Origin of the sequence: Brevundimonas bullata (genome assembly GCF_003350205.1) — a bacterium.
Taxonomy (GTDB): Bacteria; Pseudomonadota; Alphaproteobacteria; order Caulobacterales; family Caulobacteraceae; genus Brevundimonas; species Brevundimonas bullata.
Genome location: NZ_QLLC01000023.1, coordinates 1 through 47,666 on the forward strand (window position 1 = coordinate 1; position 47,666 = coordinate 47,666).

General features: G+C 67.6%; 37 protein-coding genes, 2 tRNA genes and 2 pseudogenes. 17 read left to right on the forward strand and 24 right to left on the reverse strand.

What is annotated here, in order from left to right; genetic code table 11:
* Positions 1 to 55: 55 nt before the first annotated feature.
* From recF to mutM, 7 genes are all read right to left on the reverse strand, one after another.
* The gene (recF, locus tag DXK21_RS11545) at positions 56 to 1,192 is read right to left on the reverse strand and encodes a DNA replication/repair protein RecF (RefSeq protein ID WP_114817928.1); all 1,137 of its coding nucleotides are present in this window, start codon (positions 1,190 to 1,192) and stop codon (positions 56 to 58) included.
* Positions 1,193 to 1,361: 169 nt separating this feature from the next.
* The gene (locus tag DXK21_RS11550; protein ID WP_114817929.1) at positions 1,362 to 1,646 is read right to left on the reverse strand and encodes a GIY-YIG nuclease family protein; all 285 of its coding nucleotides are present in this window, start codon (positions 1,644 to 1,646) and stop codon (positions 1,362 to 1,364) included.
* 38 nt (positions 1,647 to 1,684) lie between these two features.
* Positions 1,685 to 2,803, reverse strand: a complete 1,119-nt coding sequence (gene dnaN / locus DXK21_RS11555; RefSeq protein ID WP_114817930.1) for a DNA polymerase III subunit beta — start codon at positions 2,801 to 2,803, stop codon at positions 1,685 to 1,687.
* A gap of 146 nt (positions 2,804 to 2,949) precedes the next feature.
* Positions 2,950 to 4,398: a chromosomal replication initiator protein DnaA gene (dnaA, locus tag DXK21_RS11560; RefSeq protein WP_114817931.1), complete on the reverse strand. Its 1,449-nt coding sequence runs from the start codon at positions 4,396 to 4,398 to the stop codon at positions 2,950 to 2,952.
* Positions 4,399 to 4,907: 509 nt separating this feature from the next.
* Complete coding sequence (rpsT, locus tag DXK21_RS11565) at positions 4,908 to 5,177, reverse strand: 30S ribosomal protein S20 (RefSeq protein WP_114817932.1); 270 nt, start codon at positions 5,175 to 5,177, stop codon at positions 4,908 to 4,910.
* 132 nt (positions 5,178 to 5,309) lie between these two features.
* Positions 5,310 to 6,095 carry an enoyl-CoA hydratase gene (locus DXK21_RS11570; RefSeq protein WP_114817933.1) on the reverse strand — a complete coding sequence of 262 codons (786 nt, stop codon included), beginning with the start codon at positions 6,093 to 6,095 and terminating at the stop codon, positions 5,310 to 5,312.
* Positions 6,096 to 6,162: 67 nt separating this feature from the next.
* On the reverse strand, positions 6,163 to 7,026 hold the full coding sequence (gene mutM / locus DXK21_RS11575; protein ID WP_114817961.1) for a bifunctional DNA-formamidopyrimidine glycosylase/DNA-(apurinic or apyrimidinic site) lyase: 864 nt from the start codon (positions 7,024 to 7,026) through the stop codon (positions 6,163 to 6,165).
* 129 nt (positions 7,027 to 7,155) lie between these two features.
* Between mutM and DXK21_RS11580 the strand changes: the two genes are divergently transcribed.
* Positions 7,156 to 9,204: an OPT family oligopeptide transporter gene (locus DXK21_RS11580; RefSeq protein ID WP_114817934.1), complete on the forward strand. Its 2,049-nt coding sequence runs from the start codon at positions 7,156 to 7,158 to the stop codon at positions 9,202 to 9,204.
* 5 nt (positions 9,205 to 9,209) lie between these two features.
* On the opposite strand, the gene DXK21_RS11585 is transcribed toward DXK21_RS11580, so the two are convergent.
* Positions 9,210 to 10,079, reverse strand: a complete 870-nt coding sequence (locus DXK21_RS11585) for a LysR substrate-binding domain-containing protein (RefSeq protein WP_114817962.1) — start codon at positions 10,077 to 10,079, stop codon at positions 9,210 to 9,212.
* 83 nt (positions 10,080 to 10,162) lie between these two features.
* Here DXK21_RS11585 and DXK21_RS11590 point away from each other — a divergent pair, with 83 nt between their 5' ends.
* Positions 10,163 to 11,221 carry a YeiH family protein gene (locus DXK21_RS11590; RefSeq protein ID WP_114817935.1) on the forward strand — a complete coding sequence of 353 codons (1,059 nt, stop codon included), beginning with the start codon at positions 10,163 to 10,165 and terminating at the stop codon, positions 11,219 to 11,221.
* Between the two features lie 128 nt (positions 11,222 to 11,349).
* The gene (gene typA / locus DXK21_RS11595; protein WP_114817936.1) at positions 11,350 to 13,182 is read left to right on the forward strand and encodes a translational GTPase TypA; all 1,833 of its coding nucleotides are present in this window, start codon (positions 11,350 to 11,352) and stop codon (positions 13,180 to 13,182) included.
* 142 nt (positions 13,183 to 13,324) lie between these two features.
* Here the strand turns inward: typA and DXK21_RS11600 are convergent, their stop codons facing one another.
* Complete coding sequence (locus tag DXK21_RS11600) at positions 13,325 to 14,989, reverse strand: phosphatidylglycerol lysyltransferase domain-containing protein (protein WP_114817937.1); 1,665 nt, start codon at positions 14,987 to 14,989, stop codon at positions 13,325 to 13,327.
* 147 nt (positions 14,990 to 15,136) lie between these two features.
* Between DXK21_RS11600 and DXK21_RS11605 the strand changes: the two genes are divergently transcribed.
* Positions 15,137 to 15,592, forward strand: a complete 456-nt coding sequence (locus DXK21_RS11605; protein WP_114817938.1) for a superoxide dismutase — start codon at positions 15,137 to 15,139, stop codon at positions 15,590 to 15,592.
* 75 nt (positions 15,593 to 15,667) lie between these two features.
* On the opposite strand, the gene DXK21_RS11610 is transcribed toward DXK21_RS11605, so the two are convergent.
* On the reverse strand, positions 15,668 to 15,925 hold the full coding sequence (locus DXK21_RS11610; protein WP_114817939.1) for a GlsB/YeaQ/YmgE family stress response membrane protein: 258 nt from the start codon (positions 15,923 to 15,925) through the stop codon (positions 15,668 to 15,670).
* Positions 15,926 to 16,109: 184 nt separating this feature from the next.
* Here DXK21_RS11610 and DXK21_RS11615 point away from each other — a divergent pair.
* Together DXK21_RS11615 and hisN are read left to right on the forward strand one after the other, a co-directional pair.
* Positions 16,110 to 16,382: pseudogene (locus DXK21_RS11615) on the forward strand (helix-turn-helix domain-containing protein); the annotation flags it as partial.
* A 65-nt stretch (positions 16,383 to 16,447) separates the two neighbouring features.
* The gene (gene hisN / locus DXK21_RS11620; RefSeq protein WP_114817963.1) at positions 16,448 to 17,224 is read left to right on the forward strand and encodes a histidinol-phosphatase; all 777 of its coding nucleotides are present in this window, start codon (positions 16,448 to 16,450) and stop codon (positions 17,222 to 17,224) included.
* Positions 17,225 to 17,277: 53 nt separating this feature from the next.
* Here hisN and DXK21_RS11625 read toward each other — a convergent pair whose 3' ends face one another.
* From DXK21_RS11625 to DXK21_RS11635, 3 genes are all read right to left on the reverse strand, one after another.
* Positions 17,278 to 18,303: an alpha/beta fold hydrolase gene (locus tag DXK21_RS11625; RefSeq protein ID WP_114817941.1), complete on the reverse strand. Its 1,026-nt coding sequence runs from the start codon at positions 18,301 to 18,303 to the stop codon at positions 17,278 to 17,280.
* Positions 18,300 to 19,199: a class I SAM-dependent methyltransferase gene (locus tag DXK21_RS11630; protein ID WP_114817942.1), complete on the reverse strand. Its 900-nt coding sequence runs from the start codon at positions 19,197 to 19,199 to the stop codon at positions 18,300 to 18,302. The genes DXK21_RS11625 and DXK21_RS11630 overlap by 4 nt, the downstream gene beginning before the upstream one ends.
* A gap of 78 nt (positions 19,200 to 19,277) precedes the next feature.
* Entirely contained in the window at positions 19,278 to 20,093 is an 816-nt protein-coding gene (locus tag DXK21_RS11635) for a class I SAM-dependent methyltransferase (protein WP_114817943.1), read from the reverse strand.
* 297 nt (positions 20,094 to 20,390) lie between these two features.
* Here DXK21_RS11635 and DXK21_RS11640 point away from each other — a divergent pair, with 297 nt between their 5' ends.
* Entirely contained in the window at positions 20,391 to 20,867 is a 477-nt protein-coding gene (locus DXK21_RS11640; protein ID WP_114817944.1) for an Hsp20 family protein, read from the forward strand.
* A gap of 125 nt (positions 20,868 to 20,992) precedes the next feature.
* Here the strand turns inward: DXK21_RS11640 and DXK21_RS11645 are convergent, their stop codons facing one another.
* From DXK21_RS11645 to gpmA, 3 genes are all read right to left on the reverse strand, one after another.
* On the reverse strand, positions 20,993 to 22,273 hold the full coding sequence (locus DXK21_RS11645; protein ID WP_114817945.1) for a pentapeptide repeat-containing protein: 1,281 nt from the start codon (positions 22,271 to 22,273) through the stop codon (positions 20,993 to 20,995).
* A gap of 63 nt (positions 22,274 to 22,336) precedes the next feature.
* Positions 22,337 to 22,969 carry a bifunctional diaminohydroxyphosphoribosylaminopyrimidine deaminase/5-amino-6-(5-phosphoribosylamino)uracil reductase RibD gene (locus DXK21_RS11650; protein ID WP_114817946.1) on the reverse strand — a complete coding sequence of 211 codons (633 nt, stop codon included), beginning with the start codon at positions 22,967 to 22,969 and terminating at the stop codon, positions 22,337 to 22,339.
* On the reverse strand, positions 22,966 to 23,691 hold the full coding sequence (gene gpmA / locus DXK21_RS11655) for a 2,3-diphosphoglycerate-dependent phosphoglycerate mutase (protein ID WP_114817964.1): 726 nt from the start codon (positions 23,689 to 23,691) through the stop codon (positions 22,966 to 22,968). The genes DXK21_RS11650 and gpmA overlap by 4 nt, the downstream gene beginning before the upstream one ends.
* 188 nt (positions 23,692 to 23,879) lie before the next feature.
* Between gpmA and DXK21_RS11660 the strand changes: the two genes are divergently transcribed.
* The 3 genes from DXK21_RS11660 to DXK21_RS11670 all read left to right on the forward strand — a co-directional run bounded on the left by DXK21_RS11660 (position 23,880) and on the right by DXK21_RS11670 (position 28,182).
* Entirely contained in the window at positions 23,880 to 25,379 is a 1,500-nt protein-coding gene (locus DXK21_RS11660; RefSeq protein WP_114817947.1) for a phosphomannomutase/phosphoglucomutase, read from the forward strand.
* A gap of 39 nt (positions 25,380 to 25,418) precedes the next feature.
* Entirely contained in the window at positions 25,419 to 26,768 is a 1,350-nt protein-coding gene (locus DXK21_RS11665) for an FAD/NAD(P)-binding protein (protein WP_245945199.1), read from the forward strand.
* 127 nt (positions 26,769 to 26,895) lie between these two features.
* On the forward strand, positions 26,896 to 28,182 hold the full coding sequence (locus DXK21_RS11670; protein ID WP_114817948.1) for a cystathionine gamma-synthase family protein: 1,287 nt from the start codon (positions 26,896 to 26,898) through the stop codon (positions 28,180 to 28,182).
* Positions 28,183 to 28,220: 38 nt separating this feature from the next.
* Here DXK21_RS11670 and glmM read toward each other — a convergent pair whose 3' ends face one another.
* Positions 28,221 to 29,573 (reverse strand): phosphoglucosamine mutase, encoded by a 1,353-nt coding sequence (gene glmM, locus DXK21_RS11675; RefSeq protein ID WP_114817949.1) that lies wholly within the window; start codon positions 29,571 to 29,573, stop codon positions 28,221 to 28,223.
* Positions 29,574 to 29,766: 193 nt separating this feature from the next.
* On the opposite strand from glmM, the gene glmS reads away from it, so the two are divergent.
* Positions 29,767 to 31,581, forward strand: a complete 1,815-nt coding sequence (gene glmS / locus DXK21_RS11680) for a glutamine--fructose-6-phosphate transaminase (isomerizing) (RefSeq protein ID WP_114817950.1) — start codon at positions 29,767 to 29,769, stop codon at positions 31,579 to 31,581.
* A gap of 229 nt (positions 31,582 to 31,810) precedes the next feature.
* Positions 31,811 to 32,689 carry a UTP--glucose-1-phosphate uridylyltransferase GalU gene (galU, locus tag DXK21_RS11685; RefSeq protein WP_114817951.1) on the forward strand — a complete coding sequence of 293 codons (879 nt, stop codon included), beginning with the start codon at positions 31,811 to 31,813 and terminating at the stop codon, positions 32,687 to 32,689.
* Positions 32,690 to 32,708: 19 nt separating this feature from the next.
* On the opposite strand, the gene DXK21_RS11690 is transcribed toward galU, so the two are convergent.
* Entirely contained in the window at positions 32,709 to 33,407 is a 699-nt protein-coding gene (locus tag DXK21_RS11690; RefSeq protein WP_162790653.1) for a hypothetical protein, read from the reverse strand.
* Positions 33,408 to 33,655: 248 nt separating this feature from the next.
* Positions 33,656 to 33,734, reverse strand: a tRNA-Arg gene (locus tag DXK21_RS16540).
* Positions 33,735 to 33,882: 148 nt separating this feature from the next.
* On the opposite strand from DXK21_RS16540, the gene DXK21_RS11695 reads away from it, so the two are divergent.
* Positions 33,883 to 35,112 carry a site-specific integrase gene (locus DXK21_RS11695; protein WP_114817953.1) on the forward strand — a complete coding sequence of 410 codons (1,230 nt, stop codon included), beginning with the start codon at positions 33,883 to 33,885 and terminating at the stop codon, positions 35,110 to 35,112.
* Between the two features lie 272 nt (positions 35,113 to 35,384).
* On the opposite strand, the pseudogene DXK21_RS11700 reads toward DXK21_RS11695, so the two are convergent.
* From DXK21_RS11700 to DXK21_RS11710, 3 genes and pseudogenes are all read right to left on the reverse strand, one after another.
* Positions 35,385 to 38,204 (reverse strand): annotated as a pseudogene (locus DXK21_RS11700) (type I restriction endonuclease subunit R); the annotation flags it as partial.
* Between the two features lie 96 nt (positions 38,205 to 38,300).
* The gene (locus DXK21_RS11705; RefSeq protein WP_114817955.1) at positions 38,301 to 40,256 is read right to left on the reverse strand and encodes a restriction endonuclease subunit S; all 1,956 of its coding nucleotides are present in this window, start codon (positions 40,254 to 40,256) and stop codon (positions 38,301 to 38,303) included.
* A complete protein-coding gene (locus tag DXK21_RS11710; RefSeq protein ID WP_114817956.1) occupies positions 40,253 to 42,088 on the reverse strand; it encodes a type I restriction-modification system subunit M in 1,836 nt (611 codons plus the stop codon). Before DXK21_RS11710 ends, DXK21_RS11705 begins: the two co-directional genes overlap by 4 nt.
* Positions 42,089 to 42,390: 302 nt before the next feature.
* Between DXK21_RS11710 and DXK21_RS11715 the strand changes: the two genes are divergently transcribed.
* The 3 genes from DXK21_RS11715 (at position 42,391) to DXK21_RS11725 (ending at position 44,406) form a co-directional block, all read left to right on the forward strand.
* Positions 42,391 to 43,452 carry an AAA family ATPase gene (locus DXK21_RS11715; RefSeq protein WP_114817957.1) on the forward strand — a complete coding sequence of 354 codons (1,062 nt, stop codon included), beginning with the start codon at positions 42,391 to 42,393 and terminating at the stop codon, positions 43,450 to 43,452.
* Positions 43,453 to 43,720: 268 nt separating this feature from the next.
* Positions 43,721 to 44,092 carry a hypothetical protein gene (locus DXK21_RS11720; protein ID WP_162790654.1) on the forward strand — a complete coding sequence of 124 codons (372 nt, stop codon included), beginning with the start codon at positions 43,721 to 43,723 and terminating at the stop codon, positions 44,090 to 44,092.
* Positions 44,089 to 44,406: a helix-turn-helix transcriptional regulator gene (locus DXK21_RS11725; RefSeq protein ID WP_211306025.1), complete on the forward strand. Its 318-nt coding sequence runs from the start codon at positions 44,089 to 44,091 to the stop codon at positions 44,404 to 44,406. The genes DXK21_RS11720 and DXK21_RS11725 overlap by 4 nt, the downstream gene beginning before the upstream one ends.
* Positions 44,407 to 44,690: 284 nt before the next feature.
* Here the strand turns inward: DXK21_RS11725 and DXK21_RS11730 are convergent.
* A tRNA-Arg gene (locus tag DXK21_RS11730) sits at positions 44,691 to 44,767 on the reverse strand.
* 152 nt (positions 44,768 to 44,919) lie between these two features.
* Here DXK21_RS11730 and DXK21_RS11735 point away from each other — a divergent pair.
* The gene (locus DXK21_RS11735) at positions 44,920 to 46,683 is read left to right on the forward strand and encodes a gamma-glutamyltransferase family protein (RefSeq protein ID WP_162790655.1); all 1,764 of its coding nucleotides are present in this window, start codon (positions 44,920 to 44,922) and stop codon (positions 46,681 to 46,683) included.
* 6 nt (positions 46,684 to 46,689) lie between these two features.
* Here the strand turns inward: DXK21_RS11735 and DXK21_RS11740 are convergent, their stop codons facing one another.
* Positions 46,690 to 47,547, reverse strand: a complete 858-nt coding sequence (locus DXK21_RS11740; protein ID WP_245945200.1) for a lipid A-modifier LpxR family protein — start codon at positions 47,545 to 47,547, stop codon at positions 46,690 to 46,692.
* Positions 47,548 to 47,666: the final 119 nt, after the last annotated feature.

The following is a 47,666-nucleotide window of genomic DNA, read 5'->3' on the forward strand; positions in this document are numbered from 1 at the left end:
AGAGACAGGGAATCACGATCCGCGAATAATGCAACGGTTCCGCAAGGGGAGAAGGCTAGAAAAGCGCCCCGCCCTCCACGCTCACGAACTGCGCCCGTCCCTCCAGCGCCGCGAACAGACTGCGCTCGGTGCCGGTCATGAAGGCCTGCAACTGCAAGGCCTCGATCTCGTCGAATAGGGCCGCCCGGCGCACCTCGTCGAGGTGGGCCGGGGCCTCGTCCAGCAGCAGGACGGGCTGCGCCTTCTGGCCGAATTCAGGATCGGCCAGCCGCCCGACCTGGGCCAGGATCAGGTTCAGCACCAGGGCTTTCTGCTCGCCCGAAGACCCCTCGGCGGCGGGCCGGTTCTTCTCGCGGTGCAGGGCCGTCAGGTCCGAGCGATGCGGCCCGAACAGCGAGCGTCCGGCGGCGGCGTCGCGCCCCCGCGCCCGCACAAAGCCCTCGCCCAGCATCCCGACGATGTCGGCCTCGTCCGCCCCCGCCGCCGCCATCGCCTCGGCCTCGCCGGTCAGGCCCAGGTCGGCCTGGGGAAAGGGCCGGTCTCCGCGCGCGTCGATGCCGGCTTGCAGCGCCGTCAGGGCCCGCGTCCGCGCCGTCGCCGCCCGCGCCCCGGCCTCGGACAGCCGCGCCTCCAGCGCATCCAGCCACAGGGGATCGGCGGGCTTCCCTTCCGCCCCGTCGGTCAGCAGCCGCAACCGCTCCCTCAACGCTTTTTCATAGGCCGAAACCGTCGCCGCATGATCAGGGTCAGCCGCGAACACCAGCCGGTCGAAGAACCGCAGCCGCGCCGCCCGCGCATCGGAAAACAGCCGATCCTGCTCGGGCGTGGCCCAGACCGGGCGCAGATGGTCCAGCAGCCGCCCCGGCGGGGCCGTCTCGCCGTCGATGCGGACGATGCGCCTTGCCGCCCCCGGCGTCTGCACCCCGGTGCCCAGACGCACCTCTTCGCCCTCTTCATCCAGCGTCACCATGACGGCCCAGGCCCGCCCCACGGCCTCGCCCGGCTCGCGCCGCCCCATCTCCTGCGCCGTCGCCCCGCGCAAACCCTTGCCGGGCGTCAGCAGACTGATGGCCTCCAGCAGATTGGTCTTGCCCGCCCCGTTCGGCCCGTGCAGCACCACGGCCCCGCCGGAAACCGGCAGGCTGGCGCTCGCATAGGAACGGAAGTCGGTGAGGGCGAGGGAGGTGATCATGCGTGGGTCGGCAGATACACCGATTTGGAAGCTAAACGCCCCCTAAGAAACCCGCTCACCCCGGCGGACGCCGGGGTCCAGTGAGAGCCAGACACGCCGCGCTTGCAGCCAAAGGACTGGATCCCGGCGTCCGCCGGGATGAGCGGCGGATTTGGTTCAGCCAACACCTTCAAAGCAATGTCGGAAGCAGATCGTCCCAACCCGGATTCATCCGCTCGATCAGGTCGAGCTTCCATGCCCGCCGCCATTCCTTGATCTGGCGCTCACGGCGAAAAGCCTCGTCGCGCGTGCCGTGGAGCTCATACCAGACTAGGCGCGAAACCCCATACTTGGCGGTGAAGCCGCCACGCAGCTTCTCGCGATGCTCGACGACCCGCTTCAGCAGGTCGTCGGTCGATCCGGTATAGAGGACGCCGTTGCGACGACCGGCCAGGATGTAGGTGTAGAAATACATCCAACCTCCCGGCCCGGCGCTCACTTTTTCTGCGGGGCTTAGACCCGCAGCGGCATCAACACGTACTGCACGCCCGGATCAGCCGGATCGAGCACCAGGGTCGGCGACGCGGGATCGGCGAATTTGAAGTGGGCGGTCTCGCCGGTGATCTGGCCGGCGACGTCCAGCAGGTAGCGGGCGTTGAAGCCGATCTCGAACGGCTCTTCGGAATAGCCGATCTCGACCTCTTCCTCGGCCTGGCCGGCTTCCATGTTGCGCACGGTCAGCTTCACCCGGTCGTTGTCAAAGGCCAGCTTCACCGAGCGGCTTTTTTCCGCCGAGATGGTGGCGACGCGGTCCACGGCCTTGGCGAACAGGGCGTTGTCGATGTCGGCCTGCTTGTCGTTGCCCTTGGGAATGACGCGCAGATAGTCAGGGAAGGCGCCGTCGATGACCTTGGAGGTCAGGCTGGCCTGGCCGAACTCGAAGCGGATCTTCTGGGCCGAGACCTGGACCTCGACCGGGCCGTTTCCGTCGTCCAGCAGGCGGCGGACCTGATCAATGGTCTTGCGCGGCACGATGACGCCGGGACCGCCCGCCGCGCCTTCCGGCGCCGGGGTCTCGGCCAGGGCCAGACGGTGGCCGTCGGTGGCCACGGCGCGCAGCAGCGGCACCCCGCCCTCGGCCACCGTGTGCAGATAGAGGCCGTTCAGATAATAGCGGGTCTCTTCGGTCGAGACGGCGAAGCGGGTCTTGTCGATCAGACGCGCCAGGTCTTCCTTGGGCAGGGAATAGCGGGCGCCCGTGGATTCCGTCGACATGATCGGGAAGTCGCCGGCCGGCAGGACCGGCAGGTTGAACTTGGACCGGCCCGCCGAGATCACCAGACGCGGATCGTCGCCCGAATAGGTCAGCGAGACCTCGGCGCCGTCCGGCAGCTTCTTGACGATTTCGTACAGGGTGTGGGCCGAGGCCGTGATCTGGCCCTCGACGTTCACCTGGGCCTCGGCCTCGTCCACCATCTCCATGTCGAGATCGGTGGCGGCGAAGGCCAGCCGGTCGCGTCCGGCGCTCAACAGCACGTTCGACAGGATCGGAATGGTGTTGCGGCGCTCGACCACGCTCTGAACGTGCCCGAGGGCTTTCAGGAGCGCGGAACGTTCGATGGTCAGCTGCATGTGGTCTCGCCCGGGCCGCGACGCCTTCATCAGCGTCGCCGTAAGGATGGTCGGGAACACTAGCGCATTGAGCGGCGGGGGCAACGGGGGGCCGACATCCGACGACGTCTGCCCCCGCTATCCACAGGCTAACCGTGGACGAAACCTTATCCGCGCAGCTTGCGGGTAAGGGCTTCCACATCCCGCGCGATCTGCTCTTCCTTCGGCATCAGTTCTTCGATCTTGCGCACGCCGTGCAGGACGGTCGTGTGATCGCGCCCGCCGAAGCGACGGCCGATGTCGGGATAGGACCGGGTCGTATGCTGCTTGCACAGGTACATGGCGATCTGGCGCGGGCGGGCGATGGCGCGGGTGCGGCGCTCGCTCAGCAGATCGGCCTGCTTCAGGTTGAAGTGATCGGCGACCGTCTTCTGGATCTCATCCACGGTGATGCGGCGCTCGGGTCCGCCGCGCAGGGCGACGCCCAGCAGGCTCTGCGCCTCTTCCACGCCCAGGGTCGACAGGCGGGCGCCGGCGACGGCGGCCAGGGTGTTCACGGCGCCTTCCAGCTCACGCATCGAGCCCGGCGTGCGGTCCACCAGATGTTCCAGCACGTCGGTGCGGGCCTGGCCCGAGACCACGCCCAGCTTGGCCAGGGCGTTCAGACGCGACTGGGCTACGGCGATCTTCAGATTGCGGTCGGCGGCTTCGACCGGGCAGGTCAGGCCGGCGGCCAGGTGGCTGCGCAGACGCGGCTCGACGTCGGTCAGGGCGGTCGGCGCGCGGTCGGCCGACAGGACGATGCGTTTGCCGTCCTCGATCAGCGAGGTCAGGGTGTTGAGCAGTTCTTCCTGGGTGCTCGTCTTGCCGCCGACGAACTGGACGTCGTCCAGCAGCAGCATGTCGGCCGAGCGCAGGCTCTCCTTGAAGGCCGCGGTCGAGCGGTCCTGCATGGCGCGCACGAAGGTCGAGAGGAAGCGCTCGGCGGTCAGATAGACCACCTTGGCGTCCGGGCGCAGACGCTGCGCCTCCCAGGCGATGGCGTTCAACAGGTGGGTCTTGCCGTAGCCGTAGGGGCCGCAGAAGAAGACCGGGTTGAAGTGGCCGTCAGCCCAACTGGCCACCTGCTTGGCGATGGCGAAGGCGAAGGCGTTGCCCTGGCCTTCGACGAAGCTGTCGAACGTCAGGCGCTCTTGCAGGCCGGCGGCGCGCACGGCGCGGGCGCCGTCGGTCGAGGGGGCGAAGGCGGAGGCGCTGATGGCCGAGGCCGGAACCGAAGGCGCGACCACGCCGCCGACCGAGGCCAGGCGCGGGGCCTCGCCGGCGGGGAAGGCGGTGGCCGGGGCGGGCGAGCCAACCTCGGCGCGGCAACGGACATCCAGACGGCGCGACAGGCCGTCCAGGCCCAGCCACAGCTCGTTCATGCGACGCAGGGCGTTCTTGCGCACCCAGTCCCGCGCATAGGCGGTCGGCGTCACCAGGATCAGATTGCCCGAAGCATCCAGCCGCACGGCCGACGGCGCGATGTAGCTGCTGAACGGCCCGTCGCCGATCTCGGTCTTCAGGCGGCCCGCCGCCTCAGTCCAGATACGGTCCGGATCCGTCATGCCCGTCATCGCGCCCCCCAAATTCGTCAAAACACACCCGCCAAGAGTTAGAACCACCGAACCAACACACAACGAAGGCGACCGCCGGGACGACTTCTCCGGTCCCGAAAAGCCGAGGCTTCGCAGGTGGGGTCATACTCACGGACAGACGTCTCCCGCCGGCGGAAACCATTGATTTCCCCCGTCTTCATCCAGATTGGGATGGAAGTGCGTTACAGGCCAAAACTTACCCGCCGCACGCCGGAGATCAACGCTGATTCGAGTCGAGATTCGCACTTAAATTGTTTGACTCCGGCAAACCTCGGCAGTGCTTGGGAAAACGGCTATTTCGCCCCAATTCCGAACGCCGGATTCTGTCGGAGACTTAACGCCAGACAGCAAGACGGCGAGGGAGCTTGCGCTTCCTCGCCGTTGAAATCGCTAGATTTTCTTGCGACAACCCTGTTACGGGTCATCCGAACGCCTCAGATGACGTCGTTTGACAAGGGCGTGAAAGCCCGTCCGCGACGCCGTCTAAATCAGGCGGCCGACAGCTTCTTCAGCTGGGCGGCCAGGCGCGAAACCTTGCGCGAGCCGGTGTTCTTGTGAACCACGCCCTTGGACACGGCGCGCATCAGTTCCGACTGAGCCGTGATGAAGGCGGCCTTGGCGGCGGCGGCGTCGCCGCCCGTCAGGGCTTCCTGGAACTTACGCAGGTAAGTACGGACGCGGGTGCGGCGGGCCTTGTTTACTTCGGTCCGCGCTTCGATCTTGCGGATCGCCTTGCGGGCGCCTGCATTGTTGGCCATCGGGTAAAACCTTCGAACGAAAACGCCGCGAACCCACGTCCACGGCGAGGAAATCTCAAGAGCGGGCGGCTATAGCGGAAAGGCTCCGGCCGGTCAACGCGACCCGGCCGGAATTGAATCACAGCCTGGGTTTCAGCGCCCCGTGAAGACGGGTTTGCGCTTCTCGACGAAGGCGGCCATCCCCTCCTTCTGATCCTCGAAGGCGAACAGGGAGTGGAACAGGCGGCGCTCGAACACCACACCTTGCGTCAGGGTGGTCTCGAAGGCGGCGCTGACCAGCTCCTTGTTGGCCATGACCGCCAGGATCGACTGGCCGGCGATCTTGGCCGCCGCCGCGCGGGCCTCGTCCAGCAGGGCGTCAGACGCCACCACGCGCGAGACCAGGCCGGCCCGCTCGGCCTCGGCGGCGTCCATCATCCGCCCGGTCAGGCACATGTCCATCGCCTTGGCCTTACCCACGGCGCGGGTCAGGCGCTGCGAACCGCCGATGCCGGGGGCCACGCCCAGGTTGATCTCGGGCTGACCGAACTTGGCCGTCTCCGAGGCGATGATGAAGTCGCACAGCATGGCCAGTTCGCAGCCGCCGCCCAGGGCATAGCCCGACACCGCCGCGATGATCGGCTTGCGGAAGCCAGCCACCCGGTCATGGGCGCGGGCGAAGAAGTTGCCGCGGTACATGTCGGCATAGGCCTGGTCCGCCATCTCCTTGATGTCGGCGCCGGCGGCGAAGGCCTTGACCGAGCCGGTCAGGACGATGCAGCGCACGCTGTCATCGTCGGCCACGCTCTCCAGGAAGTCGCCCAGCTCGCTCGTCAGGGTGGTGTTCAGCGCGTTCAGCGCCTCCGGCCGGTTCAGGGTGACGACCGCATAGCCGTCCGCGTGGCGTTCGATCAGCAGGGTGGAATAGGCGTCGGCCATCAGGCGCTCCTCTATATCGTTCGCGGCAGGTCTAGCGCCTCAGCCCGCCCACTGGAACACCCGCGCCCTAACCCTTCTGACAGACGGGACAGAAGAAGGTCGAACGCCCGCCCTGGACCACCCGCGCCACCACGCCGGAACAGCCCTCGGTCCGGCAGGGCTCGCCCTCGCGGCCATAGACGTCGAAGCGATGCTGGAAATAGCCCTGCCCGCCCTCGACATTGGCGAAGTCCTTCAGCGTCGAGCCGCCCGCCGTGATGGCGTCGGCCAGGACATTCCTCACCTCGGTCGCCAGCCGCTCCAGCCGGGGGCGGCTGACCTTGCCCGCCGGCGTCAGCGGCGAGATGCGGGCCCGGTACAGGGCCTCGCAGACATAGATATTGCCCAGCCCCGCCACATTCCTCTGGTCCAGCAGGCTGACCTTGATGTTCTGCGCCTTGCCGGCGAAGACCTCGGCCAGATGGGCGGCGGAAAAGCCGTTGCCCAGGGGCTCCGGCCCCAGCCCCGCAAACCAGGCGTGCCCCTCGACTGCTTCCGTCGGGATCAGCCCCATGAAGCCGAAACGCCGCGCGTCTGCATAGCCCAGCCGCGTCAGCACCCCGCCCCGCTCGGCGGTCAGGCTCATGTGCTCGTGCTTGCCCGCGACCGGCGCGTCCGTCTCGAACACCCCCGGCGCCACGCCCTCCAGGGTGAACCGCCCGGTCATGCCCAGATGCGTCACCCAGGTCTCGCCGGTCGACAGCGGAAACAGCAGATACTTGGCGCGCCGATCCAGCCGCAGCACCGTCGCCCCGTCCAGCCGCTCGACGAAGCGCTCAGGAAAGGGAAAGCGCAGGTCCGGCCGGTTCTGACGCGCCGCCGTCAACCGCGCCCCCTCCAGCACCGGCTCCAGACCCCGCCGCACGGTTTCAACTTCAGGCAATTCAGGCATGACGAACATCTAGCCCCTCTCCCCTTGCGGGAGAAGGAAGATGACGGCGCGCCTTCAATCCTCCGCCCCCCGTTGTCACAGCGCCGCTTTCCGGCTTACCTCCGGCGCGACACACGGAAAGAGCCCCGCATGACAGACAGTCCTCCCAGCACCGGCAAACGCATCGAGCTGACCATCCGCGCCCTGATCCTGGGCTGCTTGCTGGCGGCGGTGTTTACGGCGGCCAACACCTATCTGGGCCTGAAGGTCGGCCTGACCTTCGCCTCGGCCATTCCGGCGGCGGTCATCTCCATGGCCCTGCTGCGCGCCTTCAAAGGCTCGACCATCTGGGAGAACATGACGGTCCAAACCGTCGCCTCGGTCGGCGGCGCCATGAGCTCGATCATCTTCGTCCTGCCCGGCCTGGTCATGATCGGCTGGTGGATGAACTTCCCCTTCTGGGAGTCGGTGATGATCTGCATCCTCGGCGGCGTCCTGGGGGTGACCTTCTCCATCCCGCTGCGCCGGACCCTGGTGGTTCAGGGCGGTCTTCCCTACCCCGAGGGCGTCGCCGCCGCCGAGGTTCTGAAGGTCGGCTCGCCCGGCGCTGATGAATCCGAAAGCGCCGTGCGCGAGAACCGCTCGGGTCTGGTCGTCGTGGTCGGCAGCGCCATCGCCTCGGCCTTCTTCGCCTTCCTGGCATCGGCCCGCGTCTTCGCCGCCGAAACCACCGCCTTCCTGCGCTTGCCCGCCGCCCTCGGCGGTGGCGCCACGGGCGTCGGCTTCTCGATGCAGTTCGCGCTTCTGGGCGCCGGCCACCTGATCGGTCTGGCCGTCGGCCTGACCCAGCTGTTCGGCCTGGTCCTGGCCTGGCTGATCTTCGTCCCCATCCTGACCTCGCCCGAGTTCGTGGCCTGGGCTGCTGCCCACGGCGTGCCCTCCATCGCCGCCTCGCTTCCGGCCGGCGCCCCGGCCGAGGAACTGGCCATGACGGTCTGGGCCAAGGAAGTCCGCTTCATCGGCGCCGGCGTCATCGGCGTCGCCGCCCTGTGGACCCTGTTCAAGCTGGCCAAGCCCCTGGTCGCCGGTCTCGTCTCGGCCCTGGCCGCGCAGAGCAAGCGCGCCCACGGCGAGGTTCTGGACCGCACCGAGCAGGACATCCCGATCAAGATCGTCGGCCTGCTGTCCGTCGCCGCCCTGGTCGGCATCGGCGTCCTGCTGGCCCTGTTCACCCAGGGCACGACCCTGGCCGCCTCGGCCCCCATCCTGGTCATCGGCGGGCTGATCTATGTCGTGGTCATCGGCTTCGCCGTGGCCGCCATCTGCGGCTACATGGCCGGCCTGATCGGCTCGTCCAACAGCCCGGTTTCGGGCGTCGGCATCCTGGCCATCGTCATCGCCTCCCTGCTGATGCTGGCTGTCATGGCCATCGCCAAGGTGCCGGCGGACCCGTCGATCATCGCCTTCGCCCTGATCGTCACCTCCATCGTCTTCGCCGTCGCCGTCATCTCCAACGACAACCTGCAGGACCTGAAGACCGGCCAGCTGGTCGAGGCCACCCCGTGGCGTCAGCAGACGGCCCTGCTGGTCGGCGTCGTCGCCGGCGCCCTGGTCATCCCCTTCGTTCTGGACATGATGAACCAGGCCTTCGGCTTCGAAGGCGGACCGCCCGCCATCGTCGAAGGCGCCCAGACCCTGGCCGCGCCGCAGGCCACCCTGATCTCGGCCCTGGCCAAGGGCGTCATCAGCGGCGAGCTGCGCTGGGACCTGATCGGTATCGGCGCCCTGGTCGGCGTCGGCGTCATCATCCTCGACATCGTCCTGCGCGGCGCGACCAAGGACAAGGTCAAGCTGCCGCCGCTGGCCGCCGGCATCGGCGTCTATCTGCCGGCCGCCGTCACCACCATGCTGGTCGTCGGCGCCGTCTGCGGCTGGGTCTATGACAGGTGGATCTCCACGACCCGCTTCGCCGACGTCGGCCGTCGCATGGGCGTGCTGCTCGCCTCGGGCCTGATCGTGGGCGAGAGCCTGTTCGGCGTCTTCACCGCCGCCGTCATCGTCAGCACGAAGAACGAAGCGCCGTTCGCGCTTCTGCCCAAGGACACGATGTGGCCGGCCATGCTGGCGGGCGTCGTCGTCTTCGCCGCCCTGACCTTCGCTCTCTACTCGTGGATCCGCAGCCGCTCGGCCAAGGTCTAAAACCTCTAAAGCGCGGAGGCGAAGGCCTCCGCCGCCCTACTGGGCCGCCGTTCGCGGTGGCGCAGCAGATGAAACGGCCGCTCGGGCAGATCGAGCGGCAGACGAACCAGCCGCCCCGCCTCGATCAGAGGCTGGGCGGCCAGTTCCGAAATCGCCGTCACCAGCCCCCCCGCCGCCACCGCCGACAGGATGGCCTCGTTGGACGGCAGGGTCAGAACCGCCCGCAAGCTGCCCGCGACGCCGCGCGGCAAGGCCGCCTCGAACTCGCTCCGCGTACCCGACCCCTCTTCCCGCAAGACCCAGTCCAGCGCCTTCAGCTCCGCCGCCGACAGAGCCTCGCCCCGCCCTGCCAGCCCATGCCCCGGCGCCGCCACCACCACCAGCCGGTCGGCGTCGATGCGCACCTTCTCGACCCGCCCCGCCTCGAACGCCCCTTCGATTAGCCCCAGCTCCGCCTCCCCCGCCAGCACCGCCTCGATCACCCGATGCGTGTTGCCGATCTCCAGATGCAGCTGGATCTCGGGATGAGCTCGCGCAAAGGCCGCCATGCGCGGCGGCAGCCAGTAGGCGGCGATGGTCTGGCTGGCGAACAGCCGCACCGAACCCCGCTTCAGCCCCGCCAGGTCGTCGAGCACCCGCTCCGCCGCCTCGGCCTGAGCCAGAACGGCGCGGGCCTCGGGCAAGAAGGCCGCGCCCGCCGCGTTCAGCGCCAGCCCGCGACCCACGCGGTCGAACAGCTGGGTCCCATGCCGCCCCTCCAGCGCCGCCACCGCCGCGCTGACCGCCGACTGGGTCAGGTTCAGCGCCTCGGCCGCCCGCGTCATGTGCAGACGCTCGGCCACGGCGACAAAGATACGGAGCTGTTCCAGCGTCATGGCCAATCAATCGCTTTTATCGATTGTTAAATCCAGAACTATCCGTTGGATCGATCAGAAACCGGAGCAGATGATGCGGCGTCATGACGACCGCCCATCCTTCCGCCCACCCCCCCTCCAGCCTGATCGGCCCGCTGCACGGCCTCGCACGCCTCTTGCCCGGCGTTCTGCTGAGCGCCGGGGTCGGCGCCGTCGCCTTCGCCCTGCAACTGATCGAGACTGCGCTGTTCGGCCACCCCTGGGTCGAGGGCCTGGTCATCGCCATCCTGATGGGCGCGGGCGTCCGGCTGTTCTGGACCCCGTCGAATGTCTGGATGCCCGGCGTCCAGTTCAGCGCCAAGACCCTGCTTGAGGTCGCCGTCGCCCTGCTGGGCGCGACCGTGTCGGGCGCCGCCGTCATGGCGCTCGGTCCTGTCCTCCTGCTGGCCATCGTCGGCGTCGTCGTTCTGGCCATCGTCGGCGGCTACGCCCTGGGCCGGGCCTTCGGCCTGCCGCCCGCCATGGCCCTGCTGGTGGCCTGCGGCAACGCCATCTGCGGCAACTCGGCCATCGCCGCCGTCGCCCCGGTCATCGAGGCCGAGGGCGAGGATGTGGCCGCCGCCATCGGCTTCACCGCCGTCCTGGGCATCGCCGTGGTCCTGCTGGTCCCGGTCGTCGGCGCCCTGATGGGCTTCAACGCCACCCGCGTCGGCGTCCTGGCCGGCTTGACCGTTTATGCCGTGCCCCAGGTCCTGGCCGCCGCCGCCCCCGCTGGGCTTCTGGCCGTCCAGACCGGGGCCGTGGTCAAGCTGGTCCGCGTCCTGATGCTGGGCCCAATCTGCCTGGTCTTGGGTCTGCTGCGGTCCGGCAAGGTGGAAGGCGCGAAGGGCCCCAAACTGCACCACATGGCTCCCTGGTTCATCGTCGTCTTCCTGATCCTGATGGGTCTGCGCTCGGCCGGCCTGATCCCCGAGGTCGTCCTGCCCCCCCTGCAAGCCGCCGTCACCGCCATGACCCTCATCGCCATGGCAGGGCTGGGTCTGATGGTCGATCCGCGCGCCGTGGTCCGGGCCGGGCCGCGCGTGGCCGCCGTGGCGGCGCTTTCAGCCCTGCTGATCGGGGGCCTTGCGCTGGCGACCATCGTGCTCATTTTACCCGCCTGACGCACAATCGAACCGCCCCGCTGGTCTTTCCGACGATAGGGCTGTAAGAGGCGCCGCTTCCTTCCTGCTTTCCGCATCTTGCAGCGGCCCGGACTTCCGTGGCCGAACACAGTCCGCCCGAGCCCGAAATGAACCTTCGTAACGTCGCTATCATCGCCCACGTCGACCATGGCAAGACCACCATGGTTGACCAGCTGCTGGCTCAGTCTGGCGTCTTCCGAGCCAACGAGGCGACGACCGAGCGCGCGATGGACTCCGGCGATCAGGAAAAAGAACGCGGCATCACTATCCTGGCCAAGTGCACCTCGGTCCTTTGGAACGGCAAGGCCGGCGAAACCCGCATCAACATCATCGACACCCCCGGCCACGCCGACTTCGGCGGTGAAGTCGAGCGCATCCTGGGCATGGTGGACGGCTGCGTCATCCTGGTGGACGCCGAAGAGGGCGTCATGCCCCAGACCAAGTTCGTGCTGACCAAGGCGCTGAAGATGGGCCTGCGTCCCATCCTCTGCATCAACAAGGTCGACCGCGCCCACGCCGATCCCGACCGCGTTCACAACGAAACCTTCGACCTGTTCGCCGCCATCGGCGCGACGGACGAGCAACTGGACTTCCCGCACATCTACGCCTCGGGCCGTTCGGGCTGGGCCACGCTGGACCTGAACGTCCCCAGCGACAACCTGCACCCCCTGTTCGACCTGATCGTCGACCACGTCCCGGCGCCCAAGGTTCAGGAAAACCGCGACAAGCCGTTCCAGATGCTGAACGTCCTGATCGAAAGCGACCCCTTCCTGGGCCGTCTGCTGACCGGCCGCATCCAGAGCGGCAAGGCCGTTCCCGGCATGGCCATCCACGCCCTGGACCGTGACGGCAAGGAAATCGAGCGCGGCCGCATCACCAAGGTTCTGGCCTTCCGCGGGCTGAAGCGTCAGGCCCTGGACGAGGGTTCGGAAGCAGGCGACATCGTCGCCATCGCCGGCATGTCCAAGGCCACCGTGGCCGACACCCTGTGCGCCATGGAAGTCATGGACGCCCTGCCGGCCCAGCCGATCGATCCCCCGACCATCTCGATGACCGTCTCGGTCAACGACAGCCCCCTGGCCGGTCGCGAAGGCGACAAGGTCCAGTCGCGCGTCATCCGTGACCGCCTGCTGAAAGAAGCAGAAGCCAACGTCGCCATCCGCGTCACCACCACCGAAGGCGGCGACGCCTACGAAGTGGCCGGCCGTGGCGAACTGCAGCTGGGCGTTCTGATCGAGAACATGCGTCGCGAAGGCTTCGAGGTCTCGATCTCGCGTCCCCGCGTGGTCTTCCAGACCGGCCCGAACGGCGAGAAGATGGAACCGATCGAAGACGTCATGATCGACGTCGACGACGAGTTCTCGGGCATCGTCATCGAGAAGCTGTCGGCCCGTAAGGCTGAAATGACCGACATGGGCCCGTCGGGCGCCGGCAAGACCCGCATCCAGCTGAAATGCCCGTCGCGTTCGCTGATCGGCTATCAGGGCGAGTTCCTGACCGACACGCGCGGCTCGGGCGTGCTGAACCGCGTCTTCTCGCACTACGAGCCGCACAAGGGCGCCATCGAGGGTCGCCTGAAGGGCGTGCTGATCTCGAACTCGGACGGTGAAACCGCCGCCTTCGCCCTCTGGAACCTGGAAGACCGCGGCGTCATGTTCGTCGGCGCCGGCGAAAAGACCTATCAGGGCATGATCATCGGCGAGAACAGCCGTTGGGACGACCTGGACGTCAACCCGATCAAGGGCAAGCAGCTGACCAACGTCCGCGCCTCGGGCAAGGACGAGTCGGTTCGCCTGACCCCGCCGCGCCAGATGTCGCTGGAACAGGCCATCGCCTACATCGAAGAAGACGAACTGGTCGAAGTGACGCCCAAGTCGATCCGTCTGCGCAAGGCCGTCCTGAACCCGTCCTTCCGCAAGAAGCGCGTCCGCCCCGACTGAGGCTGACGACAACCGAAATGAAGAAGGCGGTCCGCAAGGGCCGCCTTTCTTTTTTGGGGCATATTGCTTGGGCCTATCGCCCTTCGGGCTACTTGGGGCCGCTAGCTCCCCCTCTCCCGATGGGAGAGGGAAATAAGACGCCCTACTTCCTCAACCCCAGCAGGCCCAGCCAGCCGCCGCTGGTCAGCAGGGCCACGTCCAGCAGCGCCAGGGCCAGCGGGGTGCTGGTCGAGGCGGCGATGAACTTGGGTCGCCACGCCGGGCCGAACTTGCCCTTGTAGGCGCGCAGGCCCTGGAAGCCGTAGACCGCCCCGCCCTCCTCGAACACCAGGGCGCCGACGCGGGCGAAGACCGGGGCCAGACGCCGGTCCTCCAAACCCGACAGGGGCGCCATGCCCAGATCAAGGCGGCGGAAGCCCTCGGCCCGCGCCCACTGCGCCGTGCGGGTGAACAGATAGTCCATCACCCCGTGCGGCCCGTCCGGCGTATGGCGCATCAGGTCGATCATGACCTCCTCGCCGCGCGCCCCGACCAGCAGGTTGGCGAAGGCGACGATCTGGCCGTCATGACGCGCCACGGCGACGGGCGAGCGGTTCAGATAGTCGATGTCGAACCGCCCGAGTGAGAAGGCCTTCTCGGACCCGTTGTGATGGTCCAGCCAGGCGTCGGACACCGCCCTCAGTTCCGTCTCCAGCGACCGCGCGGCTCCGGCGGGCAGGACCTCGAAGGTCGTGCCTTCGCGTTCGGCGCGGTTCACGGCGGTGCGCAGGTTCTGCTTGCCCTTGCCCTCGGTCGAGAAGTGCTCGGCGTCGATCACCGCCGCCTCGCCCACCTTGCGCACGGCCAGGCCCAGGGTCGCCAGATCCGCCAGCATGCCCTCGCCGACCGAATAGAAGACCGGCGCCCCGCCATAGCTGTCGGCCAGTTCGGCGAAGGCCCACAGCAGTTCCAGCCGCTCCGCCTTCAGACCCGCCGCCTCCCCCATGGCGATCCAGCGTCGCCCCCGCACGCGATAGGCGATGAAGCTGCGTCCCGAGGGGCTGAACAGCAGGGCCTTGTCGCCCAGCAGGGCCAGATTGGCCTCCGGCGTCGCCGTATCGGCTTCGGCCAGGGCGACGCGGGCGCGTTCGATGTCCGCCGGCCCCGCCGGGCCGTGACTGCGGGCGCCCGGCGCCGTCAGCAGCGACCGCACCGCCACGACCAGGGTCAGGATCGCCAGCACCGCACCGGCGCGCAGGAAGCCAGAGGCCTGCTTGTCCGTCAGGAAGGTCCACCACAGCTCGTCGGTATAGGCGGTGTCGCGATAGGCGAAAAAGCCCAGCCACAGCATGGCGACGACCGCCGCGGCCAACATCAGCAGCCAGCCCGGCCGCAACGGCTCGCCCAGCCTCGAGCGCCGGTTGAAAGCCGCCCGACAGGGCAGCAGCAGGGCCGCCGCCAGGGTCAACTCGGCCGCCTCCTCCCAGTCCAGCCCCTTCAGCAGAGAAAAGACCGCCCCCAGCATCAGGCCGAACAGGGCGGCGTAGTAGGCCCCGCGCCGACGCCGCCACAGACCCGCCGACACCAGCAGCAGCAGGAAGCCGGTCACGCTGGCCGCGAAATGCGACAGGTCGATCAACAGGGGCGCCGTCACCTGGCCCAGGACCTGCAACCGTCCGCTGAAGGCCGGCGTCACCGCCGACAACAGCATGATCGCGCCCAGGATGAAGGAAGCCACGGCGAAGATCTGCGGCGTCAGCTCATAGACCAGCCCGCCCAGACGCTGAACCAGCCGCCTTGCTCCGCCCTGCCGTTTCGTTGTCGTCATTCGTCCTCTCGGGGCCTGCGCCTCACATAAAGCAGGAATCGGCCGTTTGCGGCGCTGAAAAGGTCATTTCTAGGCGCATGAAACAATCTGAAATGCAGCGAGTTCACTATTTCGCGAGCGCCAGACTCGCTCAAACGGAGAGACCTCATGATCCGCAAGACCGCCCTGCTGACCGGCATCGCCGGCGCCTTCCTCTTCGCCGCCCCTGTGCTCGCACAAGACGCCACGACGCCGCAGACGCCCGAACCGGCTCCCGCTGAGGCGCCTGCGGCTCAACCCCAAAGCCTGACCCTGACGCCCGGCGCCACGGTCAAGAGCGCCGATGGTTCCGAGCTCGGCAAGCTGGTCGGCGCCCAGAACGGCGCCTCGGGTCAGGAACTGACCGTGCGCGGCGCTGACGGTTCGGTCCGTCCTGTGCCGGTGGCCGGCATCCGTCAGGACGGCGCCGACATCGTCGTCAACGCCAGCCTGTCCGACTTCCAGGCTGCAGCCCCGGTCGCCGGTGAAGCGCCTGCCGCCACGCCGCCTGTCGACGCCACGGACGCGCCTGCTGAGCCGACCGACTCCGCCGAGCCGGCGGCGGCTGACGAACCTGCCGCCTGATTTTCAGAGCCGGTATGAATAAAGGGGCGGCCCGTCGGGCCGCCCCTTTTGTCGTTGGGCTTTCGGTATGTCCGATCAGCCCCGCTTCTTCACCAGTCCCAGCAGGAACAGCAGCAAAACGGCGCCGATGGTGGCGACGATGATGCCGACGATCCAGCTGCCCGAGGCGTCGATCCCCAGCAGGTTATTGGCCAGGAAGCCGCCGAGCAGGGCGCCGATGACACCCACGATCAGATTGGTCAGCAGGCCATGGCTGCGCTTCATGATCTTTTCCGCCAACCATCCGGCGATGATGCCGATGATGATCCAGGCGATGAATCCAAAGCCGCTCATTCAGTCCCTCCCATGAAAAATGGCGTGATGCCTCGACCGTAATGCGCCGCGCCCGCCTGGGTTGCCTCCCAGGGTCAGAAGCTTCGCCGTTCGCGTCCGAGGGGAAATCGGCACGGCCTTTGCGGCGAACAGCCTGAGCCGTGCCGATCCGGTACAGCACAGACCGTCAGAGGGAGGGGCCGTCATGGCCACCGATATCGATCTTCACCTGGGTCGTCGCCTGCGTCGTCGTCGTCGTCTTCTGGGCCTGACCCAGCAGCAACTGGCCGTTCAGGTCGGGGTTCGCTTCCAGCAGGTTCAAAAATACGAGTGCGGCGCCAACCGCATCTCGGCGGCCCGCCTGTGGGAGTTGGCCGAGGCCCTGTCGACCCCGATCAGCTACTTCTACGACGGCCTCGAAGAAGCGCGTGAGCGTCCCGCCGCTGCAACCGAGATCGAAGCCTTCGCCCGAGACGAAGCCGCCTGACGTCATCTCGCTCTGCCCCCCTCGCCCCCTGAGGGCGGGCGGTGTATCTGCTCGGCATGACCGAGTTGGAAGCCTTCGCCGTCGAACTGTCGCAAGAAGCCGCGCGCACGGCCCTGCCCTATTTCCGTGGCGACAACGCCGAAGAGAACAAGGCCGGGCCCGGCGCCTTCGATCCCGTCACCGAGGCCGACCGCGCGTCCGAAGCCGCCATCCGCCGCCTGATCGCCGCCCGCTATCCGCATCACGGCGTGATCGGCGAAGAATACGGCGAGGACCGCCCGGACGCCGACCACGTCTGGGTCTTGGACCCCATCGACGGCACCCGCGCCTTCATCGCCGGCCTGCCGCTGTGGACCACCCTGATCGCTCTGCGCCATGAAGGCGCGCCGCTGATCGGCGCCATCGGCCAGCCCTATCTGGACGAGATCTTCCTGGGCGGTCCCTCCGGCGCCCGCCTGCTGCGCGGCGGCGCCGAGACGCCGCTCAAAACCCGCCCCTGCCCGCTCCTGTCGGACGCCCTGATCGCCACCACCGACCCTGACATCTTCGTCGGCGCCGACCGCGAGGCCTGGACGCGGCTGCGCGCCTCGGCCCGCCTGGCGCGTCTGGGCTGCGACGCCTACGCCTACGCCATGGTGGCGGCGGGCCGCATCGACCTGGTGGCCGAAACCGAACTGAAGGTCTGGGACTGGTCGGCGCTGAAGCCGGTGATCGAAGCCGCCGGCGGCCAGGTCACAGGCTGGACCGGCCAGACGCCCGACGGCGACGGACGCATCCTGGCCGTCGGCGACGCGGCCCTGACCCACCAGGCCCTGACCGTCCTCAACGCCTGAAGCGGGAGCGGCTATCCGAGTTTGGGCGGGGTCGCACCCAAACCGAATTCGCTCTAGCCGTCGCCCCGGGCCGGCGCGGCGGTCGCGGCCTGCCCCTCGGCCGGGGCGACATAGCCGGCCAGGGCGTCGAATTCATCCAGGAAGACGCCGCGCAACGGGTCCGCCTCCATGATGACCTCGTGCAGCGACCCCGGCACCTCGACATAGCGGCCTCGGCCCAGGCGACGCGCCGCCCAGCGGTTGGTCTGTTTCCAGACCTTGTCGTCGTCGGACGCCTGAACCACGCAGACCGGAATCTTGACCGCCTTCAGCGCGCGCGGCTTCAGCGACCGCTCGCCCGCGTCCAGGGCGAAGGCCAGCCAGCCCCAGGTCGGGCCGCCGATGGCCAAGTGCGGGCAGGCGTAGAGCTGCTGACGCCACAGGTCGTAACGGTTGCGGTCCGAGGTCAGGGCGTCTTTCTCGAAGGTGTGGTCGAACGGGTCGTCGGGGTTGTCCAGCACATAGTCGCCCGCCTTGCCGTGACGCAGGTTCCAGCGCACCGCCAGCTTGACCGACCACATCGACCGCTTGCCGGTCTTGATGCGCAGCATGGGGCTGGACAACAGGGCGCCGGCGAAGCGGTCCTCGCCCGCCTCCAGCGACAGCAGGTTCAAGGCCCCGCCCATGGAGTGGCCGACCATGATCCAGGGCTTGGGCGCCCGGGCCTCATAGGCGTCCAGCAGACGGGCGTAGTCGTCGAGGAACTCCTCGACGGCGCGGGCATGGCCGCGCAGCCGGTCGGGCAGCAAGCGCGCCGACAGACCCTGGCCGCGCCAGTCGTGGGCCAGGACGCAGAACCCGCGCGCCAGGAAGTTGCCGATGACCTCGAAATACTTCTCGATCGGTTCGGTGCGGCCGGGGCTCAGCACCACCGTCCCGCGCGGCGTCTTGGCCACCATGGCCGACGGCGTCCACAGGGCCGCGCGCAGGCGAAGCCCGCCCGCGCCGCGGAACCAGTCGCCTTCTCCGCCGGGAGGCGAAGCGGCGCCGGGAACCCCCATCAGGGGCGCATGGGCGGCGAAGGCGGTGGCGCGGTTCACTCGGGCTTCCTGAACTTCAAGGTCATGCGATCGCTCTCGCCGATCGCGTCGTATTTGGTGCGATCGAACTCGGGATTGGCCGGCTGGCCCATGGGCGCCGTCAGGCGGATGGGCGCCAGGGTGTCGGCCCCGAAGGGATGGTCCTTGGTGTCCGCCGGGTTGGCGTTGATCTCGGACGCCTCGACGAAGACGAAACCGGCCTCGGCGGCCAGCTGCTTGACGAAGGCCTCCTGCACATAGCCGTTGGCCGCCGCCGGATCCTGATCCTCATCGGGTTGGAGCCGGTGCTGCTCGACGCCGAGCACGCCGCCGGGGCGCAGGGCGGCGAAGGCGTCGGAAAAGGCCTTCTCGGCGATGCCCGCCGCCATCCAGGCGTGGATGTAGCGCATGAACAGGACCAGGTCGGCGGTCCCGGCGGGGGCCACCGGCCCCGTCGTCGGCCCGAAGGCGGTGAACTGAACGGCGCCGTACAGCTTCTTGTCGGCCAGGATACGGGCCTTCAGGGCGTTGTTGATCGCGACCTGGGCCGGTTCCGCCGCCGGCTCTTCGGCGAAGCCCGCCAGATAAAGCGTGCCGCCGCCCTTGTTCAGATAGGGCGCCAGAATCTCGACGTACCAGCCGCTGCCCGGCCAGAAGTCGACGACCGTCATCTTGGGTTGCAGACCAAAGAACCGCAGGGTCTCGACCGGATGGCGCCAGGCGTCGCGCCCCTTGTCAGCCGCCGAGCGCCACGCCCCGGCCACGGCCCATTCCAGCGATCCTTCCGGCGGCCCCGCCGGAGCGGCGGGCGCCTGGGGCGCCGCCTTCTCTTCCTTCTTGCCGCAGGCGGCCAGGCCGGCGAAGGCGGCCATGCAGGCGCCCGCCAGAACCGCGCGTCGCGTCGAACGCTCAGCCATGCGCGTCTCCCTGGGTCAGGATCATCATGGTCCTGGGCTTAGGACGCTTCTCCACCAGGGTCAAAATCGCAAACCGCATCAGTTCGCGGCCTCGGGCTTGCGGAAACGCAGGGTCATGCGGTCGCTCTCGCCGATGGCGTCAAAGGCGGCGCGCTCCTCGGCCGTCAGGGTGCGGCCGGCCCGTTCCGACGTGCGGGTCGGCGGCAGGGTCCAAACGCCGAACGGATGATCGCGGTCGTCCTTGGCGTTGGCGTTCAACTCGCTGCGCGCCTCCAGTTCGAACCCGGCGCGGCGCGCGGCGTGGATGACGTAGCTTTCAGGCACATAGCCGGTCGAGGCGACATCGGCGACGTTCAGCCCATCGACGCTGCGGTGCTGCTCCACCGCCAGGACGCCGCCCGGCTTCAGGGCCTTGAAGAAGGCCGCCAGATGCGGATCGGTCCGACCGTCGCGCGACCAGTTGTGGAAGGCGCGCGCCACCACCACCATGTCGGCGGTCCCGTCCTCGACGCCCATGCTCTCGGTCGGCTTGCTGACGGGAACGTAGCGCCCTCCCGTGGCCGCCGCATAGGGCTCCAGGATGTTGCGCCACCAGCCGGCGCGGCCGGGCTCGATCTCGACCACCGTCAGGCCGGGCTGCAAACCCCAGAAGGTCAGGGTCTCGAACGGGTGTCGCTGGCCGTCGCGGGCGCGGTCGGCCTCGGGCCGCGCGGGCGAGGCGATGGCGGCCTGAAGCGCGGCGTCTTCCTCAAGCCTGGGCATTTCCATCGACAGCCCCTGACGGTGTTGCAGGGCCGGCGGTTCCGCCGGGGCGCTTTGCGCCCATGCCGGCGAAGAAAGGGCGGGCGAGGCGAGCGCAGCCGTCACAAGGGCGGCGAGGACGAGAGGTCGCATGGGGGCTCCGGTCGGTCCTGAAGGAAACAATCTGTAACCCTTACGGCGCTTCGCGGCCTCGGCAAGGCGCGGATTGGACCAAGCGACGATTTCGCGCGGCCCTTTTCCTTCGAGGCGCTCCGAGGTCGCCCCCTTGCGCCGAGAAAAAGCCCGCCTACCTCTTCATCCGAGAGCGCCGATCCCGGGCTCTCCAGACCTGACGGGGCCGATTTCGGACCGCCGGGACTGAACCCCTCCGTCGTCCGGGGCCCCAATCGCCGGGCGGCTCAACCTTGCTGAACCTCAGAAGGATGACCCATGCGTACCTATGATTTCTCCCCGCTCTACCGTTCCGCCGTCGGCTTCGACCGACTGGCCCGCCAGCTGGAAAGCGCCGCGCGCTCCAGCCAGGAAAACGGCTGGCCTCCCTATAATATCGAGACGACCGGCGAGAACGCCTATCGCATCGAAATCGCCGTCGCCGGCTTCTCGCCCGACGAGCTGAATATCGAGGCCAAGGAAAACTCGCTGACCGTCACCGGCAAGAAGGCCGCCAACGACGACGCCTCGGTCCAGAAGACCTATCTGCACCGCGGCCTGGCCGAGCGCGACTTCGAGCGCCGCTTCCAGCTGGCCGACTATGTGGTGGTCAAGGGCGCCGACCTGTCCAACGGTCTGCTGACCATCGACCTGCAACGCGAACTGCCCGAGGCGCTCAAGCCGCGCCGCATCGAGATCGCGACCGGCCAGGGCCTGATCGAAGGCAAGACCGACAAGGCGGATAAGGCCGCCTGAGCCGCAGCCTTCGCCTGAGACACTGAGAAGGGGCGGCGTTCGCGTCGCCCCTTTTTCGTGCGCTCGAGAATCCCGCTCATCCCCGCGGAGGCGGGGACCCAGTGCTTTGGCTATAGCGGGCGCAGTTAAGCCGCCGCCGCCGCCTTCAGATCCGCCGGGTCCAGCCCGCGCGCGCCGCCGGTCTGGGCGCCGGTAAAGTCGGCCTGTTTGACCTGAGCGCCGTGCATGACGGCGCGGCTGAGGTCCGCCCCCTTCAACACCGCCCGGCGCAGGTCAGCGCCCGACAGGTCGGCCCCGCGCAGGATAGCCCCCGAAAGGTCCGCCGGCAGCAGCCGGTCCGCGCCCAGCATCAAGGGCCCCAACTGCGCCTCGCGCAGGTCCGAGCCGTTCAGCTTGGCCCGGCCCAGCCGCGCCCCGCGCAGGTCGGCCCGGCGCAGATTGGCCGAGCGCAGGTCCGCGCCTTCCAGCTGCGCCCCCTGAAGCTGGACCCCCTCCATGTCGAGACCGTAGAAGACCGCCCCCTTGGCCGACAGGGCCGTCAGGTTCAGACCGCGAATGGACTCCAGCGGGCGCAGATCGACCCCGTCGAACACCGAGGGCTGGCCCTCGGCCCCGCCCGTCTCGCACCACTGGGCGTGGTCGCGCAGCATCTCGGCGGCGGGCATGCGGCTGACGGATTCGCCCGCCGAGCGATTGTCGGTCAGCGCGCCTTCCATATTGGCCCCGTCGGTGCGCCACATGGTCGCCTTCACCCCCACCAGGATGGCGTCGGTCAGGTCCGCGCCCGACAGATCAGCCCCCGAAAGGTCCGCGCCCGCCAGATCGGCGCCGGTGAAATTGGCCTGTTTCAGATTGGCCCGGACCAGCTTGCAGTCCTTCATGATGGCGTCGGTGAAGTCGGCGGCGATGGCCACCATGCCGGTCATGCGCGAGCGTTGCAGGTTGGCCCCGACCAGACTGGCGCCCTGGGCCTGGGTGTCGCCGCGCTTCTGCGCCTCGATGACGCGGAAGCCCAGCTTGCCGTCCGCCGCCGCGATCGTGCCTTCGCGCAGGTCCGCCTCGAACAGGTCGGCCCCCGACAGGTCGGCCCCGCGCAGGCAGGCGCCGCGCAGATCGGCCCGGCGCAGGCTGGCCTCGGTCAGGTTGATGTCCTGCATGTCCGCGCCGAAGAAGTTGGCGTTGTCCAGCTTGGCCCCGGACAGGTCGCAGCCGTGCAGACGGGCGGCGGCGAAGTCGGCGTCGGCCAGGTTGCGGCCCCGCAGCGTCAGCCCCGACAGGTCCATCCAGGCGAAGACGGCGCGCGCCCCGCCGGGCCGCGCCTGCCACAGGCGGTCATGCTTGGCGCAGATCAGGTCGACCTCGGCCTGGGTCGGTTTCTTGCGGACAGGATCGGCGGCGTCGCTCATGCCGACAACATGGCTTACGCCCCATTAAGGAAGCTTTGCGGAAACAGGGATTTCCGACCGGGTTTACTCGGTCAGCAGGCCCTGTTCGCGCAGGGCCTCGGCCAGTTCGCCCTCATTGGTCCACAGCCGGGTATAGCCCGCCTCGCCCAGCCGGTTCAGTTCGGTCGTCAGGTCGGCGCGCGGGGCGGCGACGAAGCGGCCGTCGAAGCCCTTCCCGTCCTCGCTGACGCGAACCATCGGCCGACCCGTCTCGACCCGGTGCAGGAAGCCCTCGCACAGAACGGCGGCGTCCTCGGCCAGCAGGCCGGTCTCGACGGTCAGGCCCGACTGGCGCAGACGCTCGGTGCCCCGGCCCGAGGCGAAGGGCGACGGATCGAGCGCGGCGATCACCACCCGCTCGACCCCGGCCTCGGCCAGGAAGTGGGCGCAGGACTTGCGCCCCGACGAGCGAGCGCCGCAGGGCTCCAGGGTGACATAGGCGGTCGCGCCCTTCACGGCTTCGCCGGCGGCGGGCACGGCCTGCTCCTCGGCGTGGGGGCGTCCGCCCGGCGCGGTGGCGGCTTCCGACAGCACGACCCCGTCCTTGACCAGGACGCAGCCGACCGCCGGATTGGGCCAGGTCTCGCCCATGCTCGCCAGCGCCAGATCAATGGCGCGGCGCATGTGGACGGCGTCGTCCTTGCTGGTCGAACTCATGCGCCCGGACTTGTCATCGGCGGCAGGGCTTGCGCCCGCGCCTGGTCCAGATAGCGGGCGGCGACCGGCTTCAGGTCGGCGTCCAGATCGACCTCCAGCGGATTGCCGGTGGGGATCTCGACGCCGACGATCTGGTCGTCCGGCACGGCGAACAACAGCTTGACGATGGCGCGCAAGCTATTGCCGTGGGCGGCGATCAGCACGTCCTCGCCCGCCTTCAGGCGCGGCGCGATCTCGGCGTCCCAATAGGGCTGAACCCGATCCAGCGTGGTCTTCAGGCTCTCGGTGTCCGGGATGGCCTTGCCCTCGTAGCGGGGGTCCGAACCGAAATCGAACTCGCCGCCCGGCGCCAGGGGCGGCGGCGGCACATCATAACTGCGGCGCCAGACCTTGACCTGGTCCTCGCCGTGCTTGGCCGCCGTCTCGGCCTTGTCCAGGCCCGTCAGGCCCCCGTAGTGGCGCTCGTTCAGGCGCCAGTCCTCGATCACCGGCACATCCTTCAGACCCGCCGCGTCCAGCGCCAGGGCGCCGGTGCGTTTGGCCCGCGTCAGGACCGAGGTGAACATGACGGCGGGCTTGAACCCGGCCTCGGCGATCAGCTCGCCGCCGCGCCGCGCCTGGGCCTCGCCCTCGGCGGTCAGGTCGACGTCGACCCAGCCGGTGAAGCGGTTTTCCAGGTTCCACTGGCTCTGGCCGTGGCGCAGCAGGATCAGGCGGGGCATGGGCGTCTCCGTATCGTCGTCCTTCGCGTAGGCCGTGGACGCGGGGCTGGTCAAGGTTTCACCGCCGCGAACGCCAATGCAGCCTGACGCCTCGCCGCGCGTTCTTGGCCTCTCGGGGGACGCCCGCTATACCGCGACGCTAGGGGCGGGCGGTTCATTCTCTCGCCCATTGACGTTCAGGAAGACCCATGTTGAAGCCGCGCCAGGACATCCGCCCCAATACGGCGGCCTACGAAACCACTCCCCTGGTGAAGCCCACCGGCTTCCGTGAATACGACGCCCGCTGGATTCTGGAAAAAGAGATCAACCTTCTGGGCATTCAGGCGCTTGGCCTGGGCCTCGCCACCTATGTCCACGAGATCGGCGTCCGCCCCCGCATCGCCGTCGGCCACGACTTCCGCTCCTATTCCCTGTCGGTGAAACAGGCCCTGATCCTCGGCCTGCTGGAAGGCGGCATGGAGGTGATCGACATCGGCCTGGCCCTGTCGCCGATGGCCTATTACGCCCAGTTCGCCCTGGACTGCCCCTGCGTGGCCATGGTCACGGCCAGCCACAATGAAAACGGCTGGACCGGCGTCAAGATGGGCGCCCAGGCGCCCCTGACCTTCGGCCCCGACGAGATCGGCCGCCTGAAAGAGATCGTCCTGAGCGGCGAGGGCGTGGCCCGCCCCGGCGGCCGCGTCGAGCGCGTCGAGGGCTTCCGCGAGCAATACATCAAGGACGTCGCCTCCAAGGTGAAGCTGACCCGTCCGCTCAAGGTCGTCGCCGCCTGCGGCAACGGCACCGCCGGCGCCTTCGCCCCCGAGGCCCTGCGCCTGATGGGCGCCGAGGTGATCGAGATGGACACCGAGCTCGACTGGACCTTCCCCAAGTATAATCCGAACCCGGAAGATCACGTCATGCTGGTCGCGATGGCGCAAAAGGTGAAGGAGACCGGCGCCGACCTGGCCCTGGGCTTCGACGGCGACGGCGACCGCTGCGGCGTGGTGGACAATACCGGCGAGGAGATCTTCGCCGACAAGATCGGCCTGATGCTGGCCCGCGACCTGTCGGCCCTGCACCCGAACGCCACCTTCGTCGTCGATGTGAAGTCGACCGGCCTCTACAAGGCCGACGAAGTGCTGAAGGCCAACGGCGCCACCACCGTCTACTGGAAGACCGGCCACTCCTACATCAAGCGCAAGACCGCCGAACTGGGCGCCTTGGCCGGTTTCGAGAAGTCGGGCCACTTCTTCCTCTCGGGCGACCTGGGCCACGGCTATGACGACGGCCTGGTCGCCGCCGGCGCCGTGCTGGCCATGCTGGACCGTAACCCCGGCAAGAAACTCAGCGAACTGAAGTCCGCCCTGCCCGACGCCTGGACCAGCCTGACCATGTCGCCGCACTGCGACGACGAGCTGAAGTACGACGTCCTGGCCAGGATCGTGAAGGAATACGAGGACTTGGCGGCGTCGGGCGGCTCGATCCTGGGCCGCAAGATTGTCGAGGCCATCACTGTCAACGGCGTCCGCGTCCACCTCGAGGACGGCTCCTGGGTCCTGGTGCGTGCCTCAAGCAACAAGCCGGAACTGGTGGTGGTGGTCGAAAGCATGCGCTCCGCCGACGACATGCGCGACCTGTTCCACAAGGAGGTCAAACCCCGCCTCGCCGCCCACCCCGAGATCGGCGCCTTCAATCAGGAAATCTGACCCTTTGACGAAGGATGCGGGCGCGGGCGAGGTGAGACGATGAACGACGCCTCCCCCCTGCCCGTGGTCATCATCGGCGGCGGCTTTTCCGGCGCCATGCTGGCCGCCCGCCTGGCCGAAGGCGGACAGGCCTCCGTCCTGATCGAGCGCGGCGACATGATCGGCCTCGGCGTCGCCTATTCCACGCTGAACGACGCCCACCGCCTGAACGTACGCGCCGGGCGGATGAGCGCCGTGGTCGACCGTCCCGACGACTTCATCGACTGGTTGGCGGCGCACTGTCCCCAGCAGGCGGACCCCGACGGCTTCGCCCCGCGTCGCCTCTACGGCCTCTATGTCCGCGACCGTCTGGCCGCGGTTGAGGCGGCCCATCCAGGCCTGATCCGTCGCATCTGCGGCGCCGTCATCGCCGTCGATGGGCGGTCCGCCATCCTGTCCACGGGAGAGCGGATCGAGGGGCGCGCCGTGGTCCTGGCCACCGGCAACCCGGCGCCGCGCACCACCCCGACCGGCGAAGACGGACGCATCATCGCCAATCCCTGGACGCCCAACGCCCTGACGCCGATCCAGGCCGACGACGACGTCCTGATCCTCGGCGCAGGCCTGACCATGGTCGACGTCCTGCTGACGCTGACCGCCCAGGGATGGCGCGGCCGGGCCACGGCGGTGTCGCGGCGCGGCCTTCTGCCCCGAGCCCACAGCCCGCATCACGACACCCCCATCGACCTGCCCCCCGAAGCCCTGACGGGCCCCCTGTCGGCCCGACTGGCGGCGGCGCGAAGGCTGGCCGAGACCCACGGCTGGCGACGCCTGATGGAGGGCTATCGCCCGATCACGCTCGACCTGTGGCGCACGGCCGCCGACGCCGAACGCGCTCGCTTCCTGCGTCACCTGCGCCCGTGGTGGGATGTCCATCGCCACCGCCTGGCCCCCGAGATCGCCGCCGAACTGGACCGGCTGCTCGTCGAGCGCCGCCTGACCGTCCGCGCCGGACGCATCCGCAATGTCGAGGCGTCCGCCCGGGCCGCCGCCCTGCACCTGACCACGCGGAACGGCCCCCAGACCCTGTCGGCGCCTTGGCTGATCGACTGCACCGGCCCCGGCCATGACGCGACCACCGCGCCCCTGACCGCTGACCTGATCGCCCAAGGCCGCGCCCGTCTGGCCGCCTCAGGCCTCGGCCTGGACCTCGACCAGGCCGGTCGCGTCCTCCAGGTCCGGCGTCCCGTCGGCATGGAGGACGCGACCAGGCCGGTCGCGTCCTCCATGCCGACGGGACGCCGGACCTGGACCTCTACGTCCTCGGCCCGCCCGCCCGCGCCGCCTTCTGGGAAACCGTCGCCGTGCCAGACATCCGCCAGCGCATCGAGGCCCTGGCCGCCCGCCTGACGGCCTGATCCGGCCGGCTGCCTTGCGGTCGAAACTTCCAAAGAGGCCCACATTTCTTTCCGAGACATGGCGTCTGGCGGGCGTTTGCCGGGTCGGCTATCACCGGGTCAGGAGAGGAAACACAAAAATGAACCGTCACCGCACCCGCGTGCTCGGGGGCCGCACCCTGGCGCCTGAAACCCTGATGATGGGATACGGCTATGACCCCGCCCTGTCTGAGGGCGCGATCAAGGCGCCCCTGTTCCAGTCGTCCACCTTCGTCTTTAAGTCGGCCGAGGACGGCAAGCGCTTCTTCGAGGTCGCCTATGGCCTGCGCCAGCGCGACCCGGACGAGGCGCTCGGCCTGATCTATTCGCGCATCAACAACCCCAACCTCGAGATTCTCGAGGATCGCCTGGCCGTCTGGGACAAGGCCGACAAGGCCCTGGTCTTCTCGACCGGGATGGCCGCCATCTCGACGGCCATGCTCGCCCTGGTCCGTCCCGGCGACGTCATCCTCTATACGGCCCCGGCCTATGGCGGCACCGAATACCTGTTCGACCGCATCCTGCCCCGCTACGGGGTCAAGGCGATCAGCGTGCCCGCCGCCGAGGGCGCCGACGCCCTGGACGCCGCCATGATCGCGGCCGCCGCCGAGGCCAAGACCACCGGCGGGCGCCTCGCCGCCGTCTATCTGGAGACCCCGGCCAACCCGACTAATCAACTGGTCGACATCGCCCGGGCCGTGGCCGGCGCCAAGGCCGTGGATCAGGCCGAGCGCCCGGTCGTGGCCGTGGACAACACCTTCCTCGGCCCCCTGTGGCAGAGCCCGCTGGAGCTAGGCGCCGACCTCGTCCTCTACTCGCTGACCAAGTATGTCGGCGGCCACTCCGACCTGATCGCGGGCGGCTGCATGGGCGCCGCCGACCTGATGGCGCGGGTGGGCGAAATGCGCACCATCTGCGGCACCAACACCGATCCGCACACAGCCTGGCTGCTGCTGCGCAGTCTGGAGACCCTGCATATCCGCATGGAGCGGGCGCAGGAGAACGCCCTTGTTCTGGCCGAACGCCTGCGCGCCGATCCGCGCGTCAGCGCCGTCCTGACCGCCGGGGGGCCGGACGCCTCGCCGGAGCAGCAGGCCATCTTCGAGGCCCAGTGCAAGGGTTCGGGTTCGACCTTCTCGCTGGAGCTTCCGGGCGGCGAGGCCGAGGCCTTCCGTATGCTGAACGCCCTGCGGCTGTTCAAGCTGGCCGTCAGCCTGGGCGGCGCCGAGAGCCTGGCCTCGCACCCCTCCAGCATGACCCACTCGGACTATACGCGCGAGGCCAAGGCGCGCAGCGGCATCGGCGACAACCTGGTGCGCCTCTCGGTCGGCATCGAGAACGTCGAGGACCTGTGGGCCGACCTGCAACAGGCCCTGGCCGCGATCTGAGGATGCAGGCGGGCGCCGTTCGCGGCGCCCGCCGACCTTTACTGACCCGCCGCCTTCACCGCCGCCGAGACGTCGGCGACCACGCGTTTGACCAGAGCCTCGTCATCGCCCTCGGCCATGACGCGGATCAGCTTTTCCGTACCGGACGGCCGCACCAGCAGACGGCCCGAGCCGTTCAACGCGGCCTCGGCCTCGGCCATGGCGGCCTTGACCTTGGCGTCTTCCAGCGGCTTGCCGGCGGTGTAGCGCACGTTCTGCAGCAGTTGCGGCACCGGCTCGAACTGCCGCGCCAGCTCGCTCATCGGCACGCCGGTCTCGACCAGGACCGCCAGCACCTGCAGCGCCGCCATCAGGCCGTCGCCGGTCGTGGCGTAGTCCTTCAGGATGATGTGGCCCGACTGCTCGCCGCCGATGTTGAAACCGCCGGCGCGCATCCGCTCCATGACGTAGCGGTCGCCCACCTTCGTCCGCTCCAGCGTCAGGCCCTCGGCCTTCAGCTTCCGCTCCAGCCCCAGGTTGGACATGACGGTGGCGACCACGCCGCCGCCGTTCAGCCGCCCCTTGCGGGCCCAGGCCAGGCCGACCAGGGCCATGATCTGATCGCCGTCGACCACATGGCCCTTTTCGTCGCAGATGATCAGCCGGTCGGCGTCGCCGTCCAGGGCGATGCCGATGTCGCAGCGATAGCGCTTCACCGCCTCCGACACGGCCTCGGGATGGGTCGAGCCGCAGTCGGCGTTGATGTTCAGGCCGTTCGGCTCGACGCCGACGGGGAAGACCTCGGCCCCCAGCTCATAGAGGGTGGTCGGCGCCACGCGGTAGCCGGCGCCGTTGGCGCAGTCGATGGCGATGCGCAGGCCCTTGAGGCTGAGCCGCTTGGGGAAGGCCGACTTGGCGATCTCGATATAGCGTGGCGGGGCGTCGTCGATGCGCTTGACCCGGCCCAGCTTGTTGGCCGGGGCCAGGTCCTGATCCAGACCCTCGTCCATCATGGCCTCGATCTTCAGCTCGATTTCGTCCGACAGCTTGTAGCCGTCGGGTCCGAACAGCTTGATGCCGTTATCCGCATAGTCGTTGTGCGAGGCCGAGATCATGATGCCCAGATCGGCGCGCATCGACCGCGTCATCATGGCCACGCCCGGCGTCGGCAGGGGGCCGAAGGTGCGCACGTCCATGCCCACGCTGGCCAGCCCCGCCACCAGGGCCGGCTCGATCATATAGCCGGACAGGCGCGTGTCCTTGCCGATCACCACCAGATGGCGACGGTCGTCGTCGGTGCGGAACATCTTGCCCGCCGCCAGCCCCACCCGCAGCGCCACCTCGGCCGTCATCGGATGGGTGTTGGCGCGACCACGGATGCCGTCGGTGCCGAAGTATTTTCTCTCGCCCAAGGGCGTCGTCCTTCGCTGGCGGCGCCGGAGGATTTGCAAAGAAACCTTCCGAAACCCATTTTTTGATGTCGCCTGCCTTCGCTTCCCCTAGACGCAAGATCACAGGGCGAGACGGGCGGAACCCTCTCGCTTACCCCTTACGGCGGCCACGCGCAAAGCGTGACCGCTTCGCCCCTTCACCGGAGCAGACCTCATGTGCGGCATCATCGGCATTACGGGCGCAGGCGCCGTCGTCCCCCGTCTGGTCGACAGCCTCAAGCGGCTGGAGTACCGCGGCTATGATTCCGCCGGGATCGCGGCCATCGTCGACGGCCGCATCGAGCGCCGCCGCGCCAAGGGCAAGATCCGCGAACTGGAAGCCGTGCTGGCGGCTGAGCCGCTGACCGGGACCATCGGCATCGGCCACACCCGCTGGGCCACCCACGGCGCCCCGACCACGACCAACGCCCACCCGCACAAGGCCGGCCGCGTCTGCCTGGTCCACAACGGCATCATCGAGAACTTCGCCGAGCTGAAGGCCGAACTGGAGGCCGAGGGCCGCGTCTTCGAGAGCCAGACCGACACCGAGGTCGTGGCTCACCTGATGGACCACAAGCTGACAGCGGGCCTGGCCCCGCTGGACGCCTTCAAGGCCACCCTGGACCGCCTGACCGGCGCCTATGCGCTCGCCGTCCTGATCGAGGGCGAGGACGAGCTGATCCTGGGCGCGCGTCGCGGCAGCCCCCTGGTCGTCGGCTGGGGCGAGGGCGAGATGTACCTGGGTTCGGACGCCCTGGCCGTCGGCCCCTTCACCCAGAAGATCAGCTATCTGGAAGAGGGCGATTACGTCGCCATGACCCGTTCGGGCGCCCACATGTTCGACGCGGCGGGCCGCCCCGCCGACCGCGCCATCGTCCAGGTCTCGGCCTCCTCGGCCCTGGTCGAGAAGGGCGAATACCGCCACTTCATGGAGAAGGAAGTCCACGAACAGCCCGACAGCGTCCAGCATACCCTGTCGGAATATCTCGACCTGGTGAGCGGCACGGCCAAGACCCAGGGCGTGGACTTCGCCGCCGTCGACCGCCTCCAGATCATCGCCTGCGGCACCGCCTTCTACGCCGGCCAGATCGGCAAGTACGCCTTCGAGAAATACGCCGGCCTGCCCTGCGACGTCGAGATCGCCTCGGAGTTCCGTTACCGCTCCCCGGCCCTGACGCCGGGCACGGTCGCCGTCGCCGTCAGCCAGTCGGGCGAGACCGCCGACACCCTGGCCAGCCTGACCTGGTGCAAGGCGCAAGGGTTGAAGACCGCCGCCGTCGTCAACGTCCACTCATCCTCCATGGCGCGCGAGGCCGAGGTCCTGTGGCCGACCCACGCCGGGCCGGAGATCGGCGTCGCCTCGACCAAGGCCTTCACCGCCCAGGTCGCGGCCCTGCTGGCGCTCGCCGTCGCGGCGGGCGTGGCGCGCGGCCGCATCGGCGCTGACGAAGAGGCCGAACTGGTCAAGGCTCTGTTCGAGGCCCCGCGCCTGATCGCCGAGGCTCTACAGATGGACGGTCAGATTCGCGCCATCGCTCAAGACCTGGCCAAGGCCACCGACGTCCTCTTCCTCGGCCGGGGCGCCATGTTCCCCCTGGCCATGGAAGGCGCGCTGAAGCTGAAGGAGATCAGCTATATCCACGCCGAGGGTTATGCCGCCGGCGAGCTGAAGCACGGCCCCATCGCCCTGGTGGACGAAAAGACCCCGATCATCGCCTTGGCCCCGCTGGACGAGGTCTATGAGAAGACCGCCTCCAACCTGCAGGAAGTCGCGGCGCGCGGCGGCCCGGTGATCATGATCGCCCCGGCCACGGCTCCGGCTCCGCACGGCGCCGGCATCCGCCGCGTCGACGCCCCCGACTGCCACCCTCTGATCGCGCCCCTGGTCTATGCCGTGCCAGTGCAGCTGCTCGCCTACTACACCGCCGTCCAGAAGGGCACGGACGTCGACCAGCCCCGCAACCTGGCCAAGTCGGTGACGGTGGAGTGAGAGTCTTTCCTCCCCATTTTATGGGGAGGGGGACCGCGTAGCGGTGGAGGGGGCGGCGCAAACGTCAGCTGTCGAGACGCCCTCTCCGTCACGTCGCCTTCGGCGCCGCGCCACCTCCCCATCGCTGCGCGACAGGGAGGAAGGATGCAACCTGCTTCGCCCCCTCACGTTTGGAACGGTCACGGTTTGCGCCTATGACAGGCGCCTAACGGCTGTTTCAGGACGACTGATGACGACTTCCCCCGCACGCCTTCGCAAGGCGGTTCTTCCCGTGGCCGGCCTGGGCACCCGCGTCCTGCCCGGCACCAAGACCACGCCGAAGGAACTGCTGAACGTCGTTGATCGACCCATCCTGTCCTACATCGTCGAGGAAGCGCGCGAGGCGGGGATCGAGCACATCGTCTTCGTCACCGGCCGCGCCAAGCAGGCCATCGAGGACTATTTCGACCACCAGATCGAGCTGGAGGCCCAGCTTCTGGCCAAGGGCAAGATCGAGCTTCTGGAGGCCATGAACGCCGAGCTGGCCACCGCTGGCGAGATGAGCTTCACCCGCCAGATGCAGCCCAAGGGTCTGGGCCACGCCGTCTGGTGCGCCCGCGACATCATCGGCCACGAACCCTTCGCCGTCATCCTGCCCGACGTCATCGTCGATTCGCAGCCCGGCGCCCTGAAGCAGCTGGCGGACCTCTACGCCGAGGTCGGCGGCAACGTCATCGGCGTCGAAGCCGTGCCCGAGGCCGCCGCCCACAAGTACGGCATCATCGACCCCTCCGCCCAGGACGGTCGTCGCTTCGCCATGAAGGGCATGGTCGAGAAGCCCAAACAGGGCACGGCCCCGTCCAATATGTCGATCTCGGGCCGCTATATCCTCCAGCCGGAAATCTTCGACCTGCTGGAGACCCAGGAGCGCGGCGCCGGCGGCGAGATTCAGCTGACCGACGCCATGGATCGGCTGATGAAGACCCAGACCTTCACCGCCTACGAATACGAGGGCGTGACCCACGACTGCGGCGACAAGATCGGCCTCTTGCGCGCCAATGTCGCCCTGGCCCTGAAACGCCCCGACCTGGGCGAAGCCGCCCGCGCGGCGATCACCGCCCTGCTCTGAGCCCCGGATAGCGCGCCGTTCAGTCTTCCAGGACGGCGCGCTGGGCCAGATCGATATGGAAGGCCAGCCAGGCGTAAATGCCGACGAACTTCAGCCCGTCTTCAGCCGCAACCACCCAGCTTTGAGTGGAATGCAGCAAGACGTCCACGGCCATACTCCCTCCCAGCAAGAGGAAGGCCAGAAGCAGAAAACCGCCGTCTCGCGAAAACACTCTACGACGCTGGGCAAAGGCATAGGCCAGACCGGCCAAGGCATAGCCGCCGAGGACCACCACCTGTGGAACACCCCAACCCGGCAGGATGGATTCATGAAGCAGCAGCAGGTCGTCCAGACACAGGGCCAGACTGAGAACCCCGCCAAACCCCAGCAGCAGCCCGTCGGCGTGCGCGCCCCCGCGAGCCCAAACACAAAGAGCGGCGAATAGCGCCACACCCGCGGCGAGCGCCCAGCCGATCGCGCCCATATTGGACATGACGCCGTAGTAGCCGCGGCAGCAATAGCCAGAGACCTGCGCCCCGGCGATCACATCCATGAACAACAGGCGCGGATCGGCATAGGTCTGAAAAGTCGCCGTCAGCGCCGCCAAGGCGGCCAACGCCACCAGCACGGTCGACCCGACCCGCACCCGGCTCCGCGTCAGACGCCCCCGCCCGACCCGCTGCGCCCCGCCCGTCAGAGCGCCCGGGCGCTCGCGCCCCATCCATACTTGCTGCGTCATCGTCTTGGGCCCCCGCCTCCCATCCCCCTAGGAGCGCCGCTCGCAGGGGTCAAGCAAACGCCGTCATTCGAGACCGGCGCGCCCGAGACGCATCCCGCGGCGACGCCCTCTCATGGCGGCGGCAGGCGAGCAGACCAGCGCACGAGTGCATTTCGCCGTCAGCACACACATCAGCAGAAATAGGGAAAGAAGCCGCCGCAGCGCTTCAAGAAAGAAGCTCGACTAACCGCCAAGCTCTTGAAAGTAAATGGCGCGCCCGGAACGATTCGAACGTCCGACCCTCAGATTCGTAGTCTGACATTTCGAATACGCCGCGCTCCGTGGCGCTCCGCATAAGCGCTGTATCATACGAAAAAACCTGCATAATTTTATGTTGCTCGCAGATTCACTCGCGCGTAGATACGCTCCGTTCCTGCACCACAGTGCACCACAGCGGCACCACAGGCAGGGGCGGTATATCGAGGAGCAGGCATAGATGGCGGGCAGCTACACCACGAAACTGACGGCGCGCACGGTCGCCGCAATCAAGCCGAATGGAACGGACTTCGACGTTCGCGACAGCGAGGTGCGCGGCTTTCACGTCCGCGTCACCAAGCGAGGCGAGAAGCTGTATCGCTTCCAGTATCGTCGCGCTGACGGCACCCGTCCTGTTCTGACCCTTGGCAAAACCAGCGAGTTGACGCCGGATGAAGCGCGGAAACTGGCGCATGGCCATTTCCTTGCGGTCAGCGGCGGGGCCGATCCGCGCAAGGCTCATACTGACTGGGCCGCCGCGCCGACGATGGATGACTTGTGGGTGCGCTATGAGGTCGACCGGCTGAAGATCAAGAACCGTCCCAGAACGGTTGAGGAATACACCCGCAACTGGAAGTCCCACGCCCAGCCGCGCCTGGGCAAGCTCAAGGTTTCTGAAGTCTCGCGACGGGACATCAACGCCGTCGTCGCCGCCATGGGCGCGAAACGAACCACTGCTAACCGGGTCCTGGCCTTGTTGTCTGTCATGTTCAGCTTCGCCAAGGAGAACGAGCTTCGCAACGACAATCCGGTGGCAGGCATGAAGAAGTATCGGGAGAACGCCCGCGATGTCGCCTTCACCGACGATGAACTCGGCCGGATCGCGGCGGCAATTGAAGAGGAACGTGATGCCTGGGCGCGCACCGCGCTTATGCTCCTGATGGTGACGGGCGCGCGGTCGAGCGAGGTTCTGCAAGCCGAGTGGTCGGAGTTCGACCTGGACGATGCTCAACCCGCATGGCGTGTCGTTGCAGATCGCATGAAGGGCGGAAAGCCGCACACCTATCCTCTGGACTCGGAAACGGTCGCCCTGTTGCGGCACTGGCGCGCGACCGCGCCTTTCCTGTCGCCGCGCTGGGTCTTCCCCGACAACACCGGCAAGAACCCGAAGAGCAGCCTTCAGAAGCCCTGGGCGCGTATCAAGGAAGCCGCGAATATCACCCGGGGCGTGATCCACTCGTTCCGGCACACCTTCCTGACGCGTATGGCCGAAAGCGGGGCCACGGCCATCGACATCAAGAACACCGGGGGCCACGCCGACATCGCTACCTCGATGAAGTATGTCCACGCGGCCGAGAACGCGCGGCTGCGGGAACTCCAGGACGCCAACCGCAAGGGCATCCGCGAAGCGATGAAACGCAAGCCGAAAGAGGCCGAGATCGTGGCCTTCCCTGCGTCAAATGCGGGGTAGGTTCAGCGGTCGACTTCTCCTCGCAGCCGCTCATACAGCTGCCCCGGCCCCAGCAGAATCTTCAGCAACTCCTCCCGCACGTTCTCCGAGTTCAGGACCTGGCGGCTCATGGTGTTGAAGGCGGCGTCGCTGTCCATGGCGGCGTCCATCAGCTCCCGGCGCAGGGTCGGCGAGTTGGCGAACTGGGCCGAGGTGTTGTTCGCCGCCTGGACCCGCAGTTCATCAGACGCGGCCATGTGGCCGCGTAGGAAGCCCGTGACGTAGGCCAACTGATCCTCGTCCGACAGTTCGCCGTCGAACAGGCCGTTCACCCGCTCGATGATCTCGTCCAGCAGCGCCTTTTCCTTCTCGTAGATGCCGCCTGAGCCGACTTCGGCCATGCCGGTCAGCTTGGGGGCTTCGCCGGTGCCGAAGGTCAGGTCGCGCTTCCCCTGGTTCTTCAGGCTGTGGTGGGTCAGCTGGACGCCGGACAGGTCCACGCCCTCGCGCTCACGGCCGAAGGCCAGCAGCGGCAGCAGGCGGCGGTAGAAGATCGCCCGCTTCTCCAGGTCCGTGTTGCCGTAGTCGATGATCTGGCTGAGGAAGCTGTAGAGGCGCAGGAACGCGCCCATGTCCCCCTTGAACAGGTCGAGCGCCGCCATGTGATCCAGCGCGTCGGCCGCCGCTTGCGCGTTGCCGGTGGCCAGGGCGGTGGCGCGAGCCTGCTTGGCTCCGTTGAACGCCTTCAGCAGCCGGTCGGCGACGGGTTCCAGGGCGGCGATCAACTCCGCCTGCTTGGCCTTGGGGTTCAGCTCGACCTTCACCACACGCTCGACGTCGAAGTCGTCGTAATGGCCCGCGCCGTCCAGCTTGGCGCGCAGGTCGAAGATCACGTTGGGGTCGGTCGCGCTCTCCAGCTCGGCCGTCTCATAGTAGGTCTGGAACGCCGTCAGGATGTCGTCCGAGCTGTTCACGAAGTCCAGGATGTAGGTCGTGTCCTTGCCCGGGTGCGCCCGGTTTAGACGCGACAGGGTCTGCACCGCCTGGATGCCCGCCAGCCGCCGGTCCACATACATGCCGCACAGCAGCGGTTGGTCGAACCCGGTCTGGAACTTGTTGGCCACCAGCAGCAGCTGATAGTCTGCCCCGGCGAAGGCGTCGCGGATGTCGCGCCCGTTCAGGCTGGGGTTCAGGCTTTTGCTCGTCTCGGTGAAGGGCTCCGAACCGGCCTCCGCATCGTTCACCTCGCCCGAGAAGGCCACCAAGGTCCCGAGCGGGTAGCCCTTCTCCTTGATGTATCGGCTGATGGCCAACTGCCAGCGCACCGCTTCCAGGCGGCTGCCCAGGACGACCATAGCCTTTGCCTTGCCGTCCAGCAGGGGCGCGACGTTCTCCCGGAAATGCTCGACGACGATCTGAACCTTCTGGCTGATGTTGTAGGGATGAAGGCGCACCCAGCGCATGATCCCCTTCAGCGCGGCGTCCTTTTCGACCTCGTGCTCATCCCAGTCCTTGCCCTCGTTCGCAAGGCGGAAGGCCAGCTTGTAGGGCGTGTAGTTCCGCAGGACGTCGAGGATGAACTTCTCCTCAATGGCCTGGCGCATCGAATAGACGTGGAAGGGGCGATACTCGCCAGCCTCGTCCTTGCGCCCGAACAGCTCCATGGTCTTGGCCTTGGGCGTGGCGGTGAAGGCGACGTAGGTGATGCCCTTGTCGCCCGCGCGGCCTGCCATCTGCGCGGCCAGGATGTCCTCGTTCGACACCTCGCCGCCGTCGCCCAGGGCGGCGATCTCCTCGGCCGACAGGATTTCCTTCAGCTTGGTCGCGGCTTGGCCGGTCTGACTGGAGTGCGCCTCGTCGGCGATGACGGCGAAGGCCTTGCCCTCGGTCGCCGCCAGCTTGCTGACCTCCTCCAGGGCATAGGGGAAGGTCTGGATGGTGCAGACGATGACCTTCTTCCCGGCCGCCAGCGCCTTGGCCAGCTGGCCGCTCTTTGACCCGCTCTCGCTCTTGATCGTCTCGACCACGCCGGTGACGCGCTGGAAATCGAACAGGGCTTCCTGGAGCTGGGTGTCGATGACGTTGCGGTCGGACACGACGATGACGCTGCTGAACAGCTTGTTGTCGTTCGCATCGTGCAGTTCGGACAGGAAGTGCGCCGACCAGGCGATGGAGTTGGTCTTGCCCGATCCGGCCGAGTGCTGGATCAGGAAGCGCCCCCCCGGCCCCTCGGCCAGCACCTGGGCCGCCAGCTTCCGCGTCGCGTCCAACTGGTGATAGCGGGGGAAGATGATGCGGGTGATCTTCTTCTTCACATCCTTCTGGGTGACCATGTAGCGCCCCAGGATTTCCAGCCAGCTGTCGCGCTGCCAGACCTCCTCCCACAGATAGGCCGTGCGGTGCCCGTTGGGGTTCAAGGGGTTCCCCTTTCCGCCCTGGTCGCCCTTGTTGAACGGCAAGAAGACGGTCGGCTTGCCCGCCAACCGAGTGGCCATGGCCACCTCGCTGTTGCTAACCGCGAAGTGCACCAGAGCCCCCCCAGGGAAGCCCAGCAGGGTCTCCGCCTTGCCGCCCTTGGGGTTCGGGTGGCGGTCAAACCGATACTGGTCGATGGCGATGTCGACGTTCTGAGTGAAGTTTGTCTTCAGTTCCGCCGTCGCGACCGGAATGCCGTTCAGATACAGCACCAGGTCTAGGCTGTTCTCATTGGCGGTCGAGTATCGTACCTGACGCACCGCGCGCAGGCGGTTGGCCCCATAGCGGCGCGTGATTTCGGGGTTCATCCCCATGGCCGGGCGGAACTGGGCCATGGTGATCCTGGTCTTCACCCCGGCGATCTCGATGCCGGTGCGCAGGACCTCCAGCGTCCCCCGGTCGTCCAGGTTCTTGCGCAGCCGGTCGGCCAGCACGGTTTCCGCAGCGGCCCCATGGGTCTTCGCCAGGGCATTCCAGGCATCCGGCTGGGTCGCCTGCACCCAGGCCGTCAGGTCGGCGGGGAACAAGGCGCGCGCCCGGTCATGACCGGCGGCGTCCCCGGGAGTGTGCAGCCAGCCATTCGCGGCCAGGTGCGCGCAGATGTCGTTCTCGAAGCTGATCTCTTTGTGGATGTTCATGCTTCCCCGTCCCCCAATCGCCAGGCGGAGCCCATGTCCGACTGGCTATCACTCAGAACTCTACGAAGAGTTCGGCCCCTTTCATGTTGATAACCCTCAATCGAAAAGGCTTCCTTGATGGTCGGTTCGGGGAGCCGAGCCGTCCGGCACAAGACCGTTCCGGCCCATCCACTTCAGCCAGTGATCAAGATCGGCGCGCTTGAACTTCTTGGGCTTTTCAGCGTGCCAGCCGAAAACCCCATCGCAGATGGCGTCGTTGTCGGCGGTTTTCTCGGCAGCTAGCAGGTCGTTCCACACGGCGTATAGCGTCGCCACCGCTTCCACACCGTCTCTGTCGATATCTTTGAGCAAGGACAGCATGGCGAGAAAGCCTTTCGCTCGCTCCTCGCCGACCAGGACCGACAAAGTCTCTGCGGGCGGCTGGAAGCTCTTAGGAATTTCATACGTAACCGGAAGCCCCTCGGCCCGAGGCTCGTGCGTCACGATAGCGCAAATGTCCCACGCCCCTCGCTCAATGACAGACATCAGGGTCCGATCATATGGACCAGCGGCCGCGCGCTCGTAGTGTCCGGCCAAGCCTTCGAGCCTAGCGTGGCTCTGGGCCAAATAGGCAGCCTTCATCACCGCCATGCGCCCCTTCGCCCCAAGTTCGAGAATGGCACAGGCTCCAACCACGGCTGGCAACGACGGCTCGTTTGATGCTTTGCGAGCGCTGTCAAGGGAGACGACGTTGCTCTGCGAGGCCGTCCCGCGCACGTCGATCTTGCCGGTTACGGCGGCGGAGATCAGGGCACTGCGACGCTCTTGGAGCAGGGCAACCCCTGAGCTTGCAGAAGCCGCTAGGGCATCTAAGCGGCTCAGGCGGTCACTCAATTCAAACATTATCGCCTCCTGCTCGCACAGGGGCGGCGTCGGGATGGCGACTCGAGAGACTATCTCTGCGTTCAAGTTGTCCATAGTCGCGCCAACCGAACTCAAACGCAGTCTTTCGACAGCGAACGGCGTTCCAATAAATGCGGCAATGAATGCCGAATTCATCTTGTTCAAACGAATTCGAAGTGAACCAGTGCCGCATAGCCATCCGGCACTGTGTTCATCTACTATCCCGCAGCGCCCCATTTCCCCGCGTCTGGCCAGCACAATATCTCCTAACCGGAGCATATGCTGAGCGAGTTCAGAGGCTTTCTTGGGGGTAACGGACACCTTGTAGTTGGGCCTGATCACCCCCTCTTTAATATTCGAGGGATTGATGATCGGAATACCGCCGTCAATGTAATCTTTGGCATGTATTTGGCTGCCAAATGGTCCCGTCTGAAGCTCCTCCGAAATGTCTCCGAGCCTTCTCACCTCCCAATGCGCCGGGACCTGGCCCAGCCATTCGACGCCGGAGTCCTTCATCGGGGCGGCGGGGTCGAGGCCCTTGGTGACGGCGTGGGAGATGACGGCCTGGCGCTTCTCCTTCAGCAGTTCGATCAGTCGCGTCTGCGCCTCCACCAGCGCGTCGATCTTGCCGGTTTCCCGGTCGAGGAAGGCGGCGATGACTCGCTGTTCTGCTTGCGGCGGAAGAGCTACCTCAAACTCGTTGAAAGCGTCAGCTGGCAATCGCCAACGACCAAGATGCGACGAGCCTTGGCCAAGTGCGAAGAAGGTGCGTCCAATGTAGCCCTGCTGCAGAACCCACAACAAATACCGTGGGTCAAATTTCGCGCCGCTCCTGGCACTGAAGACGCGATAGTCGGGACTTGTCACCCCGTGGAATGGAGAGATATCCACCCATCCAGTAAGCAAATCCATGTGGTTCATTGCGAAGTCGCCGGGCTCAACCAGCTGATAATGAGCGTAGCTGGAAGCTAGCTGACCATCGTTGCTCGTCGTATCGCGGACTTTGATGCCACGCTGCGTGATCGAGAGAACATCGGGACCTTCTTCACCCGCAATCCGTTTTTTGATCTCGACGAGACGGCGAAGTCGAACTATGTCCCAGTGACTCGGCACCTTTCCAAGCCAATCAATCCCGCTGTCCCGGTGGCTGTCGTAGGCGAGTGGGCTCACGCTGCCATCTCCTCGATCATCGTCTTGATGCGGTCGGTGACGGCCAGCAGGTCGGCGTCGATCTCGGCTAGGTCGCGCGGCGGCTCGAACACATAGAAGTGGCGGTTGAACGGGATCTCATAGCCCACCTTGGTCTTGTCGTGGTCGATCCAGGCGTCGGGGGCGTGCGGCTTCACCTCGCGCTCGAAGTAGGTCTCGACGTCCTCGGCCAGGGGCACGTTCTCGGTGTCGCGGCGGGCGCTGTCCGGCTGGGGTTGGCCCTTCTTCTTGCCCTTCAGGCCGAGCACCGGGCGTCCCTGGTCATCCAGCAGGGGGCGCTCGACCGTGATGGTGCGATAACCGAACGCGGCGTTGTCCAGGATCAGCGACAGCGGGGCCGGCTTGACCTTGCCGCCCTCGGGCGCGACCGGCGGAGCCTCGCCGTCGACGACGACGGCGCGTTCGGTTTCCTTGCCCTCGGCGTCCAGCACCGTCGCCAGCTGCGCCGCCTGGAAGCCGCCGAACAGACGGGTGACGGTTTCGATGTCGTCCTCGGACATCTCGCGGCGCTTGGAGCCCAGCGACTTGCGCATCTTCCGCCAAAACCCGCTGGCGTCGATCAGTTGCAGCTTGCCGCGTCGGTGCGCCGGTTTCCGGTTCGAGACGATCCAGACATAGGTGGCGATGCCGGTGTTGTAGAACATGTCCGTCGGCAGGGCGACGATGGCCTCGACCAGGTCGCTCTCCAGCAGATAGCGCCTGATCTCGCTCTCGCCCGACCCGGCCCCGCCGGTGAACAGGGGCGAGCCATTCAGGACGATGCCGAAACGGCTGCCGCCGTCGACCGCCGGGCGCATCTTGGCCAGCAGGTGCATCAGGAACAGCAGGGACCCGTCGGACACCCGGGGAAGCCCTGGGCCGAAACGGCCGTTGAAGCCCTGCTGCTCATGCTCGGCGCGGACGACCTTCTCGACCTTCTTCCATTCGACGCCGAACGGCGGGTTCGACAGCATGTAGTCGAACTGTTTGGTCGGGTGGCCGTCGTCGGACAGGGTGTTGCCGAAGATGATGTTGGCGACGTCCTGACCCTTGATCAGCATGTCCGCCTTGCAGATGGCGTAGGACTCCGGGTTCAGCTCCTGGCCGAACATGGTCAGGCGCGCGGCGGGGTTCATCTCACCCAGCCGCTCTTCGGCGACCGACAGCATTCCGCCGGTTCCGACCGTCGGATCGTAGATGGTGCGGACCACGCCGGGCTTGGACAGGGCGTCGTCGTCCTCGACGAAGAGCAGGCTGACCATCAGCTTAATCACCTCGCGCGGGGTGAAGTGCTCCCCGGCGGTCTCGTTGGACAGCTCAGAGAACTTGCGGATCAAGTCCTCGAAGGCCAGGCCCATCTGGTGGTTATCGACCGATGACGGGCTGAGGTCCGCGCGGGCGAACCGTTCGGTCACCTGATAGAGCAGCCCCGCCTTGGCCAGGCGGTCGATCTGGGTCGTGAACTCGAAGCTCTCGAAAATGTCGCGCACGTCGGCCGAGAAGGCCTGGATGTAGGCGTAGAGGTTGGCCGCGATGTTGTCAGGGTCGCCCATCAGCTTCGCCATATCCATCGGCGAGGTGTTGAAGAACGACTGCCCCGCCGCCCGCAGCAGGAAGGGCTCCGGGTTCAGGCCCGCGCCCTGGCGCTTATCGAGCTCGGCCAGCACCGCCGCCTTGGTCGGCGCCAGGACGCAATCCAGTCGCCGCAGCACCGTGAACGGCAGGATCACCTTGCCGTAATCCGACTGCTTGTAGTCGCCGCGCAGCAGGTCGGCGACCGACCAGATGAAGGCCGACAAGGATTGGTGGTTCATGGACGCGCCCAAGTTCGTATTCGTGACGCGGCCCTTAGCACGCCAGAAGCTTCCGGCGAGTGAAGATCGGGGCTGACAAATTGCGCCTCCAGATCGCGCCAGGAGCATTTTTCCCGGACGCATGTAGAGGGATGGCGGGGCGCAAAACCACCCGCTAGGCGGCGCGCAAAACGGCCGTCATGGGCGTGTCGAATTAAGCCTTGCTCTAGGAGATGAAGCCTTCTCCCGGCGGCGCGTCCTCGCCCGTCCGTCACCCTGCTTTTGCAGCCCCGTAGGTCAATGCCCGGGGCCGGAAGGACACCATGACATCGACATCAACCGCCGCCCTGCGCACCGTCAGCCTGGGCGCGCTTCTCGACACGCCGATGACGCCCCGCCAGTGGCTGTTGGCGCCGTGGCTTCGCGAACAGGAATCAGCCCTGATCTGGGCGGCCCCCGGCGTGGGCAAGACCATGCTCACGCTGTCGCTCGCCCTGGCTATCGCGGGCGGCGGCTCGCTTCTGGGCTGGCGGTCGCCTGAGCCGAGGCGCGTTCTCTTCATCGACGGCGAGATGCCCCTGGACGACCTTCAGGGTCGCTTGGCGTCGCTCGCCGGGGCCATTGAGGACATCGACCTGGATGTCGCGCGGAACAACCTGACGATTCTGGCGCGGCACCATCAGGCCCCCAGCACGCCGTTCCCCGACTTCGGCAACGAGGATCAGCAGGACGCCATCATCGACCTGATCCGCCGCCACGATCCGGCGGTTGTGATCCTCGACAACCTGTCCACCCTGGCCACCCTCGATGACGAGAACGGAGCTGCTGAAACCCAGCGGGTCGTCCGGTTGCTCGCCCGTCTCAAGCAAGCGCGCATCGCCGTCATCGTCGTCCACCACTCCGGCAAGAACGGCCGCGCATTCCGAGGAAGCTCTATGCTCGCAACGACGTTCGAGGCCATCATCGGTCTTACCCGGGACCCCGGCGCGGACGCCCTCGATCCTACTGGCTCTGCCCGGTTCAACATCGAATGGACCAAGTTCCGGGGGCGTCGCGATCCCAGTATCGGGGACCGCTCGGTGATCCTGAAGGACGCCGACGGCGTTCTGCGGTGGTCCGCCGAGACCCCCCAGGACGAAACCCTGAACGCCTTGGCCGCCCTGGCGCGCACGGGTCGGTTCAAGACCCAGGCGGAAGTCGGCGAGGCTCTGCCGGGCCACCTCTGGCCGACCGAGGGCAAGCGGCCGTCGGCGGGCTGGATTTCCGGCCGGTTCCGCATGGCTCACGCCAAGGGGATCATCACGAAGAAGGAGGTCGACGACCTTCTCGCCGCCGCGCGGGAGGCCGACGAAGCCGCCGAGGTCGACCTGCATGACGATATTTGACGTCGTCCTGGCCGTGCTCGCGGGGTGGCCCGAGGGCGTCAGCCTCGGTCCACAGGTGATTTCAGGGTTCAGGGCTTTCTCTAGGGCCGTGAACGCGTGAAGCGCCCGCCCTGCCTGTGTTTGCGCCCCGGCTCTGGTCGTCAGCTTCATGAAGTCCTGACCCGATCATCTCGGCTCTAAACCGCGCCAACTTCATCCACAACGTATCGCACTGAAAAGGCCCGACCGGCATCCCGGCGGGCCTTTCGTGCGTCTGGAACCACGAAACATGATCAATGCAATCCCATCGCTCGACTTGGTGTCCGGCGAAACCGTTTACCGCATCCCGCTCAGCAACCGCCCGGGCCGCTACGCCACCGTCTGCGAAGAGGGCCTGGCTATCATCGAGGCCAACGCTATCAAAAGCCTCTTCATGAGCGCTGATGGCAGCCGAAAGTATGATTACGTCAGCTTCTATGATCCGTGGACAGCCGGCGAAATGGCGACGCTGGCCCGGCTGCTTGTCGGTGCAGGGCGCGGACAGCGCGTCCGTTACCAGGACGGCGACCGCACCAACCTGCGCCTGTACAACCTCCGCGTTGAACGTGGCGCGGCCAAGGGCACGACGCCGAACCCTCGTCTCCTGGGAGGCGCGGCTTGATCTTCGGCTCCTCGCTGACGTTTGCCGACGGCCTGATCTTCACGCCGCGACCGATAAAGGCGACTGCCGTGCCAGATGCGCCCGCGATGCTGGACGCATCGAACGGGGAGGCCTTGATGACGACACAGCAGGCAGCGGCCTTTCTCGGTTTGTCGCCCCGGACCCTGGAGGGTTATCGCCGGAAAGGCGGCGGCCCCAGCTTCGTCGCCATATCGCGCAACTTGGTTCGTTATCGGCCCGCCGATCTGCGGGCCTGGCTGGAGGGGCGTGTCGCACCCCACACGGCCAAGGCCCGCGCCATACTCGGGCATTAAGGGCCGCTCCTAACGGAACGGGATCGTCGCTTTCGCGGCGGTCCCGAACCCGGATTGATTTTGGGTCACTCATCCGCGCGCACATATTCATGCGCGGCGGCGTCGGAATCCCCCCCTACCCCCTCTGCAAACTAATCAACGGGGGCGGGGCCGCGCTTGAAGGCCATGGCCTGCATTTTTTGGGAGGGCGGCCGTCGTCGCGTCAATCCTAGACGCCGAGCACCACTACAGCACCACAGCCAAAACGGCCGGGGCGCTAAATCGTCGTAAGTGGTTGAAAAGAATGGCGCGCCCGGAACGATTCGAACGTCCGACCCTCAGATTCGTAGTCTGATGCTCTATCCAGCTGAGCTACGGGCGCGCACTGCCTTGCGGGCAGGGCGGCTATCTAGCGGGCGGGGCCGGGGCTGGCAAGCGGCTTTTCTGAAAATGCCGATAGAAAATCCAGACTTGGCGTCAGGGGCCAGGGACACTAGGCATGAACCTCTCCCTGAACCCCGCAGGAGCCGTTCCGTGCGCGCCTATTCCAACCTCTCGTCGAACCGTCGGCGCAAGATTTCGCTCACTCTGACCACTGCGGCCGTCGGCGCCTTTTTGCTGACGGGATGCGCCGCGACGTCGGTTGCTGAACAGACGGCGGCGGAATCGGCGGCGACGACGGTCCAGGCGCCGGCGCGCGGTCCGTTTGTTTCGGCGGCCAACCCCCTGGCGGTCGATGCGGGGATGAAGGTTCTGGCGCGCGGCGGGTCAGCGGTCGACGCCGCCGTGGCCATCCAGGCGGTCCTGGGCCTGGTCGAGCCGCAGTCGTCCGGCTTGGGCGGCGGCGCCTTCATGATGGTCTACGACGCCGAGACCGCCGCGCTCACCGTCTATGACGGGCGCGAGACGGCGCCGGCCTCGGCCACGCCTGAGCTCTTCTACGAGAACGGACGCCCCCTGCCCTTCGTCGATGCGGTGCTGAGCGGGCGTTCGACCGGCGCGCCGGGGGCCGTGCCCATGCTGGCCCTGGCGCAGAAGCAGCACGGGGTGCTGCCCTGGTCCGAGCTGTTCGGCGACGCCGAGACCCTGGCGCAGGACGGCTTTGTCGTCAGCCCGCGCCTGGCGGGAATGATCAACGGCAATGCCCCCCAGGCGAAGACGCGCTGGGCGACCGAGTATTTCACCAAGGCCGACGGCACGCGCTACGTCGCCGGAGACGTGCTGAAGAACCCCGCCTATGCCGAGACGGTGCGGACGCTGGCGCGCGAGGGCGCGGCGGGCTTGCAGACCGGGCCTCTGGCCGAGGCCATCGCCGCCGCCGTGGCCGAGGGGCCGCGTCCAGGCGCACTGACCACCGCCGACATCGCCGCCTATCGCCCCCTGGTGCGCGAGGCCGTGTGCGGTCCCTACAAGGTCTATGTCGTCTGCGTGCCGCCGCCGCCGTCCAGCGGGGCGTCGATCCTGCAACTTCTGGCCATGGGCGAGCAAACGCCGGATCTGGACCAGGGCGCGCAGAGCCCCGCCGCCTGGGCCGCCTTCGCCCAACTTCAGCGGCTGATGTATGCCGACCGCGATCGCTACTTCGGCGATCCGGCCTTTGTCTCCGTGCCGGTCGCAGGCCTGATGGACCCGACCTATGTGGCCGAGCGCGCGGCGCTGGCCCCGGCCCTGCGTGGGGCTGCGCCGTTCGGGACGCCGCCGGGGGCGCCGCGCGTCGGCGCTGACGCCACGCGCGAACCGGCCGGCACCTCGCACTTCGTCGTGGTGGACGCCAAGGGCAATGCGGTCAGCATGACCACCACGGTCGAGAGCCTGTTCGGCTCGGGCCGGATGGCGGGCGGCTTCTTCCTCAACAACCAGCTGACCGACTTCTCGCTGGTCCCGACGGCGCCCGACGGCACGCCGGCGGCCAACGCCGTGGCGGCGGGCAAGCGACCGCGCTCGTCGATGTCGCCGGTCATCGTGCTGGACCGCGAAGGGCGTCTGGTCGGAGCTTTGGGCTCGCCGGGCGGCTCGTCCATCCTGGCCTATAACGCCAAGGCCCTGATCGCGGCCCTGGGCTGGGGCCTGCCGGTGCAGGAGGCCTTCGACCTGCCCAATATCGTGGCCAAGGGCGACGGCTTCGGCGCCGACACCGAGGGCTTCAGCGAGGCCCTGCAGGAAGGCATGGCTGAGCGCGGCATTGTGCTGCGGCCCAATACGTCGGAGAACTCGGGCCTGCACGGCGCCCTGTGGCGCAACGGGCGCTGGGACGGCGGGGCCGACAGCCGCCGCGAAGGCGTGGCGCGCCCCCAGTAGGGCGCGCTATTCGCGCGGGCGGATCGTCAACTGGAAGGCCACCAGGCCTTCCGACACGTCGGTGTTGATGCCGCCATAGGCCTTGATGCCGTTGGCCTCGATCTCGCGATAGACGACGCCGACCGAGCCCTGCAGCGCGCCCCTGCGATAGGCCACGCCGATGGAGGCATCGCCGAGGAAGGCGCCCTCGTCGTGGCTCATGCCCGAGCGGGCGAAGTCGCCGTCGCGGGTGCGGGCGAAGTTGTAGCCGACGGCCCGCTTGGACCCGGCGGCGTACAGATACCAGCGCGCCCGATCTCCAAAGGCCTCGTCGCCGTCGGGCGCCAGCCGGTCCAGGCCCTCGCCGATCTTCAGGGTGGCGCCGGCCTCGGCGGTCGTGCCGTCGGCGCCGAAACCGACCCCGGCGTGGGGCGTCAGCGACACCTCCAGGCCCGAAGCCGTCCGCCCCTGGGCGGCGACCCAGCCGCGCGTATAGGTGACGTCATAGCGCTCGTCGCCATAGGCGCGGGCGTCCAGGGCGCGCGGCGGCACCGGCGCGCCGTCAGCCCGGCGCGGCTCGCCCCGGGCGGTGACGCGCAGACGGTCCGTGAAGCCGTCGCCTGCGAACCAGGCCTCGCTCTGGGCTGTGGTGAAGGCGTCTCGGCCCGCCGGCGACCCCGACAGGGCCAGCGGCGCGCCAAAGGGCGTGTCTGCGGCGATAAAGGCGATGTCGCTGTCCAGCCGGGCGGCGGCGTCCTCGAACTGGACGGCGTCGCTGCCCCGAACCGCGATGGGCCCTGCCATCGAGGCCGTCGTCTGTGCGCTCGCCGCCATGGGCAGGCCCACAGCGATCAGAACACCAACGAGGCAAGCCTCTACGCGCATCAACGGTCCCTCCCAAAACCCGTTAACAAACTCCACTCTGCACTAAAGCGGGGGAACTGCAACGGACTGAGGCTGTGTAAAAACGTGCGGACCCACGGCGGGGCGGAAGGTGGCGACGA

Excerpts from the sequence above, each read along its gene's own strand:
- gpmA (WP_114817964.1), bottom strand. The coding sequence starts at position 23,691 with ATGCCCCGCCTGATCCTGCTGCGCCACGGCCAGAGCCAGTGGAACCTG.
- DXK21_RS11590 (WP_114817935.1), top strand. The coding sequence starts at position 10,163 with ATGACGACCGCCCATCCTTCCGCCCACCCCCCCTCCAGCCTGATCGGC.
- DXK21_RS11645 (WP_114817945.1), bottom strand. The coding sequence starts at position 22,273 with ATGAGCGACGCCGCCGATCCTGTCCGCAAGAAACCGACCCAGGCCGAG.
- glmS (WP_114817950.1), top strand. The coding sequence starts at position 29,767 with ATGTGCGGCATCATCGGCATTACGGGCGCAGGCGCCGTCGTCCCCCGT.
- DXK21_RS11670 (WP_114817948.1), top strand. The coding sequence starts at position 26,896 with ATGAACCGTCACCGCACCCGCGTGCTCGGGGGCCGCACCCTGGCGCCT.
- DXK21_RS11640 (WP_114817944.1), top strand. The coding sequence starts at position 20,391 with ATGCGTACCTATGATTTCTCCCCGCTCTACCGTTCCGCCGTCGGCTTC.
- DXK21_RS11715 (WP_114817957.1), top strand. The coding sequence starts at position 42,391 with ATGACATCGACATCAACCGCCGCCCTGCGCACCGTCAGCCTGGGCGCG.
- DXK21_RS11600 (WP_114817937.1), bottom strand. The coding sequence starts at position 14,989 with ATGACGACAACGAAACGGCAGGGCGGAGCAAGGCGGCTGGTTCAGCGT.
- DXK21_RS11550 (WP_114817929.1), bottom strand. The coding sequence starts at position 1,646 with ATGTATTTCTACACCTACATCCTGGCCGGTCGTCGCAACGGCGTCCTC.
- dnaN (WP_114817930.1), bottom strand. The coding sequence starts at position 2,803 with ATGCAGCTGACCATCGAACGTTCCGCGCTCCTGAAAGCCCTCGGGCAC.
- typA (WP_114817936.1), top strand. The coding sequence starts at position 11,350 with ATGAACCTTCGTAACGTCGCTATCATCGCCCACGTCGACCATGGCAAG.
- DXK21_RS11740 (WP_245945200.1), bottom strand. The coding sequence starts at position 47,547 with ATGCGCGTAGAGGCTTGCCTCGTTGGTGTTCTGATCGCTGTGGGCCTG.
- DXK21_RS11720 (WP_162790654.1), top strand. The coding sequence starts at position 43,721 with ATGATCAATGCAATCCCATCGCTCGACTTGGTGTCCGGCGAAACCGTT.
- DXK21_RS11605 (WP_114817938.1), top strand. The coding sequence starts at position 15,137 with ATGATCCGCAAGACCGCCCTGCTGACCGGCATCGCCGGCGCCTTCCTC.
- DXK21_RS11585 (WP_114817962.1), bottom strand. The coding sequence starts at position 10,079 with ATGACGCTGGAACAGCTCCGTATCTTTGTCGCCGTGGCCGAGCGTCTG.
- recF (WP_114817928.1), bottom strand. The coding sequence starts at position 1,192 with ATGATCACCTCCCTCGCCCTCACCGACTTCCGTTCCTATGCGAGCGCC.
- DXK21_RS11630 (WP_114817942.1), bottom strand. The coding sequence starts at position 19,199 with ATGGCTGAGCGTTCGACGCGACGCGCGGTTCTGGCGGGCGCCTGCATG.
- mutM (WP_114817961.1), bottom strand. The coding sequence starts at position 7,026 with ATGCCTGAATTGCCTGAAGTTGAAACCGTGCGGCGGGGTCTGGAGCCG.
- DXK21_RS11690 (WP_162790653.1), bottom strand. The coding sequence starts at position 33,407 with ATGACGCAGCAAGTATGGATGGGGCGCGAGCGCCCGGGCGCTCTGACG.
- dnaA (WP_114817931.1), bottom strand. The coding sequence starts at position 4,398 with ATGACGGGCATGACGGATCCGGACCGTATCTGGACTGAGGCGGCGGGC.
- DXK21_RS11580 (WP_114817934.1), top strand. The coding sequence starts at position 7,156 with ATGACAGACAGTCCTCCCAGCACCGGCAAACGCATCGAGCTGACCATC.
- rpsT (WP_114817932.1), bottom strand. The coding sequence starts at position 5,177 with ATGGCCAACAATGCAGGCGCCCGCAAGGCGATCCGCAAGATCGAAGCG.
- hisN (WP_114817963.1), top strand. The coding sequence starts at position 16,448 with ATGACCGAGTTGGAAGCCTTCGCCGTCGAACTGTCGCAAGAAGCCGCG.
- DXK21_RS11665 (WP_245945199.1), top strand. The coding sequence starts at position 25,419 with ATGAACGACGCCTCCCCCCTGCCCGTGGTCATCATCGGCGGCGGCTTT.
- DXK21_RS11610 (WP_114817939.1), bottom strand. The coding sequence starts at position 15,925 with ATGAGCGGCTTTGGATTCATCGCCTGGATCATCATCGGCATCATCGCC.
- galU (WP_114817951.1), top strand. The coding sequence starts at position 31,811 with ATGACGACTTCCCCCGCACGCCTTCGCAAGGCGGTTCTTCCCGTGGCC.
- DXK21_RS11710 (WP_114817956.1), bottom strand. The coding sequence starts at position 42,088 with ATGAACCACCAATCCTTGTCGGCCTTCATCTGGTCGGTCGCCGACCTG.
- DXK21_RS11650 (WP_114817946.1), bottom strand. The coding sequence starts at position 22,969 with ATGAGTTCGACCAGCAAGGACGACGCCGTCCACATGCGCCGCGCCATT.
- DXK21_RS11570 (WP_114817933.1), bottom strand. The coding sequence starts at position 6,095 with ATGGCCGACGCCTATTCCACCCTGCTGATCGAACGCCACGCGGACGGC.
- DXK21_RS11635 (WP_114817943.1), bottom strand. The coding sequence starts at position 20,093 with ATGCGACCTCTCGTCCTCGCCGCCCTTGTGACGGCTGCGCTCGCCTCG.
- DXK21_RS11695 (WP_114817953.1), top strand. The coding sequence starts at position 33,883 with ATGGCGGGCAGCTACACCACGAAACTGACGGCGCGCACGGTCGCCGCA.
- DXK21_RS11660 (WP_114817947.1), top strand. The coding sequence starts at position 23,880 with ATGTTGAAGCCGCGCCAGGACATCCGCCCCAATACGGCGGCCTACGAA.